At 46.0% G+C, this 57,671-nt stretch carries 54 protein-coding genes (1 of these 54 running past the window's edge); 38 read left to right on the top strand and 16 right to left on the bottom strand.

The window, feature by feature from the left end:
- Positions 1–249, top strand: the 3' portion of a protein-coding gene (gene metF / locus MSG36_RS19075) for a methylenetetrahydrofolate reductase (RefSeq protein ID WP_004729683.1). It extends 651 nt beyond the left edge of the window; only the last 249 of its 900 coding nucleotides appear in the window; its start codon lies beyond the left edge, outside the window; its stop codon occupies positions 247–249.
- Positions 250–401: 152 nt separating this feature from the next.
- Here metF and MSG36_RS19070 read toward each other — a convergent pair whose 3' ends face one another.
- The 3 genes from MSG36_RS19070 to argE all read right to left on the bottom strand — a co-directional run bounded on the left by MSG36_RS19070 (position 402) and on the right by argE (position 5,316).
- Positions 402–941 (bottom strand): PadR family transcriptional regulator, encoded by a 540-nt coding sequence (locus MSG36_RS19070; protein WP_010435321.1) that lies wholly within the window; start codon positions 939–941, stop codon positions 402–404.
- 349 nt (positions 942–1,290) lie between these two features.
- Positions 1,291–3,927, bottom strand: a complete 2,637-nt coding sequence (gene ppc / locus MSG36_RS19065) for a phosphoenolpyruvate carboxylase (RefSeq protein WP_017063683.1) — start codon at positions 3,925–3,927, stop codon at positions 1,291–1,293.
- A 252-nt stretch (positions 3,928–4,179) separates the two neighbouring features.
- A complete protein-coding gene (gene argE, locus MSG36_RS19060; protein ID WP_108152432.1) occupies positions 4,180–5,316 on the bottom strand; it encodes an acetylornithine deacetylase in 1,137 nt (378 codons plus the stop codon).
- Between the two features lie 153 nt (positions 5,317–5,469).
- Between argE and argC the strand changes: the two genes are divergently transcribed.
- The 4 genes from argC to argH all read left to right on the top strand — a co-directional run bounded on the left by argC (position 5,470) and on the right by argH (position 10,822).
- The gene (argC, locus tag MSG36_RS19055; protein ID WP_017063685.1) at positions 5,470–6,474 is read left to right on the top strand and encodes an N-acetyl-gamma-glutamyl-phosphate reductase; all 1,005 of its coding nucleotides are present in this window, start codon (positions 5,470–5,472) and stop codon (positions 6,472–6,474) included.
- A 12-nt stretch (positions 6,475–6,486) separates the two neighbouring features.
- Entirely contained in the window at positions 6,487–7,275 is a 789-nt protein-coding gene (argB, locus tag MSG36_RS19050) for an acetylglutamate kinase (RefSeq protein WP_248369312.1), read from the top strand.
- Between the two features lie 113 nt (positions 7,276–7,388).
- Positions 7,389–8,600 (top strand): argininosuccinate synthase, encoded by a 1,212-nt coding sequence (locus MSG36_RS19045; RefSeq protein ID WP_017061137.1) that lies wholly within the window; start codon positions 7,389–7,391, stop codon positions 8,598–8,600.
- A 347-nt stretch (positions 8,601–8,947) separates the two neighbouring features.
- Positions 8,948–10,822 carry an argininosuccinate lyase gene (gene argH / locus MSG36_RS19040; RefSeq protein ID WP_248369310.1) on the top strand — a complete coding sequence of 625 codons (1,875 nt, stop codon included), beginning with the start codon at positions 8,948–8,950 and terminating at the stop codon, positions 10,820–10,822.
- Positions 10,823–11,077: 255 nt separating this feature from the next.
- Here argH and MSG36_RS19035 read toward each other — a convergent pair whose 3' ends face one another.
- Positions 11,078–11,326 (bottom strand): DUF3624 domain-containing protein, encoded by a 249-nt coding sequence (locus tag MSG36_RS19035; RefSeq protein WP_248369308.1) that lies wholly within the window; start codon positions 11,324–11,326, stop codon positions 11,078–11,080.
- Positions 11,327–11,413: 87 nt separating this feature from the next.
- Here MSG36_RS19035 and MSG36_RS19030 point away from each other — a divergent pair, with 87 nt between their 5' ends.
- Positions 11,414–11,761, top strand: coding sequence for a RidA family protein (locus MSG36_RS19030; RefSeq protein WP_004729674.1), 348 nt, complete (start codon positions 11,414–11,416; stop codon positions 11,759–11,761).
- 274 nt (positions 11,762–12,035) lie between these two features.
- On the opposite strand, the gene MSG36_RS19025 is transcribed toward MSG36_RS19030, so the two are convergent.
- The 3 genes from MSG36_RS19025 to MSG36_RS19015 all read right to left on the bottom strand — a co-directional run bounded on the left by MSG36_RS19025 (position 12,036) and on the right by MSG36_RS19015 (position 14,729).
- Positions 12,036–13,502: a dihydrolipoyl dehydrogenase gene (locus MSG36_RS19025; protein ID WP_048612368.1), complete on the bottom strand. Its 1,467-nt coding sequence runs from the start codon at positions 13,500–13,502 to the stop codon at positions 12,036–12,038.
- Positions 13,503–13,776: 274 nt separating this feature from the next.
- Positions 13,777–14,505: a glutathione peroxidase gene (locus MSG36_RS19020; protein ID WP_017061133.1), complete on the bottom strand. Its 729-nt coding sequence runs from the start codon at positions 14,503–14,505 to the stop codon at positions 13,777–13,779.
- 44 nt (positions 14,506–14,549) lie between these two features.
- On the bottom strand, positions 14,550–14,729 hold the full coding sequence (locus tag MSG36_RS19015) for a hypothetical protein (protein ID WP_050619826.1): 180 nt from the start codon (positions 14,727–14,729) through the stop codon (positions 14,550–14,552).
- Here MSG36_RS19015 and oxyR point away from each other — a divergent pair.
- The gene (gene oxyR / locus MSG36_RS19010; protein WP_017061132.1) at positions 14,728–15,621 is read left to right on the top strand and encodes a DNA-binding transcriptional regulator OxyR; all 894 of its coding nucleotides are present in this window, start codon (positions 14,728–14,730) and stop codon (positions 15,619–15,621) included. The two genes, MSG36_RS19015 and oxyR, sit on opposite strands and share 2 nt — an antisense overlap.
- Positions 15,622–15,739: 118 nt before the next feature.
- On the opposite strand, the gene MSG36_RS19005 is transcribed toward oxyR, so the two are convergent.
- Complete coding sequence (locus MSG36_RS19005; RefSeq protein WP_050619825.1) at positions 15,740–18,301, bottom strand: PBP1A family penicillin-binding protein; 2,562 nt, start codon at positions 18,299–18,301, stop codon at positions 15,740–15,742.
- Positions 18,302–18,452: 151 nt separating this feature from the next.
- On the opposite strand from MSG36_RS19005, the gene pilM reads away from it, so the two are divergent.
- The 18 genes from pilM (at position 18,453) to MSG36_RS18915 (ending at position 39,162) form a co-directional block, all read left to right on the top strand.
- A complete protein-coding gene (gene pilM, locus MSG36_RS19000; protein WP_248369306.1) occupies positions 18,453–19,478 on the top strand; it encodes a type IV pilus assembly protein PilM in 1,026 nt (341 codons plus the stop codon).
- The gene (locus MSG36_RS18995; protein WP_248369304.1) at positions 19,462–20,061 is read left to right on the top strand and encodes a PilN domain-containing protein; all 600 of its coding nucleotides are present in this window, start codon (positions 19,462–19,464) and stop codon (positions 20,059–20,061) included. The genes pilM and MSG36_RS18995 overlap by 17 nt, the downstream gene beginning before the upstream one ends.
- Positions 20,054–20,683, top strand: a complete 630-nt coding sequence (gene pilO / locus MSG36_RS18990; RefSeq protein ID WP_248369302.1) for a type 4a pilus biogenesis protein PilO — start codon at positions 20,054–20,056, stop codon at positions 20,681–20,683. Before MSG36_RS18995 ends, pilO begins: the two co-directional genes overlap by 8 nt.
- Positions 20,670–21,188 (top strand): pilus assembly protein PilP, encoded by a 519-nt coding sequence (locus MSG36_RS18985; protein ID WP_048605381.1) that lies wholly within the window; start codon positions 20,670–20,672, stop codon positions 21,186–21,188. Before pilO ends, MSG36_RS18985 begins: the two co-directional genes overlap by 14 nt.
- Positions 21,189–21,223: 35 nt before the next feature.
- A complete protein-coding gene (locus tag MSG36_RS18980) occupies positions 21,224–22,942 on the top strand; it encodes a type IV pilus secretin PilQ family protein (protein ID WP_086774522.1) in 1,719 nt (572 codons plus the stop codon).
- 176 nt (positions 22,943–23,118) lie between these two features.
- Positions 23,119–23,637, top strand: coding sequence for a shikimate kinase AroK (aroK, locus tag MSG36_RS18975; RefSeq protein ID WP_017061125.1), 519 nt, complete (start codon positions 23,119–23,121; stop codon positions 23,635–23,637).
- 25 nt (positions 23,638–23,662) lie between these two features.
- Positions 23,663–24,751 carry a 3-dehydroquinate synthase gene (aroB, locus tag MSG36_RS18970; protein ID WP_017061124.1) on the top strand — a complete coding sequence of 363 codons (1,089 nt, stop codon included), beginning with the start codon at positions 23,663–23,665 and terminating at the stop codon, positions 24,749–24,751.
- A gap of 79 nt (positions 24,752–24,830) precedes the next feature.
- Positions 24,831–26,348, top strand: a complete 1,518-nt coding sequence (locus tag MSG36_RS18965; protein ID WP_248369300.1) for an AAA family ATPase — start codon at positions 24,831–24,833, stop codon at positions 26,346–26,348.
- Positions 26,349–26,417: 69 nt separating this feature from the next.
- Positions 26,418–27,266 (top strand): Dam family site-specific DNA-(adenine-N6)-methyltransferase, encoded by an 849-nt coding sequence (locus MSG36_RS18960; RefSeq protein WP_048605377.1) that lies wholly within the window; start codon positions 26,418–26,420, stop codon positions 27,264–27,266.
- Between the two features lie 201 nt (positions 27,267–27,467).
- Positions 27,468–28,142 carry a ribulose-phosphate 3-epimerase gene (gene rpe, locus MSG36_RS18955; protein WP_017068835.1) on the top strand — a complete coding sequence of 225 codons (675 nt, stop codon included), beginning with the start codon at positions 27,468–27,470 and terminating at the stop codon, positions 28,140–28,142.
- A 102-nt stretch (positions 28,143–28,244) separates the two neighbouring features.
- Positions 28,245–28,931, top strand: coding sequence for a phosphoglycolate phosphatase (locus tag MSG36_RS18950; protein ID WP_248369298.1), 687 nt, complete (start codon positions 28,245–28,247; stop codon positions 28,929–28,931).
- 150 nt (positions 28,932–29,081) lie between these two features.
- Positions 29,082–30,098, top strand: a complete 1,017-nt coding sequence (trpS, locus tag MSG36_RS18945; RefSeq protein WP_016796005.1) for a tryptophan--tRNA ligase — start codon at positions 29,082–29,084, stop codon at positions 30,096–30,098.
- Positions 30,099–30,483: 385 nt separating this feature from the next.
- Complete coding sequence (locus MSG36_RS18940) at positions 30,484–33,078, top strand: ExeM/NucH family extracellular endonuclease (protein ID WP_248369295.1); 2,595 nt, start codon at positions 30,484–30,486, stop codon at positions 33,076–33,078.
- A 200-nt stretch (positions 33,079–33,278) separates the two neighbouring features.
- A complete protein-coding gene (locus MSG36_RS18935) occupies positions 33,279–33,857 on the top strand; it encodes an aminodeoxychorismate/anthranilate synthase component II (protein ID WP_009848915.1) in 579 nt (192 codons plus the stop codon).
- Positions 33,858–34,321: 464 nt separating this feature from the next.
- The gene (locus tag MSG36_RS18930; RefSeq protein ID WP_048612356.1) at positions 34,322–35,533 is read left to right on the top strand and encodes an aspartate aminotransferase family protein; all 1,212 of its coding nucleotides are present in this window, start codon (positions 34,322–34,324) and stop codon (positions 35,531–35,533) included.
- A gap of 107 nt (positions 35,534–35,640) precedes the next feature.
- Positions 35,641–36,660, top strand: a complete 1,020-nt coding sequence (astA, locus tag MSG36_RS18925) for an arginine N-succinyltransferase (protein ID WP_048612355.1) — start codon at positions 35,641–35,643, stop codon at positions 36,658–36,660.
- 39 nt (positions 36,661–36,699) lie between these two features.
- Positions 36,700–38,157 carry a succinylglutamate-semialdehyde dehydrogenase gene (gene astD, locus MSG36_RS18920; protein WP_248369293.1) on the top strand — a complete coding sequence of 486 codons (1,458 nt, stop codon included), beginning with the start codon at positions 36,700–36,702 and terminating at the stop codon, positions 38,155–38,157.
- A gap of 213 nt (positions 38,158–38,370) precedes the next feature.
- Complete coding sequence (locus MSG36_RS18915) at positions 38,371–39,162, top strand: DUF1338 domain-containing protein (protein WP_050619815.1); 792 nt, start codon at positions 38,371–38,373, stop codon at positions 39,160–39,162.
- A gap of 176 nt (positions 39,163–39,338) precedes the next feature.
- Here MSG36_RS18915 and crp read toward each other — a convergent pair whose 3' ends face one another.
- The 6 genes from crp to MSG36_RS18885 all read right to left on the bottom strand — a co-directional run bounded on the left by crp (position 39,339) and on the right by MSG36_RS18885 (position 45,055).
- Entirely contained in the window at positions 39,339–39,971 is a 633-nt protein-coding gene (gene crp, locus MSG36_RS18910; RefSeq protein WP_004729651.1) for a cAMP-activated global transcriptional regulator CRP, read from the bottom strand.
- A 239-nt stretch (positions 39,972–40,210) separates the two neighbouring features.
- Positions 40,211–41,080 (bottom strand): phosphoribulokinase, encoded by an 870-nt coding sequence (locus MSG36_RS18905; protein ID WP_010435210.1) that lies wholly within the window; start codon positions 41,078–41,080, stop codon positions 40,211–40,213.
- 77 nt (positions 41,081–41,157) lie between these two features.
- The gene (locus MSG36_RS18900) at positions 41,158–41,370 is read right to left on the bottom strand and encodes a YheU family protein (RefSeq protein ID WP_010435208.1); all 213 of its coding nucleotides are present in this window, start codon (positions 41,368–41,370) and stop codon (positions 41,158–41,160) included.
- Between the two features lie 95 nt (positions 41,371–41,465).
- Positions 41,466–42,458, bottom strand: a complete 993-nt coding sequence (locus tag MSG36_RS18895; RefSeq protein WP_248369291.1) for a hydrolase — start codon at positions 42,456–42,458, stop codon at positions 41,466–41,468.
- Between the two features lie 207 nt (positions 42,459–42,665).
- Entirely contained in the window at positions 42,666–43,136 is a 471-nt protein-coding gene (locus tag MSG36_RS18890; RefSeq protein ID WP_048605369.1) for a TIGR02444 family protein, read from the bottom strand.
- Entirely contained in the window at positions 43,133–45,055 is a 1,923-nt protein-coding gene (locus MSG36_RS18885; protein WP_248369289.1) for an ABC transporter ATP-binding protein, read from the bottom strand. Before MSG36_RS18885 ends, MSG36_RS18890 begins: the two co-directional genes overlap by 4 nt.
- Before the next feature lie 174 nt (positions 45,056–45,229).
- On the opposite strand from MSG36_RS18885, the gene kefG reads away from it, so the two are divergent.
- From kefG to MSG36_RS18860, 5 genes are all read left to right on the top strand, one after another.
- Complete coding sequence (kefG, locus tag MSG36_RS18880) at positions 45,230–45,814, top strand: glutathione-regulated potassium-efflux system ancillary protein KefG (protein ID WP_017061111.1); 585 nt, start codon at positions 45,230–45,232, stop codon at positions 45,812–45,814.
- Positions 45,801–47,597, top strand: a complete 1,797-nt coding sequence (gene kefB, locus MSG36_RS18875) for a glutathione-regulated potassium-efflux system protein KefB (RefSeq protein WP_050647111.1) — start codon at positions 45,801–45,803, stop codon at positions 47,595–47,597. Before kefG ends, kefB begins: the two co-directional genes overlap by 14 nt.
- A 156-nt stretch (positions 47,598–47,753) precedes the next feature.
- Positions 47,754–47,954, top strand: coding sequence for a YheV family putative zinc ribbon protein (locus tag MSG36_RS18870; RefSeq protein ID WP_004737184.1), 201 nt, complete (start codon positions 47,754–47,756; stop codon positions 47,952–47,954).
- Positions 47,955–48,048: 94 nt separating this feature from the next.
- On the top strand, positions 48,049–48,639 hold the full coding sequence (slyD, locus tag MSG36_RS18865) for a peptidylprolyl isomerase (RefSeq protein WP_017061108.1): 591 nt from the start codon (positions 48,049–48,051) through the stop codon (positions 48,637–48,639).
- A gap of 190 nt (positions 48,640–48,829) precedes the next feature.
- Positions 48,830–49,795 (top strand): isoaspartyl peptidase/L-asparaginase, encoded by a 966-nt coding sequence (locus tag MSG36_RS18860; RefSeq protein ID WP_048612352.1) that lies wholly within the window; start codon positions 48,830–48,832, stop codon positions 49,793–49,795.
- A gap of 184 nt (positions 49,796–49,979) precedes the next feature.
- Here the strand turns inward: MSG36_RS18860 and MSG36_RS18855 are convergent, their stop codons facing one another.
- Positions 49,980–50,207: a SlyX family protein gene (locus MSG36_RS18855; RefSeq protein ID WP_009848930.1), complete on the bottom strand. Its 228-nt coding sequence runs from the start codon at positions 50,205–50,207 to the stop codon at positions 49,980–49,982.
- A gap of 5 nt (positions 50,208–50,212) precedes the next feature.
- On the bottom strand, positions 50,213–51,190 hold the full coding sequence (locus MSG36_RS18850; protein WP_017063707.1) for a PQQ-binding-like beta-propeller repeat protein: 978 nt from the start codon (positions 51,188–51,190) through the stop codon (positions 50,213–50,215).
- Between the two features lie 131 nt (positions 51,191–51,321).
- On the opposite strand from MSG36_RS18850, the gene fkpA reads away from it, so the two are divergent.
- From fkpA to fusA, 8 genes are all read left to right on the top strand, one after another.
- Positions 51,322–52,098, top strand: coding sequence for an FKBP-type peptidyl-prolyl cis-trans isomerase (gene fkpA / locus MSG36_RS18845; protein WP_017061105.1), 777 nt, complete (start codon positions 51,322–51,324; stop codon positions 52,096–52,098).
- A 205-nt stretch (positions 52,099–52,303) separates the two neighbouring features.
- Positions 52,304–53,029, top strand: a complete 726-nt coding sequence (locus MSG36_RS18840; protein WP_004729851.1) for a transcriptional regulator — start codon at positions 52,304–52,306, stop codon at positions 53,027–53,029.
- Positions 53,023–53,412: a sulfurtransferase complex subunit TusD gene (gene tusD, locus MSG36_RS18835; RefSeq protein WP_248369287.1), complete on the top strand. Its 390-nt coding sequence runs from the start codon at positions 53,023–53,025 to the stop codon at positions 53,410–53,412. The genes MSG36_RS18840 and tusD overlap by 7 nt, the downstream gene beginning before the upstream one ends.
- On the top strand, positions 53,409–53,765 hold the full coding sequence (gene tusC, locus MSG36_RS18830; protein ID WP_146492449.1) for a sulfurtransferase complex subunit TusC: 357 nt from the start codon (positions 53,409–53,411) through the stop codon (positions 53,763–53,765). The genes tusD and tusC overlap by 4 nt, the downstream gene beginning before the upstream one ends.
- An 8-nt stretch (positions 53,766–53,773) precedes the next feature.
- On the top strand, positions 53,774–54,049 hold the full coding sequence (gene tusB, locus MSG36_RS18825) for a sulfurtransferase complex subunit TusB (RefSeq protein ID WP_016790847.1): 276 nt from the start codon (positions 53,774–53,776) through the stop codon (positions 54,047–54,049).
- Positions 54,050–54,231: 182 nt separating this feature from the next.
- On the top strand, positions 54,232–54,606 hold the full coding sequence (gene rpsL / locus MSG36_RS18820; RefSeq protein WP_004737194.1) for a 30S ribosomal protein S12: 375 nt from the start codon (positions 54,232–54,234) through the stop codon (positions 54,604–54,606).
- A gap of 106 nt (positions 54,607–54,712) precedes the next feature.
- Positions 54,713–55,183 (top strand): 30S ribosomal protein S7, encoded by a 471-nt coding sequence (gene rpsG / locus MSG36_RS18815; protein WP_010435163.1) that lies wholly within the window; start codon positions 54,713–54,715, stop codon positions 55,181–55,183.
- A gap of 166 nt (positions 55,184–55,349) precedes the next feature.
- Complete coding sequence (fusA, locus tag MSG36_RS18810; RefSeq protein WP_017061101.1) at positions 55,350–57,446, top strand: elongation factor G; 2,097 nt, start codon at positions 55,350–55,352, stop codon at positions 57,444–57,446.
- Positions 57,447–57,671: the final 225 nt, after the last annotated feature.

The following is a 57,671-nucleotide window of genomic DNA, read 5'->3' as shown; positions in this document are numbered from 1 at the left end:
AAGCAAGCGTCGCGCTTTGCTGCGATGAATAACGTAAAAGTACCAGGCTGGATGGCGAAGCAGTTCGAAGGCTTGGATGATGATCCAACCACTCGTCAGCTAGTAGGTGCTAGCCAAGCGATTGATATGGTTCGTACGCTGAGCCGTGAAGGTGTGAAAGATTTCCACTTCTACACGCTAAACCGTGCAGAAATGACTTACGCACTTTGCCATACGCTAGGTGTTCGTCCACAAGTCGCTGCGCTGTAAGCAAAGTCTAAGAAGTAAAGCCTAAGTGCTTGTAAAAAGCCTCTGGCAGTAACATTTCAAATCCTATAGATACAAAAAAGGCTTGGACTCATAGAGTTCAAGCCTTTTGCTTTTCTAGCTTCTAGCTTCTAGCTTCTAGCTTCTAGCTTAACTTAAGCTAGAGCGCCAAGTTCAAGCAGTACTTCTTCAGCCCATACAATCCATGCTTCACGGATAAGTAGGTTACGACGAAGTGTTAGACGCTCAAGGCGTGCTTGCTTGTCTAGCGTCGATGGCGTTGCGTAGTAAGCTGCTTCGATTTCTTTGTAGTGAGAAACCAGTTTGCGAGACTCTTCTACTAGCTCAGCAAGCTGTACACGGTAAGCGTCAGAAGGTTGTACAGCACAAGCCATTAGCTTAGCTGAGAACTCGTCACGAACGGTTGGGTGTGCAGTTGGTTGTTCAAACCATTCACCTAGCGCGCCACGGCCAGCATCAGTGATAGAGTAAACTTTACGATCAGGTTTGCCTTCTTGAGGCTCAAGCACGCAAGTTACCTGGTCGTTCTGAGCCATTTTATTTAGCTCGCGGTAAACTTGTTGATGGCTAGCTTTCCAGAAGTAACCAATGCTTGCGGAGAATTCTTTTGTGATATCGTAACCAGTAGCATCGCGTGTACTTAAAACGGTTAGAATTACGTGTGGTAATGACATGTCTGAAATCCAAATGGTAAACAGTAAACAAATACTTAAACAACAAGTGTGCTTCTAATGGCACGTTATATTGGTTATGTCTAAGTAGCACCAACTCATCGGTTGGTTATGTCACCTTACAAAGCCGTTTATCACCTAGGTTGACCAGTTTATGGGTCAAATTGCTGCAGATTATTTTTTTGGAGTGTTTCCGCAGCGGAGCAGTAGTATATCTAAATAATAAGCATAAAGTAGAATACATGGACAAAATAACCCAAAAAACTGACAAAATACTCACTAGCGGTTATTTTGCAAAATAAAAAGGTCGCACGCGGCGACCTTTTGTTCTTTTTATAGTAGGAATCACTAATTAACCAGTGTTTCGCATACCTGCTGCAATACCTGCAATCGTCACCATTAGCGCTTCTTCTAGCTCTGCTGGTGGTGTTTCACACTTACGAGTACGGTAAAGCAGTTCTGCTTGAAGCATGTTTAGTGGCTCAACGTAGATGTTACGTAGGCGAATTGACTCAAGTCCCCAAGGGTCGCTCTGCATCAAGTTCTCGTTATTTTCTACATTCAGTACCGCTTTGATGTCTTTTTGTAGCTGTTCACGCAGTAACTCACCCAGAGGTAATAGCTCTTCGTCAACAAGACGTTGATCGTAGTACTTCGCAATTTCCATGTTGCACTTCGAGTACACCATTTCCAACATACCCAGACGAGTTGAGAAGAATGGCCACTCACGACACATCTCTTCAAGTAGCGCTTGATGGCCTTGGTCTACTGAGTATTGAATTGCTTCACCAGCGCCTAACCATGCAGGAAGCACCAAGCGGTTTTGGCTCCAAGAGAAGATCCATGGAATTGCACGTAGGCTTTCTACGCCGCCATTCGGGTTACGTTTCGCAGGGCGAGAACCAAGAGGCAGTTTACCTAGCTCCAGTTCAGGCGTCGCTTGACGGAAGTAAGGTACAAACTTCTCTTCACCACGAACCACGTTACGGTAAGCCTCACAAGAGACCTGAGACAGCACTTCCATTAGGTCGCGCCACTCTTGTTTAGGCTCTGGTGGTGGCAGAAGGTTCGCTTCTAGAATCGCACTTGCGTATAGGTTGAAGCTGTTTACGGCAACATCTGGCAAGCCAAGCTTAAAGCGGATCATTTCGCCTTGCTCAGTTACACGTAAGCCGCCTTTCAAGCTCTTAGGTGGCTGAGAGAGAAGGGCTGCGTGCGCCGGAGCTCCACCACGACCAACCGTACCGCCACGACCGTGGAATAGAGTCAGTTCAATGCCTTCTTCGTCGCAAACCTTAACCAGCTTGTCCATCGCGTCGTATTGAGCCCAACCTGCAGACATTACGCCAGCATCTTTCGCTGAGTCAGAGTATCCAATCATCACCATTTGGTGGTTCTGGATAAAGCCACGGTACAAGTCGATGCTCATTAGCTGTTTCATTACCGCTTCTGAGTTGTTCAAGTCGTCTAGCGTTTCGAACAGTGGACATACGTCCATGCGGTAAGGGCAACCACACTCTTGCAGAAGCAAGTGAACAGCCAGTACATCCGATGCAGTACGAGCCATTGAGATTACGTAAGCACCGAAGGCTTCACGAGGTTGAGCAGCAATGACCTTACAGGTGTCTAAAACCTCTTTAACCTGTTCAGATGGCTCCCAATCACGAGGAAGCAGTGGGCGTTTTGAGCTTAATTCATTGGTTAAGAAAGCAATCTTGTCTTGCTCGCTCCACTGGTCGTAGTCGCCAATGCCTAGGTAGCGAGTCAGTTCAGACAGCACATCTGAGTGACGTGTACTTTCTTGACGAACATCGAGACGCACTAGGTGTACACCGAATGCTTTTAGGCGGCGCAAGGTATCAAGTAGAGAACCGTCTGCGATTACGCCCATGCCACATTCGTGCAGCGATTGGTAACACGCGTACAGCGGTGTCCAAAGTTGGTCGATGTTCTGTAGTGTTTCTTTCTTTGGTACTTCAGCATCATGCAGTTTTGCATCAAGCACTTCTAACGTGTTGTTCAGCAGAGTACGTAGGCTTTTTAGGATTGCACGGTAAGCTTCGTGCTCATCACCCGCTAGTTCACGAACGGCATCATTACACTTAGTCATCGACAGTTCGGTAATCAGCTCGTTTACGTCACCTAGGTAAAGGTCAGCGGCTTTCCAGCGAGATAGGCGCAGCACTTCTTTGGTGATGGTGTGCGTTACGAATGGGTTACCATCGCGGTCGCCGCCCATCCAAGATGAGAAGTGTACCGGGCGCGCATCAATTGGCAGGCCTTCACCAAGGTAGCCTTTTAGTCGGCCGTCCATTTCACGTAGGAAATCTGGTACAGCTTCCCACAGTGAGTTTTCAACAACCGCAAAGCCCCATTTTGCTTCATCAAGTGGCGTAGGGCGTTGCTGACGAATCACATCTGAGTGCCAACCTTGAGCGATAAGTTGCTCTAGGCGACGTTCTGTTTTCACGCGCTCTTTGTGTGATAGGTCGCTTAATTCTAATTTAGACAGACACTCGTTGATCTTAACTAGCTTGTTGATCATGGTGCGACGAGTGATTTCTGTTGGGTGTGCAGTCAGAACGAGTTCAATGTTCAGATCGCGAACGGCTTGAGCCGCATCTAGCTTGCTGATGTCATTCTGGTTTAATTTGGAAAATAGAGATTGCAGCACGTCTGGTTCGCAAACATGCTCCTCACAGTGGCGAGAGATGGTGTGGTATTGCTCTGCCATGTTGGTGAGGTTGAGAAATTGGTTAAATGCACGAGCAACAGGAGTGAGTTGTTCGTTCGGCAGGTTTTTGATTTCTTCAACTAGGCTGTCACGGTCAGCTTTGTTGCCTGCGCGGGCGGATTTGGAAAGTTTACGGATAGTCTCCACTTTCTCTAAGATAACGTCACCATGTGCATCTTGGATTGTGTTACCTAGCAAGCGTCCCAGCATGCTTACGTTACTCTTGAGAGCGGCGTATTTCTCGTTCATTGTCATCCTGCCTCGTAAAAAAATTACATCCATTGTTCCTTGTTAAGTACACAATCTAGCGAAAAGTGCTGTATCTAGTCAAATAAAGCATTCTAAGTTTGCAATTATTAGTTTTCGAAATGCGGGAGAAGTAAATTTTCCAATAGTTCGGAATTAAAGTGAAATTTAATTACAAGATCAGGCTGTGTCAGGGATGGCAGAATAAAAGCCACCTTTTCGGGTGGCTTTTATACGAAAATATTGGAAGAAAATTAATAACTAGAAACAATATTTACGGATCGATTTACTCAGAACATCAATCGTTGGATCGATAAAATCGAAGCTTAGGAACTCATCTGGTTGGTGAGCTTGGTCGATTGAGCCCGGACCCAGAACTAAGGTTGGGCAAAGTTCTTGAAGGAAAGGTGCCTCAGTACAGTAGTTCACGGTTTGTGATTCAATCTCACAAACGGATTCCATGCCACCGATAAATGGATGGTCGTGTTGGCACTCGTAACCAGGGATAGGTTCGTGCAGTGGCGTAATCTCGATTCTGCCCGGCCATTTTGCTTCCACTTCCTTAAGTGCGCTGCGCAGCATGTTATCCAAGCCATCTAGGCTAATACCTGGCAAAGGACGCACATCATAGTGCAGCTCACAGCAACCACAGATACGGTTGGCACTGTCGCCACCGTGAATATGGCCAAGGTTTAGCGTTGGGCTTGGAATTGCGAAACCCGGGTGGTGATACTCTTTGACTAGCTTGTCACGCAGTTGCATTAAAGCGAACAACACTTCATGCATGATCTCGATGGCGTTGACACCTAATGCAGGATCAGAAGAGTGACCTGATTTACCCGTTACTCGCACAGCGTTAGCAACATGGCCTTTATGACCACGAATCGGCACAAGGCTGGTTGGCTCACCAATGATGCAGTAATCCGGTTTAAACGGTGCATTTTCAGTGAAATGACGCGCCCCTAACATGGTGGTCTCTTCGTCACAGGTTGCCAATACGTATAGCGGCTTGGTCTGTTTGCTCCAATCCATCTTCTTTGTCGCTTCATAAACGAAAGCGAAAAAGCCTTTCATATCGGCCGTGCCTAACCCATAGAAGCGATTGTTGTGTTCTGTTAGTGCGTGAGGGTCGAAGTTCCAACGTCCTTCATCGAATGGCACTGTGTCGCTGTGTCCTGCGAGTAGCAAGCCACCTTCGCCCGATCCCATCTTAGCGACCATATTATGCTTGCCGGGCTCGACTTCCACGACTTCAACGCTAAAGCCTACGTCTTTAAACCATTGAGCCATTTTTTCGATCACTTTCTCGTTGCCATGATCCCAGCTTGGATCGGTCGAGCTAATAGAGTCTGTGGAAATTAGGCCTTTGTAGACCTCAAGAAAACTCGGTAATTGCATAATAACTTCACTTCTACTATTGACAGGAAAACCATAAGTCGGTAAAACACATATTAAATCATATTTAATGCATAAGAAATCAAATAAAGCTAAAAATTAAGTATGAATAGTCAAATTTGAAATGTAACTTACCTCAGAAATGGATGTGTTGAGATGTTGAAAACCACGATCATTGGCGCAAGCGGCTACACAGGAGCAGAACTGGCTCTAATGATAAATAGACACCCTGAGCTCACGCTATCAGGTTTATATGTCTCAGCCAATAGTGTAGACGCAGGTAAACCTATTGCAGCACTGCACGGTAAGTTAGCTGGCTTGATTGATATGCCAGTACAACCTTTAACAAATCCGGAAGAAGTAGCTAAACAGTCTGATGTGATTTTTTTAGCAACGGCACACGAGGTTAGTCACGACCTAGCGCCAATTTTTCTAGAGAACGATTGCCAAGTCTTCGACCTATCGGGTGCATTCAGAGTTAAAGGCGAAAACTTCTATCAAGAGTTTTACGGTTTTGAACATCAACACGAACAATGGCTAGACAAAGCGGCTTACGGTTTAGCGGAATGGAACGAACAAGAAATTAAAGAAGCTCAGCTTGTCGCTGTCGCGGGTTGTTACCCAACGGCATCACAACTGGCGATTAAACCTTTGGTTGAAGCCAAGTTACTGGATGAAAACCAATGGCCAGTGATTAACGCGACTAGCGGTGTGACTGGTGCAGGCCGCAAGGCGACGATGGTTAACAGTTTCTGCGAAGTAAGCCTGCAAGCTTATGGCGTATTCAATCACCGTCATCAACCTGAAATGGCTGCACATTTAGGATGTGATGTGATTTTCACTCCGCACCTCGGCAACTTTAAGCGCGGTATTTTAGCGACCATCACCATGAAATTGGCTGAAGGCGTGACAGAACAGCAGATACAAGATGCCTTCGAGCAAGCTTACCAAGGTAAACCTGCAGTGAGACTACTCGAAGAGACATTGCCAAGAATTCAAGATGTAGAACAGACGCCTTTCTGCGATTTAGGTTGGAAGGTTCAAGGTCAGCACATCATCGTTGTTTCAGCGATTGATAACTTATTAAAGGGTGCATCTAGCCAAGCGATGCAGTGTTTGAATTTACGTTATGGTTTTGCGCCATTAACTGCGTTAGTGTAAGGAAATCTAGATATGAGCCTTAATAATCAACCATTAATCATAAAGTTAGGTGGCGCTGCGCTATCTTGTGGTGAAACACTTAGCAAGTTATTTGGTGCTATCTCTGCTTACCAACAACAGGCACAACGACCAATCGTGATTGTTCACGGCGGCGGTTACCTTGTTGATGATTTGATGAATAAGTTGAACCTCGAAACCGTCAAGAAAGAAGGGCTACGTGTTACTCCTTATGATCAGATCCCTGTGATCGCTGGTGCACTAGCGGGCACGGCCAACAAACTACTTCAAGGTCAGGCAATTAAAGACGGAATCAATGCCGTTGGTTTGAGCCTAGCAGACGGTGGTTTGTGCCAAGTGAGTGAACTGAACCCTGAACTGGGCGCGGTAGGAAAAGCGGAGCCGGGCGACTCAACTGTTCTGCAAGCGATTCTTAATGCGGGCGCACTGCCAATCATCAGCTCAATTGGTCTGACTGAGCAAGGCCAACTGATGAACGTCAATGCCGACCAAGCTGCGGTTGCCGTTGCAGGCGCGCTTGATGCTGAACTGGTACTGCTTTCTGATGTAAGTGGTGTGTTGGATGGTAAAGGTCACCTGATTCCAAGCCTTAATCAACAGCAAGCTGATGACCTTATTACAGGCAAAGTTATTACCGACGGCATGATCGTTAAGGTTCAAGCTGCACTAGAAGCCGCTAACGACCTTGGACGACCAATCGAAGTTGCCACTTGGCGATACCCAGAAAAGCTAACACAACTGTTTTCAGGTAAAAGCATAGGAACACAGTTTTTACCTCAGTAGGTCTCACAACGAGTCACTACTTAAAGAATTTAGACAAATTAAATAAACATATAATTATGAAGTCATTTCCAACGCTGACCGCCATGTGCAGTATGGAAACTAGGAGAAAGAAAATGAGCAAAGTTAACGTAAAGAAAGTTGTAGTAGCCTACTCTGGCGGTCTAGACACATCAGTAATCATTCCATGGTTGAAAGAGAACTATGACTGTGAAGTGGTTGCGTTTGTTGCGGATGTTGGTCAAGGCGACGAAGAGTTGATTGGTATCGAAGAGAAAGCAAAAGCTTCTGGTGCATCTGAGTGTTACATCGCAGACCTTAAAGAAGAGATGGTTGCTGACTACATCTACCCAACGCTGAAAACGGGCGCTTACTATGAAGGCAAATATCTACTAGGTACTTCAATGGCGCGTCCAATCATTGCGAAAGCACAGGTTGAAGTCGCACGTAAAGTAGGTGCAGACGCACTGTGTCATGGCTGTACAGGTAAAGGTAACGACCAAGTTCGTTTTGAAGGTGCATTTGCTGCACTAGCACCAGACCTACACGTAATTGCACCATGGCGTGAATGGGATCTAGTGAGTCGTGAAGAGTGCCTAGATTACCTAGCAGAGCGCAACATCCCTTGTACGGCTTCTCTTACTAAGATTTACTCGCGTGATGCAAACGCATGGCACATCTCAACAGAGGGCGGCGTTCTAGAAAACACATGGAATGCACCTAACGAAGATTGCTGGGCTTGGACTGTAGACCCTGAGCAAGCGCCAAACGAATCTGAAACAGTGACACTTAAAGTTGAAAAAGGCGAAGTGGTTGCGGTTGATGGCGAAACAATGACGCCATACAACGCACTGGTTTACCTAAACGAGAAGGGTGCTAAGCACGGTGTTGGTCGTATCGATATCGTAGAAAACCGTCTTGTTGGCATGAAGTCTCGTGGTTGTTACGAAACTCCGGGTGGCACAATCATGATGGAAGCACTGCGTGCAGTAGAGCAACTGGTTCTTGATAAAGCGGCATTCGAATTCCGTGAAGAGCTAGGTGTTAAGGCTTCTCACCTTGTATACGATGGTCGTTGGTTCACTCCATTATGTAAGTCAATCCTTGCCGCGACAGAAGAGCTAGCACAAGACGTGAATGGTGAAGTGGTTATCAAGCTTTACAAAGGCCATGCAACGGTGACTCAGAAGCGTTCTGACAACAGCTTGTACTCAGAAGAGTTTGCAACCTTTGGTGAAGATGAAGTTTACGACCAAAGCCACGCTGAAGGCTTCATCCGTCTTTACTCGCTATCAAGCCGTATCCGTGCTCTGAATAGCCAAAAGTAATCCTAACAATGAGTTAGTGAGCTAGCTTTTAGCGAAAGGTTGAAGGTCAGTAAACAGACATTATTATGCAAAGCCCATTCACTATTGATTAGTGAGTGGGCTTTTTACTTTCTATTTGCCTAATAAATCAGCTTCGGTTTTTCCTCTTGGATGGCATATAATTCGCGCTCCACGCTAAAAATAATCAATGGATTGAACTTCTGGTGAATAAATATGTGAAAATAATGAATTAATACTTTATTTTCATTTTGAATTGCCGTAAGTTTAAACCATCAGAAAAATACTGAATCTTAATCAGAATTATCATTTGCAAAAACAGTGAGCACTGTGCAATTAGGAGATACACAATGGCATTATGGGGCGGTAGATTTACCCAAGCAGCAGACACCCGGTTCAAAGATTTTAACGATTCTCTTCGTTTTGATTACCGATTGGCTGAGCAAGACATTGTGGGCTCAATTGCCTGGTCTAAAGCTCTATTGTCGGTCAACGTATTAACAGAAGAAGAGCAACAGAAGCTTGAGTTAGCGCTGAATGAGCTAAAACTTGAGGTGATGGAAGATCCTGAACAGATTCTACGTTCTGATGCAGAAGATATTCATAGCTGGGTTGAGCAGCAACTTATCGGCAAAGTCGGTGACTTGGGCAAAAAACTTCACACTGGCCGTTCTCGTAACGACCAAGTGGCGACCGACCTGAAACTATGGTGTCGTCAGCAAGGTAACCAACTGCTACTGGCATTGGATCGCCTACAAAGCCAAATGGTGAACGTTGCTTCTCAGCATCAAGAAACCGTGCTGCCTGGCTACACTCACTTACAACGTGCTCAGCCGGTAACTTTTGCTCACTGGTGCTTGGCTTACGTTGAAATGCTTGAGCGTGACTATTCACGTTTGAATGATGCGATTAAGCGTCTAGATACATGTCCGCTGGGTTCTGGTGCCCTTGCAGGAACAGCTTACCCGATGGACCGTGAAGAGTTAGCTCACAACTTAGGTTTCCGTCGTGCAACGCGCAACTCTCTAGATTCAGTTTCTGACCGTGACCATGTGATGGAGCTAATGTCGATTGCTTCTATCTCTATGCTTCACCTTTCGCGTCTTGCAGAAGATATGATTTTCTACAACTCAGGTGAATCAAACTTCATCGAGTTAGCGGATACCGTGACGTCAGGTTCATCTCTGATGCCACAAAAGAAAAACCCAGATGCGCTAGAGCTTATCCGTGGCAAAACTGGCCGTGTATACGGTTCATTAGCTGCAATGATGATGACAGTAAAAGCTCTGCCTTTGGCGTACAACAAAGACATGCAAGAAGATAAAGAAGGTCTATTCGACGCTTTAGACACTTGGAATGATTGTATGGAAATGGCAGCGCTCTGTTTTGACGGCATTAAAGTGAACGGCGAACGTACACTTGAAGCAGCGAAGCAAGGTTATGCAAACTCTACTGAGCTGGCTGATTACCTAGTAGCGAAAGGCATTCCTTTCCGTGAAGCTCACCATATTGTTGGTGTAACAGTTGTTGCGGCGATTGCTAAAGGCTGTGCATTAGAAGAATTAACCATCGCAGAGATGAAAGAGTTCTCTGAGGTGATTGAAGAGGATGTGTATGACATCCTGACCATTGAGTCGTGTCTTGAAAAACGTAGCGCGCTAGGCGGCGTATCTCCACAGCAAGTGGCTTACGCGGTTGACCAAGCTGAGAAGCGTTTATCACAGCGTGACACTTCCATCGTCAAGGTTCGTCCTGCTCGTCTGACCGATATTGAAGCGTTAGAAGGCATGGTCGCTTACTGGGCGAATATGGGTGAAAACCTGCCTCGTTCTCGTAATGAACTGGTGCGTGATATTGGCTCGTTTGCGGTCGCAGAGCATCATGGTGAGGTAACAGGCTGTGCATCACTCTATGTGTATGACTCTGGCTTAGCGGAGATTCGCTCGCTCGGTGTTGAGGCTGGCTGGCAAGGTCAAGGGCAGGGTACCGCAATTGTGCAGCATTTGGTTGAGAAAGCGCGACAAATGGCCATCAAGAAGGTGTTTGTGCTGACTCGTACACCAGAGTTCTTCATGAAACATGATTTCTTACCAACATCGAAATCTCTGCTGCCTGAGAAGGTTCTGAAAGATTGTGACCAGTGTCCTCGTCAACATGCATGTGATGAAGTGGCTTTGGAAGTGAACTTGGTAGAGCAGCTCATTGCTAAGGTTAATGTTGCATAAGGCATTGATTTTATAGCTCCTAAAAAAAAGATCAAAAATATGATCTTTTTTGGGAACAAACTAAGAAAAGCCCGGTCTATTAAAGTACCACTGCTTTTTCTTAGAGTTTTCTAAGAAAGCCCTAGAATCGATTGGTTCTGGGGCTTTTTTCTATCTGCTGTTTGGGAAATGACAATAGCTCGAAAATCATGATGAATTATCGGATTATTTAGCCCTGTCTCTAATCACTACTCTTTATCCAATAAAGGCTTCCAGCTAACGTTTTTTTCCCTTTAACGGTAGCACCACAAACTTCATGACCCAATGCAACGACAGCAAGCCAGTGAACGCGAAAGCGGCCATCATCAAAGCGATGGCATTGATGGTTTTAGGGTCTTCTCTGAAAAATAGCCACCATACTCCCCAACTCAAAATCGACAACACCATCAGCTTATTCATGCAACGCTGGCAGCGACCGAGTTTGTTACGGATTTTTTCACTTTTATTGCAATGAATGCATGTCATCTTGGGTTTGATTCGCGTTATGCTTGTTGCCCTGATAATAACACGTCACAAGATATTGGATCACGGTGACACAGAGAGAGAAAGTCGATGATTGAGCGCCAAGAAACCAAACAACGCATGAGCCGTATTGTGAAACACAACGGCACTATCTACCTATGTGGCCAAGTGTGTGCTGATGCAACCAAAGACATCACTGAGCAAACACAGACGATGCTGGATAAAGTAGAAGCCCTACTTGAGCAAGCTGGCAGCGACAAAGAGCACATGCTGTCAGCAACGATTTACTTGAAAGACATGAAAGACTTCCAAGAAATGAACGCAGTTTGGGATGCATGGGTTCCTGAAGGTCACGCTCCAGCTCGCGCATGTGTGACTGGCGACATGGCTCGTGAAGCGCTACTTGTTGAGATCTCTGTGATTGCTGCTGAGAAGTAATAGCTAAATCTTTAGCTACCGGTAATTGCTTCAAGAGATTCCAGATACCTCGTCCCTCGGTTCTGGAATGACGAGTTAAAGCTTGGATTAGTTTATGCGTTGTTCTTATTGGGCTTCGGATTTGCTCAGTATTCAAAGTAGCGTCATTCCCGAAAGCGACGAAGGAGCGTAATCGGGAATCTATAGTTTGCTCGTTGCCAAAAACAAAAAGGAAAGCCAATGGCTTTCCTTTTTAGTATCTAGCGTTTGTTAACTGACTAACGATAGCCTGAGATTAACAGCCCGGACCACAATCCAGACAGTGTTTCACCATCTCTGGACCTAGGTGCAGTTTCGCATTGAGGTCACGTAGCGCTGTTCGCACACCTTCTTCGATTACTGGGTGGTAGAACGGCATGTCTAGCATTTCAGAAACCGTCATCTTGTTCTGGTGTGCCCATGCTAACAAGTGAGCCAAGTGCTCTGCGTTTGGTCCCATCATTTCAGCACCAAGGAAGCGGCCTGTACCTTGCTCGCCGTAAACGTGCAGAATACCTTTGTTGCGTAGCATCACTCGTGAACGACCTTGGTTTTCGAAAGACACTTCACCCGTTGCGAAACAGCCACATGTGCCTAAGCGTGTGGTGATCTCTTTGTAGGTTTCACCAACCATCGCGATTTGCGGGTCAGAGAATACTGCCGAGATTTTAGAGCGGCGTAGGCCTGCTCGAATCTCTGGGAAGCGACCTGCATTGTCACCCGCAATACGCGCTTGGTCTGCTGCTTCATGCAGTAGAGGCAGTTGGTTACTCGCATCACCAGCGATAAATACTGATGGTAGCGATGTTTGTAGCGTGTAGTGGTCTGCGATTGGCACACCACGTTCATCAAGTTCTAGAGAGGTATTCTCTAAGCCAAGCTTGTCTGTGTTAGGGCGACGGCCTGTTGCTGCCAGTACGTATTCAACGATGTTAGTTTCTAGCTCACCTTGTTTATTGATGAACTGGATTTCGACGCGAGCCTCACCCGATTCAGTGGTAATGCGCTTCATGCTTTCGATTTTCACGTCGGCATCTAGATAGAACTCTTCATTGAAGGCTTTATCTGCGTAAGCCATGATCTCTGGGTCGGTAACTGGGCCCACTTGACCACCTAAACCGAACAGTTTGGTTTTCACACCTAAGCGGTGCAGTGACTGACCAAGCTCAAGACCAATAACACCAGGGCCAAATACGGCAACCGATTCTGGTAAATCATCCCAGCTGAACACGTCGTCGTTAATGATCAGACGATCACCAAGCTCATTCCAAACGGCAGGGTATGCAGGGCGCGAACCGGTCGCGATAACAATACGTTTAGCGGTGACAACCGTGTGGTCATCAATTTGTAGTGTGTTGTCGTCTAAAAATTTTGCGTAGCCAGAGATCTTGTCTTGCTCTGGAATTTCATCAACACCTTCTAAAACAAAACCAACAAAACGGTCACGTTCAAACTTCACTCGGTCCATCACTTCACGGCCGTTAATCACGATATCACCTTGTGGGTGAACGCCAAAAGCCGGAGCTTTCTCGATTTGGTGTACGCTTTCCGCAGCTGCAATAAGCAGTTTAGATGGCATACAACCAACACGAGCACAGGTTGTACCGTAAGGGCCGCCTTCAATCATCACGACACTGTCAGTGTGTGCTTTTGCAGCGCGGTAAGAACCTAAACCTGCCGTACCGCCCCCGATAACTGCTACATCTACATTGACTTGTTTCATAATAATTTTCTCGCAATGGCTAAATTTGGTTTGAACGAACCCCTCCAACTCTGATGATTTTTTGAGAGTCAGGATAGCGGGTCAGTTTTGTGATTCTGTTTTATTAGGTTTAGCTTGTGACTCTGCTTTTATTGCTAACTATAGGTTAGTAAAAGACAGGCGAGTCACCAGCTATATTCTTTTTTCCAAAACTCAGATAAGAGCATTTGGAATAGCTAACCCACAAGAGGGTGGGTTAGCGGATACTTCTGAGCCTATATCGGCGATGAAGCGATTAGCCTAGGAAAGTTTCTAGTTCTTCACTACCACCGATATGTTTGCCACCGATGAATACTTGAGGAACGGTAGTGCGACCAGAGATTGCACGTAGGCTTACTGTTGTTGCATCTTTACCTAGAACCACTTCTTCGTAGTTTAAACCTTTGTCGATTAGGTTCTGTTTCGCTTTCATACAGAAAGGACAGCCTGGCTTAGTGAATACTGTGATTGACTCTTGCTCTTTGTGCTCAGGAGCAAGGTAGTTAAGCATAGTATCAGCATCAGAAACCTTGAACGGGTCGCCTGGTACGTCTTCTTCGATGAACATTTTTTCTACCACGCCGTTTTTAACCAGCATGCTGTAGCGCCATGAACGTTTGCCGAAGCCGATGTCGTTTTTCTCAACTAGCATGCCCATGCCGTCTGTGAAATCACCGTTACCATCTGGGATGAATGTGATGTTTTCCGCTTCTTGGTCTGCTTTCCAAGCGTTCATTACGAATGTGTCGTTTACTGAAACACACAGAATGTCATCAACACCGTTTTCTTTGAATACAGAGTGTAGCTCGTTGTAACGAGGAAGGTGGCTTGAAGAACATGTTGGCGTAAACGCACCTGGTAGGCTGAATACGATAACTGTCTTGTCTTTGAATAGCTCTTCAGTCGTTACGTTAACCCATGCATCACCTTGGCGAGTTGGGAATGTTACTTGAGGGATTGATTGACCTTCTTTAGATGCAAACATATTGATTTCCTTAAATAGTATTTTTAATTTTGTTCTATCAGAGCTTAACGTTTTTCTTTGCTCTGTTTCGTTTCGTTGAGCCCATTATTAGATAAATCCTTTGATAGCTCTAATCGTTTGATGTTATGGTTTTGATAGGTAAATTCTATCAAGAGCATTTTTCTTTTAAATGTTTCTTTTAGAACCCTTGTTCTTATTAAAACCTGAGGTAAGAGACTGATCATGAACATTCGTGACTTTGAATACTTGGTGGCGCTCGCAGAGCATAAACACTTCCGAAAAGCGGCAGAAGCGTGCTTTGTCAGTCAGCCGACACTAAGCGGTCAAATACGCAAACTTGAAGATGAAATTGGACTTCAGTTAACCGAGCGTAGTCCAAGGAAGGTAATATTTACAGAATCAGGGTTACAACTTGTTGAACAAGCCAAGCGTATTCTCAATGAAGTGAAAACTTTTAAAGATATGGCGAGTGGACACGGTGAAGCGATGACGGGGCCAATGCACATTGGTTTTATTCCAACCGTGGGTCCTTACATCTTGCCTAAGATTGTTCCTCATCTTAAAGAGAGCTTCCCCGATCTTGAGCTTTATCTGCATGAAGCTCAGACTCATCAATTAGTGAGCCAACTTGAAGATGGCAAGCTGGATTGCTTGGTACTGGCTGCGGTTGATGAAACGGCGGTGTTTAAAGAGATTGATGTGTATGACGAGCCGTTAAGTGTTGCTGTTCCATGTGACCACGAGTGGGCTCAGCAAGACACTGTCGATATGCTGCAGCTAAATGGACAAACTGTACTGGCGCTAGGTGACGGTCACTGTTTAAGAGACCAAGCCTTGGGTTTCTGTTTTGCTGCGGGTGCGAAAGATGATGAGCGCTTTAAGGCAACAAGCTTAGAAACGCTGCGTAACATGGTCGCGGCAGGGGCGGGTATTACCTTGCTACCTCAGCTATCGGTGCCAAAGGAAAAGCAGAAAGATGGTGTGTGTTACGTGCCAGCGGTGAATCCAACACCTTCACGTAGAATTGTCGTGGCTTACCGTCCGGGCTCTCCATTGAAGGGACGTTTCGAGCAACTGGCTGAGACGATTCGAACTCAACTGGAGAAGACGGCTTAGCGCTTGAGTTTAGAGCCTAGTCTGGTCAGATATAGATATAGATATAAAAAAAAGGGTTGATATGAATGCATATCAACCCTTTTTATTGGTTCATGTAACTAGGTTCTGCAAACCCTAGTTAGAACAGTTCTTCTACTGCTTCACCTGATGAGGTTGAGTAGATATCATCATTGAAACGTTCAGTGATGTACTCGGTTGGCTCTGTGCCTTTCTCGAAGTACTCGAACATTGATGAGCTATCGAACTTGTTGGTCAGTAAGCCAGTTTCACGGTCGATACGAACACGAACGATGTTCTCCGGAATTTCTTTACGCTCAGCAGGAACACCCGCTAACGCCGTACCCATGAAATCAACCCATGCAGGTTCTGCTGTTTTCGCGCCAGCTTCTGCACCAGTAATCTGATTTTTACCAAGGTTTGAGTTCGCTTTAGTTCTGCCTAGGTTGCGGTTGTGGTTATCAAAACCAACCCATACCGTTGCAACCATGCCAGGGCCGTAACCGCTATACCAAGTATCTTTCGAATCGTTGGTGGTACCCGTTTTGCCGCCAATGTCACGACGCTTCAACGGCTGTGCACGCCAACCTGTACCGTTCCAACCAGTACCTGCACTCCAATCACCGCCACCCCAGATGTTGCTGTACATCATTTCACGAACAAGGAATGCGTTCTGTTCAGAGATAACTTGAGGTGCGTATTGTACTTTGGCATCCACATCTTGCTCTGCAAACTCATCAGCCATTGGATCTGAGGTCATTTGCTGTTGGCAATCGTCTTTACAAACCACTTTCGGTGTCGCTTCAAATTCAGTCTCACCAAATGGTGTCTCAATGCGGCTGATGTAGAAAGGTTCAACGTAGTAGCCGCCATTAGCGAACACTGAGTAACCTTGTGCTACTTTCATTGGCGTTAAGCTGCCAGCACCCAGAGCAATGGTTTCAGAGCGCGGAACTTCGTCAATATCAAAGCCAAATCGAGTTAGGTAGTTACGAGTATCATCTAGGCCTACTTCGCGCAGTACACGTACCGCCATTACGTTTTTAGACTGAGCTAAGCCAATACGTAAACGAGTTGGACCCACGTAAGTCGGTGGCGAGTTCTTTGGTCGCCATGCTGTACCTTGGCTCTTATCCCATTGGTTAATTGGTGCATCGTTGATCAGTGAGGCTAGCGTTAAGCCTTTCTCAATCGCTGCTGAGTAGATAAATGGTTTGATACCAGAACCCACCTGACGAATAGATTGCGTTGCACGGTTGAACTTGTTGTGAACAAAGTTAAAGCCACCCACCATCGACAATACCGCGCCGTTGTTTGGGTTCATTGCAACAAATGCTGTGTTCGCATTCGGTACTTGACTTAGTCGCCATACAATCGGTGTTTCTGATTCTGCAGTCGCTGACTCTTCTGTCGGCTCTTCAGAGACTTCATCGCCGGTAACGGCTTCATGGCGAACCCAGATTTGCTCACCAACCGCCAGAATCTCTTTCGCTTGAGAAGGCGCTGGTCCTTGGCGGTTATCTGTTAGGAATTTACGCGCCCAGTTCATGCCTTGCCATTCGATAGTGCCTTCACCTTGGTTCTTAACCCAAATTTGAGCACTTTTCGAATCAACCGCGGTAACAACAGCAGGGACTAAGTCACCGTAGGTTGGTTGAGACTTTAGGTGTTTAACGATTTGTTCTTGATCCCACGCTGATTGCGCAGTCTGCCACAATACTTTTTCAGCACCACGGTAGCCGTGACGCTCATCGTAGCCAAGTAGGTTCTTAATCGCGGCTTGGTTCGCTGCTTTTTGCAGCTTCGAATCCACGGTCGTGTAGACCTTCATGCCTGATGTATAAGCTTCTTCACCGTAGCGTTCCACCATCCAAGCACGTGCAACTTCAGCAACATATGGCGCGCTCAGTTCGATCTCTGCACCGTGGTATTTCGAGATGATTTCTTCGCTACGAGCGTCATCGAACTCTGCCTGAGTGATGTATTTCTCGTCTAACATACGACGCAATACAACGTTACGACGGTTAGTCGCGCGCTCAACAGAGTAAATAGGGTTCATTGTCGAAGGTGCTTTTGGCATACCCGCAAGGGTCGCAATTTCACTCAGCGTGAGATCAGGAAGATCTTTACCGAAGTAAACACGTGCTGCCGCGCCAAAACCATACGAACGGTGACCAAGGAAGATCTTGTTGACGTAAAGCTCCATGATCTCTTCTTTACTAAGAAGCTGCTCAATGTGGATCGCAATGAAGATCTCTTTGATCTTACGCATAATCTTTTTCTCATTAGATAAGAAGAAGTTACGCGCAAGCTGCTGAGTAATGGTACTCGCACCTTGTTTGGCTGAACCCGACATGGCAACCACGAGTGCTGCACGTGTGATACCGATTGGGTCAATACCTGGGTGTTCATAGAAACGGCTATCTTCGGTGGCAATCAGAGCCTCAACTAAGTGGCGAGGAATCTCGTCATAAGTGACTGGATTACGACGCTTTTCACCAAATTGAGAGATCAGCTTACCGTCTTGACTGAAGACTTGCATCGGCGTTTGGAGTTCTACGTCGCGCAAAGTGGCAACATCAGGCAACTCTGGTTTTACGTAATAATAAAACCCGAAAATTGTACTGACTCCAAGAATCATGCAAATCAATGTAAATATGAATAATCGCTTTATGAACTTCACCGGATAATCCCTGATTAGTTAAGGCTGATAAGCAGCAAACCCTTGTACTCTAGGCTAAAAACTTAGCTTTCGTTTATTAACGCTTATTTAACTAATAATCACAACCCCTAGATAATCAACGAAATGCTTGGCACTTCAGGAGCTAGGTCACATGGGTTCATCATTAATTACAGGTATAGATATAAATCATCACAGCATCAAAGCTGTGGTCCTAAAACCCGTGGGGGAGTTGTATGCCCTAGTGGGATACAAAGAGCTGCCGATTTCGGACGACATTTTTACAGCTAACCATACTTTGGAGTATCAGAAAACTGTTAAGAAACTTAAAGAACTTAGGAAAGGACTGCCTTTTGGCTGTCGCAACGTCGCCATTTCGGTACCTGATAACACAGTGATCAGCAAAGTACTGCAAATAGAGAGTGAGTTAGAAGACCGAGAAAAAGAGTTTTCTATCTATCAAACCTTCGCCCATCAATCTCCCTTTCCTATCGAGGAGCTGAGTTTAGATTTTGTAAAGCTGGAAGACAAACGATTTGGTAAAGGTTCGACAAGCAGTTATCAGGTATATGCCACTCGTAAGGAAGTGGTGGATAGCCGAGCGGATGCATTAACTAAGGCTGGCTTTAAACCTGTGGTGGTGGATACGCAGGCGCATGGGCTACTCAATATCTGGCAATTGGCCTCGCGTCTGTATCCCGATAAGAAAAACTGGTTGCTGGTGGATGTTGGAATCGACCAAACCTCGCTAGGGGTTATCCCACAGAATTCGTCGCCTTTCTATAAAGACATCGCCTTTGGCACTCAAGATCTTCGCAGCTCAGATGACCCGAGTGATATCGAGAGCGTGTTCGGTACGATGGAAGAGACTCATCAATTCATTGTTAACCTGATTGAGAAGCTCAAGCGTCAATTGCAGCTCTATTCTTCGGGAAATGCGCAGCAACCTATCTCAGGGATCTGGCTGATGGGCGAGGGCGCCAGCATTCCTATGGTAACCGAAGAGCTAGAACGTCATTTTCAGATGAGCTGCGAGTCATTGAACCCTTTGTCTCTGTTTGAGAATAAGGTCGCCAAGAGACGCCGACTGCCGATGGACTGGCAACACTTTGGTATCGCGGCGGGTATGGCGATGAGTGGACTCAAGTGGCAGGGAGAGAAGCATGTTGCATCAAATTAACCTGCTGCCGTGGCGTGATGAGATTCGTGCTCAGCACAAGAAGCGTTTTATCCATCTGGTCATTCTTGGCGTCATCATTGCGCTTATAGGGCAATGGGCGGTTGGTCACTATTTTCACGACCAACAAGCCAAGCAGCAAGCTCGCCTCAATTACCTCAATCAGTACATTGCTGAGCTCGACCGACAAATTCAGTCGTTAAAAGTCGCAGAGCAAGAACACAAAGCCATTCTGACTCGTCTTGATGTAGTGGAGTCGCTGCAGCTTGGCCGCAATAAGACCACCGACTTTATGAACCTGATGCCGGAGCTGATTCCTGAGGGCGTATATGTCGACAAGATAAAGATGAATGGTCAGGAGATTGAAATGTCGGGCATCAGCGACAGTACTGCTCGTCTCGCCACCATGCTGGATAACCTCGAGCGTTCAGATTCCCTGAAAGGGGTCGAGATGCACTCTATCGTTCATAACCGCAAGCGCTTCAATAAAGAGTTCCAGACCTTCAAGGTCTCTTTTGTGTTTAGCCCTGTGCCTTTAGACAACACAACCGCGAGCATAAAAGAGAAGGGGGCGCATCATGGCTAACCTTCAAAATAGGATTAGTAGGCAAAATAGGATGAGCTTGCAAGATCTCGATGTTGATGAGATCTCTGAATGGCCATTGTTGCCTCAGCTTCTCGTGATTCTGGTGTTGATAGTGTTAATCCAAGGTGTTGGCACTTGGCTGTATGTGCTGCCGCTCGACGAGGAACTGCAACAGATGAAGCAACAGGAGCAGACCTTAAAAACGACATTGAGAATAAAGGCTAATAAGGTTGCAGCCTTGCCTAAGTTGCAGAGCCAGTTGGATGAGTTAACCAGCCGTTACGATTACTTGTTAGAGCAACTGCCCGTTCAAAAGGAGTTGGCGAGCATGTTGGCCTCAGTGAATGAGCTCGGCTTGGATAACTCGCTGACCTTCACGCGAATTGATTGGGGGCAAAAGCAGAACAAGGAGTTCCTCTATCGATTACCTCTCAATATTGAGCTGACAGGTGACTATCATGAGATTGGTGACTTCTCTGCTGCCATCGCCAAGCTGCCGCGCATTATCAGCTTTGATGATGTGAATTGGCAGCGAGTCAGCCAAGAAAGCAGCACGCTGCACTTTAGGGTTCGAGCTTATACCTACCAGTTTAAATCGGAGGTCAATGATGAAACCCAATAGCGCGTTTTACTCAATCGTATTGCTGCTTGCGTTGTCAGGCTGCAAAGCTAATCAAGACTCACTGCAAGACTTTGTCGCGCAGGTTGAAGCCAAGGCAAGAAAAGACGTCGAGCAACTTGTCCCAGCAACGGAATTCACGGCGGCGACTTATCAGCGCCGTGCCTTTCGTCCTCCCTTTGAACTGCCTAAAGAAGCCATTGTGCAAAACCAACCCTTGGTGAAGAAAGACTGTTGGCAACCCAGCGCCCGTTCTCGTAATGGCAAGTTAGAGAAGTACCCGCTGAGTAAGCTTCGTTTAAGAGGCGTGATGGGCAGTGGCTCAAGCGTGTTCGGCTTAGTGCAAACCCCCAAAGGCAACGTGGTAAACGTCAAAAAAGGTCAGTTTATCGGCTTAAACAATGGCCGAGTTACCAAGGTGACCAGCCAGTACGTTCAGATTAATGAAACTCTTCCAGATGGCTTAGGTTGTTGGCATAAGCGCAACGTTAGGCTGGCTCTGAAGTAAACCAATGTCACATGATGTGGATATGAGATGTAAATATGATTAAAGGAATAAGTGGATTAGTGAGCAAGGCTCTACAAGGTTTTGCTGTGTCTGTGATGTTGGTTGTTAGCGTGCTCAGCCATGCCGAGAGCTTACCGAACAAATTAGAGAATATTGATTTTAGGGTGAACAAGGATAAAGACGCCGTCATCATCATTGAGCTGGCGACCAGCACCGCAGTGGTGGACGTTCAACGTGCTCAGGAAGGGTTAAGTATCGAGTTAATCAATACTCAAGTTGATGATGACAAACTCTACCTATTGGATGTGAAAGACTTCGCTACCTTGGTTGAAGGCATTGAAGTCTACAAAGAGACACCAAGCACTCGGCTTCTAGCGACGATTAGCAATGACTATCAGTATGAATACAATCTAAAAGGGCGCTTTATTGAGGTGGTGATCAGCAAGCCGGTTATCGATGAAGCGACTAAAGAAAAAAGCGTTCTAGAGAAAGAGGGCAAGCTGATATCGATTAACTTCCAGGATATCCCAGTACGAAATGTCCTGCAGTTGATTGCCGACTACAACGACTTCAATCTCGTGGTGTCTGACTCGGTAGCCGGAAACCTAACGTTACGCTTAGATGGCGTACCTTGGCAGCAAGTTCTCGACATTATCTTGCAAGTTAAAGGCTTGGATAAGCGTGTTGATGGCAATGTTATCTTGGTCGCGCCGAAAGCGGAGCTCGACCTTCGAGAGCAACAAGCGTTAGAAAAATCTCGCTTAGAAGAGGAGTTAGGGGAGCTTAAATCGGAAATCATCAAGATTAACTTTGCTAAGGCCACCGACATTGCTGACATGATTGGTGGTGAAGGTGCGGTGAGCATGTTGTCCGATCGTGGTTCAATTACCATTGATGAGCGCACCAACTCACTGCTTATTCGTGAATTGGAAGAAAACATTGCCGTGATCAGAGGCATCATTGAATCGCTAGACATTCCCGTGAAGCAAGTACAGATAGAGGCTCGTATTGTCACTGTTACCGAGGGTAACCTGGATGAGCTTGGCGTGCGCTGGGGCGTTTCATCAACCAACGGAAGCTTCACCGTTGGTGGTTCAATCGAAGGCAACCACCCATCAGCTATTACGCCGTATGACGACGATAGCGGCAGCAGCGTGATTGATGACTATCTCAACGTCAATTTAGGGGCAACATCGCCGAACGCCTCGAGTATTGCGTTTCAGGTGGCTAAGCTGGGCTCAGATACCTTACTCGATCTTGAACTGTCAGCACTGCAACAAGAGTCAAAAGCTGAAATCATTTCCAGCCCACGCTTAATCACCACCAATAAAAAGCCGGCTTATATTGAGCAAGGTACTGAAATTCCTTACTTAGAGTCATCTTCAAGTGGCGCTACGTCGGTCGCATTTAAGAAAGCGGTATTGAGTCTTAAGGTGACACCGCAGATCACACCCGACAATCGCTTGGTCTTGGATTTGAGCGTGACTCAAGATAGGCCAGGGCAAGTGGTAAAAACCGGAACCGGTGAAGCTGTCGCCATTGATACGCAAAGAATAGGTACGCAAGTGCTTGTTAATAATGGTGAAACTGTCGTGCTTGGCGGGATATTTCAGCACAGCGTGAGCAGTACGGTGGATAAAGTTCCTCTGTTGGGAGACCTGCCAGTTTTGGGTGCATTGTTCCGTCGCAGCTATGAAAATGTGGGTAAAAGTGAACTACTTATTTTTGTCACACCCAAAGTTGTGATTCAGTAATGAACAATTAGATTAAAAATAAAGTTGCATTAGTGGCACCTAACCTTGATAATTTCGGGTCTTATCACGAATTATCTGTGAGGAATCGGTGCCACGGGCCTTTTAATTTCAGTACTTGTACTGACCTACCTTGTGGCGATGTCATTGAATTAACGTTGTAAATTACTGCTAAAAACATGGCTGAGAAACGCAATATTTTTCTTGTTGGCCCAATGGGCGCCGGCAAAAGTACAATTGGTAGACACCTAGCTTCCCAACTTCATATGGAGTTTCTAGACTCTGACACTGTGATCGAAGAGCGCACTGGCGCAGACATCGCATGGGTTTTTGATGTTGAGGGCGAAGAAGGTTTCCGTAAGCGCGAAGAATCTGTAATCAATGATCTGACAGAAGAACAAGGTATTGTTCTTGCGACAGGTGGTGGTTCAGTGTTGAGCAAAGAAAACCGTAACCGTCTATCTGCACGAGGCATTGTTGTATACCTAGAGACAACAATTGAAAAGCAACTTGCTCGCACTAACCGCGACAAGAAACGCCCTCTACTTCAAACAGACAACCCGCGTGATGTGCTAGAAGATCTAGCTGTATCTCGCAACGCACTATACGAAGAAGTGGCGGACTACACAGTTCGTACTGACGACCAAAGTGCAAAAGTGGTAGCCAACCAGATCGTAAAAATGCTAGAAGAACGTTAAGTTCATTTTTTCGGAGAGCAAACCCATGGAACGGATTACGGTCAATCTAGCTGAGCGTAGCTACCCTATCTCTATTGGCGCCGGGTTATTTGAAGACCCGGCGTACCTTTCTTTTTTATCAGGTAAGCAGAAAGTTGTTGTTATCAGTAATGTGACAGTAGCGCCTCTTTATGCTGATAAAATTTTATCGCTATTGGATCAAGTCGGCTGTCAGACATCTCTTCTCGAGCTGCCAGACGGTGAACAGTACAAAACCCTTGAAACGTTCAATTCAGTGATGAGCTACATGCTTGAAGGAAATTACAGCCGCGATGTGGTGGTAATTGCTTTAGGTGGTGGTGTAATCGGTGACTTGGTCGGTTTTGCTGCCTCTTGTTACCAGCGCGGTATTGATTTCATTCAAATCCCGACGACCCTTCTTTCTCAAGTGGACTCTTCTGTTGGTGGTAAAACCGCAGTAAACCATCCTCTTGGCAAGAATATGATCGGCGCTTTTTACCAACCGAAATCTGTGATCATCGATACCAACTGTTTATCAACGCTTCCAGAGCGTGAGTTTGCAGCGGGCATTGCTGAGGTGATCAAATACGGCATCATTTACGATGAAGCCTTCTTTGATTGGTTGGAGCAAAATCTAGAGAAACTTTATCAACTTGATGAAGAAGCACTGATTACCGCGATTGCTCGTTGTTGTGCAATTAAGGCTGAAGTGGTGGCTCTAGATGAAAAAGAGTCAGGAATCAGAGCGTTATTGAACCTAGGTCATACATTTGGTCATGCGATTGAAGCAGAACTAGGCTATGGTAATTGGCTACATGGTGAAGCTGTGTCGTCAGGCACTGTAATGGCAGCTAAAACAGCTCAATTACAGGGACTGATCTCTCAGCAGCAACTTGAGCGAATTATTTCTATACTCAAGAATGCGAAACTACCAATTCATACGCCAGAAAGCATGTCTTTTGAAGACTTTATGAAGCACATGATGCGCGATAAAAAAGTGCTGTCTGGTCAGTTGCGTTTGGTATTACCAACAAGTATTGGTACTGCTGAAGTGGTTGCTGATGTGCCTCAAGACATCATTAAACAAGCGATCGATTTCTGCCGTACTCTTTAAATTTGGTTGTGAGGTTGCCTAGCTAAACTCTAGGCAACTGAAGCGTTTTACTGATCGATCTTATCAGTAGGGATCCCCAATGAGTTTGGCTCATGAATTAAGAGTATTAGAGTTAGAATCTCAAGTTGAGCTGCTAGAGCGCTTACAGCTTTTGACTAACTTTGGTTCAAACCTTGTGACGGTGGCTGGCAAAGCTGGCTCTGGCCGATCTTGGTTGGCTCAGCGTTATCTTGAAGCATGGTCGACAGAAAAAAATCAGTGTTTACTGCTTTGTCATCCAAGCCAAGACGATCAACAACGCCGCGCGCTTATTCTTAGCCAAATTGTTTCTGATCCCCTGTTTAATCAACATGATTCTTTATCTGATAGCCTGACAAGGTTACTGGATGGAGAGCCGTGTAATGTGGTTATCGTCGTTGATGATGCCCAACGACTTTCTGAGCTATTGGTATCCGAATTATGGATGTTGGTACTAGAAGCTCAATCAAACCCTCAATGGACGATCAATATCGTTCTCTTCTCGGAACCTGGCCACTTAGATACGTTATTAACGCGTTTGAGTTACGGTCAACAACACAAGCCTATCGATCTTGAGATCGATGACCTTTCGCAACCAGAAGCTGAACATTTCTTTGAATCACTGGTGATTCGATATGTTGATGATGAGTCTGAAACTCGCGTGCGACGTGCGTTTAATAAAGCGCAACCTCTGCCCGGTGAGTTAATGGCTTTAGGAGAATTGAAAGTGGAAAAAAGGATTATTATTCGCTCAATTATTGGCTCACCCATCAATATCGCGATTGTGGTGGCCTTGTTGTTGATTTTAATTGGTGGTGGCTATTGGTGGATGTTCAGTCAACCAACCCCTGACGATAAAGCGCAATCTCTTATCGCTCCTATTGAACAGACAGCTATCCCAACTTTTGAAGTGGGAAGTGGTACCGAGCAAGCTGGAATCGACGGAATGGTAGATTCGGAAGCCGAAGCTGACATGAGTTACCAGGGGGCTGATGACGACAGCTCTTCTTTGCCACCGGTTGTGGTTGAAGAGACAGCCAGTGTTGGTGAGGCAACACAAGATCAGCAGCGTGTCGTAATCACCTCTGATGTGGTTGATGCCTTGCTTGATGATAAACCTGAAAGTGCCGATACCAGTGCGATTGATGCTGCTGTTGAAGAAAACACAGGTGCCGCGGTGAGTTCGCAGTCAGATGCAGACAAAGTGGAGTCACAACCTTCAGCCGATGAAGCAGCAGACCTAACCCAGTCCACACCACCGACTAAGAAAATCACCTTCTCATTTTCTCGCGAAGAGTTACAAGCTATCTCGCCGCGAGCTTATACCCTACAGTTGAGTGCGATGACTTCATTGGAAGACGTACAATCTTTCATTGAAGAGTATGACCTTGAGAACAAGGTTCGTATTTACCCAACACTTCGTAACGACACCAAGTGGTTTATTATCACTTATCAAGATTACCCAACGATTCAAGTGGCGAGAGACGCGGTAAGTGCGTTATCAAAACCCCTTCAACAGTTGGAACCTTGGGCAAAATCGATGAATCAAGTACATCGAGAGATAGAACGTGCGAAATAACCCTGAGCTTAGCCTCAAAATATGTTACATTCCGCAGCCTTATTTTTGAGTTGATAGATAGAGCAGTAAATGAAAAAGCAGCGTGCCTTTCTAAAATGGGCTGGTGGTAAATATGGCCTAGTTGAAGACATCCAACGTCACCTGCCACCTGCTCGTAAATTGGTAGAACCGTTTGTCGGTGCCGGCTCAGTATTTCTGAATACTGACTTTGAACAGTACCTGCTTGCAGACATCAATCCCGATCTTATCAACCTGTACAACCTACTTAAAACCGATCCTGAAACTTATATCACGGAAGCGAAGCGCTGGTTCTGTCCTGAGAACAACCGCAAAGAAGCCTTCTTAGATATTCGTGCTGAGTTCAATGGTACAGATAACGTCATGTATCGTTCGTTGGCTTTCTTGTATATGAACCGATTTGGTTTCAATGGCCTGTGTCGTTACAACAAGAAGGGCGGTTTTAACGTTCCATTTGGTTCTTATAAAAAACCTTACTTCCCAGAAGCTGAGCTGGAGTTTTTTGCCGAGAAAGCGAAAAAGGCCACCTTCGTCTGTGAGGGATACCATGAAACCTTTAGCCGCGCGCGTAAAGGTTGTGTGGTTTACTGCGATCCTCCATACGCACCACTGTCGAACACGGCTAACTTTACCTCTTACGCAGGTAATGGCTTTAGCTTAGATGACCAAGCTGCACTGGCGGATGTTGCTGAAAAAGCAGCGATGGAACGCGGTATTCCTGTTTTGATTTCAAACCACGATACGACATTAACTCGTCGCTTATATCATGGTGCGGAGTTGAACGTGGTTAAGGTGAAACGTACCATCAGCCGCAATGGCGCTGGCCGTAATAAAGTTGATGAGCTATTGGCGCTTTTCCATAAAGAGAAAAACCAGCAGCACGCATCAGCGGAACAGTAATGGTCAGAATATCCGCCAAACTCATTAAATTGAGTGACCAACGGATACTTTCTTAAACTAATCTTTCGAACTGCTAGGATCTGCTTAGGTGCTTAGGTAGAATTGCACACCAAATAGTCTTGGGATTGAGTCTTGTATTTGTGTATGAGATGTCACCAAGGCGGTGATATTCGCAATTTACTCACTCTTAAGAGGTTTGGTATGAAAGATTTTCTAATCGCTCCATCGATTTTGTCTGCAGATTTTGCTCGTCTTGGTGAAGACGTAGAAAAAGTACTCGCAGCTGGTGCCGACGTTGTGCACTTTGATGTGATGGATAACCACTACGTACCTAACCTGACTTTTGGCGCGCCTATTTGTAAAGCGCTGCGCGACTACGGTATTACGGCTCCTATCGATGTTCACCTTATGGTTAAGCCAGTAGACAGCATCGTGCCTGAGTTTGCTAAAGCCGGTGCTTCAATGATTACCTTCCACGTTGAAGCATCAGAGCACATCGATCGCACTCTACAGCTAATCAAAGAGCACGGCTGTAAAGCGGGTGTGGTTCTTAACCCTGCAACGCCGCTTTCTTGCTTAGATTACATCATGGACAAAGTAGACATGATTCTACTGATGTCTGTGAACCCAGGCTTCGGTGGTCAATCTTTCATTCCTCACACGCTAGATAAACTGCGTGCTGTTCGTAAGCTGATTGATGAGTCAGGCCGTGACATTCGCCTTGAGATTGATGGCGGCGTGAAGGTGGATAACATCCGTGAAATCGCAGAAGCGGGCGCAGATATGTTCGTTGCGGGTTCAGCTATCTTCAATCAACCAGATTACAAAGAAGTGATTGATGAGATGCGTGCAGAGCTTGCAAAAGTAAACGCATAATCGTAAAACTACAGATAGATTGAATATTAAGGGGCTAATTTGCCCCTTTTTTACGTCTTATAGCTCAACTCATAAGACGAACATAATAAATAGGAAAGTAAGATGTCATTAAGCTCAATAAAACTGATCGCCTTTGATTTGGATGGAACCTTGTTAGATAGCGTGCCTGATTTGGCCGTTGCTGCTGACCAAGCTTGTCAGGAGTTGGGCTTCCCTTCAGTGAGCGAAGAACAAGTTCGCGACTACGTAGGTAATGGTGCTGATGTTCTTATCGGACGCTCACTCAGCCGTAACCTGACGGTTGACCCAAGCCTAGAGCCAGAGCTACTGAAAAAAGCACGCATCCTGTTTGACGATTTCTACGAACAGGGCGGCCACAAGTTGAGTCACCTTTACCCATCGGTTAAAGAGACACTGGCTGAGCTGGATAAAGCTGGCTTCACTATGGCGCTGGTCACCAACAAGCCATCAAAGTTTGTACCAGACGTTCTGGCGCAACACGGTATCGATAAGTACTTCGTTGATGTGTTGGGCGGCGACTCTTTCCCAGAGAAAAAACCGAACCCAATCGCGCTGAACTGGTTGCTAGAAAAGTACAATGTTAAAGCGGAAGAGATGCTGATGGTTGGCGATTCAAGCAACGACATTAAAGCGGCTAAGAATGCAGGCTGTCACTCGTTTGGTCTGACTTACGGTTATAACCACGGCGAGCCGATTTCAGCATCAAACCCTGACTATGTCGCGGATAACGTCGCGCAATTACTAGATGTCGTTCTAGTTTCAGCATAAAGCGGACAAAAGTTAGCTAACCTACTAGCAAAATACTTATCAATGAGTACACTGGATGAGCCGTACAGAAGAGCTGTGCGGCTTTTCTATATTTAAGTTAAGAAGCTAAGCGTTCAATAAACTTAGCGAATAAGCAAAGGAATTAAAACCATGAGCAAGCCCATCGTATTGAGTGGTGTTCAACCATCTGGTGAACTAAGTATCGGTAACTACTTGGGTGCTCTACGTCAATGGCAACAGATGCAAGATGATTACGATTGCCAATACTGTGTTGTAGACCTTCACGCAATTACGGTTCGCCAAGATCCGAAAGCACTGCATGAAGCGACTCTAGACGCACTAGCAATCTGTCTTGCTGTCGGTGTTGATCCAAAGAAGAGCACGCTATTTGTTCAGTCACACGTACCAGAGCATGCTCAACTTGGTTGGCTTCTTAACTGTTACACACAAATGGGTGAGCTGAGCCGTATGACTCAGTTTAAAGATAAGTCTGCACGTCACTCAAACGACGTAAACGTAGGCCTGTACGACTACCCAGTGTTGATGGCTGCAGACATCCTGCTTTACGGTGCTCACCAAGTGCCTGTAGGTAGCGACCAGAAACAACACTTAGAGCTAGCGCGTGATATCGCAACTCGCTTTAACAACATCTACGGTCCTGAAACGCCAATCTTCCAAGTACCAGAACCTTACATTCCAACAGTGAATGCACGTGTAATGAGCCTGCAAGATGCGACGAAGAAGATGTCTAAGTCGGACGACAACCGTAAGAACGTGATTACTCTGCTAGAAGAGCCTAAGTCGATCATCAAGAAGATCAACAAAGCGCAAACCGATGCAGAAACACCACCACGCATTGCTCACGATTGGGAAAACAAAGCGGGTATCTCTAACCTGATGGGTCTGTACTCTGCAGCGACAGGTAAAACGTTCGAAGAGATCGAAGCGCAGTACCAAGGCGTTGAAATGTACGGCCCGTTCAAGAAAGACGTAGGCGCAGCATTGGTTGAGATGCTTGAGCCGATTCAAGCTGAATATCACCGTATCCGTGCTGACCGTGCTTACATGGACGCAGTAATGAAAGCCGGTGCTGAAAAAGCCTCTGAGCGTGCTGCAGTGACACTGAAAAAAGCATACGAAGCCGTAGGTTTTGTTACTCGCCCATAGGGTGAACTAACACAACTCGCTTGAGAATTTGAGCCCAAAGTAGCTTTTGTTTACTTTGGGCTTTTTCATGCCCATTCCATTTGCCTTCCTCGAAAACCCCTTGTTTGAATTGATAATTTACGCAGTATTTAGCTAGCATATCCATCGTTGTAATGCTGTGCAGATGATCTTAATTGGCACCCTCAAGCTTTATAAAATCACACTCGTTTCTATATATGTTGGAAATATATAACGTGCCAAATAATTGATGATTCCAAAGTGATAAGTTCCTCATTTTCTTGCCAACTGACTTATTCCTTTCATAAATAAACCTGATAGTTACCACAAAATACATGACCGCCCATAGATGGCAGTGACTATAACTCGATGAACTCAGGTGAAACGGATGGCTCTTTTACACAAACCTTCATTGCTAGCAGTGGCAATTGGTAGCTTGTTAACTACAAGCGCACACGCTGATTTGTTTATTTCACAATATGTGGAAGGCGGCAGCTATAACAAAGCGGTTGAGATTGCCAATAGTGGCGATAGCAGCATTAGTTTAGATGGTTACTCATTGGCGAAATCTGCCAATGGCAACGGATCATGGGGTGCCACTTTACCTTTAGATGGCCACGTTTTAGCACCCGGTGAAGTACTCGTGGTCGCACATTCTAGTGCGAGTGATGAGATTAAAGCTCAAGCTGACATCATTAATGCCTCTATCGCCAATCATAACGGTGACGACCCGCTGGCTATCTTGAATTCAGACGGCTCGGTACATGATGTTGTTGGTTTGATGGGCGATGTGGACTGGGGCAAAGATGTTACTTTGGTTCGTGCGACACAAACACCTTCTGCGACGTTTGATGCTTCACAATGGGTATCGCTACCCAAAGACAGCATTGAAGGCCTAGGTTCACTAGACAGTGTTGAACTGCCAGAAGCGTTCACTTGTACACAAGATGGCTCTGACCCAGTATTCACCACCATTCAAGAAATCCAAGGTGAAGGCGCAACATCGCCATTCATCGATGGCTACCCGTACATCACCGACGATGAGTACTTCGTCAAAGGTGTGGTAAGTGCGGTAACAACAGGCCTAACCAAAGGCTTCTACTTGCAAGCACTTGAGGATGATTTCAACTCAAGCACTTCTGAAGGCCTATTTATTCATACCAACCAGTCGAGCTCAGAGCTAGTAGCCGGTGATGTAGTGTGTGTGAAAGGCAAGGTTCAAGAATACTACAGCCACACTCAGCTGAAAGTAGAAAATAACCAATGGCTAAAACAGGGCGAGCAGCAGGCACCTGAAGCGACGGCGATTGAAGTGCTAGACAGTGACGAGAACTTCGCTGCAACGCTTGAACGCTACGAAGGCATGTTGGTGAAAACAACCGAAGCGCTTGATATGCGTGTGACGCGTACCTTTGGTTATGACTACGCAGGTCGTCGCAACAACATGGTATTGGCGCATGAGCGTATTAACATGCAGCCGAACCAGCTTTTCGCCGCGGGATCTGATGAAGCGAAGCAGCAAACTGAAGACAACGCTGATCGTCGTCTTTTCGTTGAAACCGATCAAAAAGCGGCTGATGGACAAGTCCCTTTTTATCCAGATTTTGGCCGCACTGATATCGACCAAGACGGTTCAACAGAAGATTACATCCGCATTGATGACACCATTGTTGGCCTAGAAGGCGTGCTGACCTACAGCTACGGTGAGTATCGTTTAATTACGACCAACCAGATCTCGGCTGAAAACTTCGTTCGTAACGATCCGCGTACCGACAAACCAGACATGGATGAAGGCGATCTACGTATCGCGACCTTCAACGTATTGAACTACTTTAATTCCCCATTTGGTGGCGACGCGAATCAGCACGGTAACAACCGTGGCGCGAACACCATCACTGAGTTTGAGATGCAGCAAGAGAAGATTGTGAACGCGATTCTTCGCTTAGATGCAGACATCATTGGTTTGATGGAAATTGAGAACAACGGCTTTGGTGAAGGTTCAGCGATTCAACAGCTTGTTAACCAACTGAATGATCGTATTGAGCGTAAGAAAGACCGTTATACCTTTGTGGCTGTTGATTCTAATGAAGATGGCGTAACCGACGAGATGGACTCGATTGGTACCGATGTAATCACAACCGGTGTTATTTACCGTAAGAAGGTAGTGAAGCTTAAAGACAGCCGTGTTATCGCGATGCCAAGCCAACAAGCACCAGAGGTGTTAGATGATTCAGGTAAGGTGATTGAAGATGGTAAGAACTACCAACGTGACTCATTGGCGCCAACCTTTAAAGTTAAAGGCACCAAAGAGAAACTCACCGTAGCGATTAACCACTTTAAATCGAAAGGTTCTAAGTGTTGGGAAGATGCAGCACCGGTTGAGCAGGGCGGCCAAGGTGGCGTTGATGCCGATAAGCAAGGTTCATGTGAGAACTTCCGTGTTGCTGCGGCAGTTGCATTAGGTGAAGCGCTAGACGGCATCAAAGGCCATAAAGTGATTCTGGGTGACATGAACTCGTACGGCATGGAAGATCCAATGCTGGTGCTAACCGATTACTCGGAAGAGAAATACGGTAAGCAAATCAAAGCAGCTCGTAATACCTACATTGATGGTGTTGAGCAGTTTGGTGATAGCGGTGCGGTGATTACGAAGAACTACGGCTACATCAATGCTGTGGCTCAAAAGCACCCAGACAGCTGGAGCTACTCATACAATGATGAAGTAGGCGCTTTGGACCACCTGCTGATCAGCGACAGCCTGAAAGATAGGGTTGTCGATGCTACCGATTGGCACATTAACGGTGGTGAGTCGACGTTGTTTGACTACAACGAAGAATACAAAGGCGGCCTACCTAAGTACCAAGATCACTTCCGTTCATCGGATCATGACCCTGCGGTTCTTGAGCTGCGAGTCGGTGGTTCATTTGGCTTCGGTGCTCTGATGTCACTGTTTGGCTTAGCAATGTGGCGTCGTCGCAACTAGCTCAATCACAAATAGATTGGCTTGCCACACAAGCAAGCCAATTCAGATAACTTAACGCTATCTGTAAACAATTAAGGTCAACTTAGGTTGGCCTTAATTATTGGCTAAATGCAGTTTCCACTTGCCTTTCGCTATGGGTATTGCACAATACCGCCCCTATATCTCCCAATCCTTTAGTATTTAGCAAACGATTTCGACCCATGTTACTTATCATTGATAACTACGACTCTTTTACCTATAACTTGTATCAGTATTTCTGTGAGTTAGGGGTAACTGTAAAAGTTGTTCGCAACGATGAGATTGATATTGCGGGCATCGAAGCGCTAAATCCTAGCCATCTTGTTATCTCGCCGGGCCCATGTACGCCCGATGATGCGGGAATTTCGCTACAGGTGATTGAACACTTCGTTGGTAAGCTGCCGATCTTAGGTGTGTGTCTTGGTCATCAAGCCATTGCTCAAGTCTTTGGTGGTGAAGTGGTGAGAGCCAGACAAGTGATGCACGGTAAAACCTCTCCGATACGCCACAATGGCAAGAGCGTTTTTCAAGGTCTCAATAACCCTCTGACTGTGACTCGTTACCACTCTTTAGTGGTGAAAAACGGCACGCTACCAGACTGCTTTGAGCTGACGTCTTGGACAGAATTTGAAGATGGCAGCATGGATGAGATCATGGGTTATCAACATAAAACCTTGCCGATTGATGCCGTCCAATTTCACCCTGAATCGATTAAAACAGAGCAAGGACACCAGCTTCTCGCTAACTTCCTAGCACGCTGAGTGTTTAAATTTGACCCTTTCTCCATCTAAATAAGCCAGTTAAACGTATTCCATTACCCGTTAAGCGTTTAAATTCGGGCGCTACGCGCCTTCATCCCTCTGACGCCGATCACTTTTTATAACATTTCTCCCTCGTCCGGCTAAGTTTTTAGCCTATGCAAAATTATTCGCGTTATTTCGTCTCGAACCCAATATACCGCAATGCCAGTAAGGCTTTGCTGTTACTGGTTATACGTTTAGGTAAAAAAAGCTTCATAAAACAGATTAATTGATGCATAAATAGTCATAGGTAGTGACGTTTAGCTGGTTGTAAGGGATGGCTAAAGAATAATCTACTATTGAAAAGGTTAATTAAATGTAAATATAATGCTGCAGCGGGATTATGGCGAGACAAAATATCTTTGTCTCACTTATGAACCATTACGCTTATTTGCGAAGCTTGCGGTATCGAGAAGGAATGTACGATGACAGTGGAAAATAAAGTAGAACGTAGTCTGTTTAATGAGGTGATGGTGCCTTGTTATAACCCAATGGAAATGATCCCAGTAAAAGGGGAAGGCGCACGCGTTTGGGACCAACAAGGCCGAGAGTATATCGACTTTGCTGGTGGTATCGCTGTGAGCTGTTTGGGTCACTGTCACCCAGCAATGGTTAATGCTGTTACCGAGCAAGCAAACAAGATTTGGCATCTAAGTAACGTGATGACCAACGAACCTGCACTGCGTCTAGCGAAGAAGCTAACCGACGTATGTTTTGCAGAAAAAGTATTCTTTGCCAACTCTGGCGCAGAAGCGAATGAAGCAGCATTGAAGCTCGCTCGTCGTTGGGCGGCGGATGTTCACGGTCCTGAGAAATCTGAAATCATTGCATTCAAACAAGGTTTCCACGGTCGTACTTTCTTTACCGTAACTGTAGGTGGTCAAGAAGCTTACTCTGATGGTTTCGGTCCTAAACCGGGCGATGTTACTCACCTGCCTTACAACGATATTGCAGCACTAGAAGCGCACATCTCTGATCGCACTTGTGCAATCATGATGGAACCTCTGCAAGGCGAGGGCGGTATCATCTCGCCAACCTCTGAATTTGTGAACACAGTTCGTGAGCTGTGTGATAAGCACAATGCACTGCTTATCTTTGATGAAGTGCAAACAGGTAACGGCCGTACTGGTAACTTTTACGCTTACCAAGGTCTAGGTGTAACACCAGACATCTTGAGCACAGCAAAATCTCTAGGTGGTGGTTTCCCTATCGGCGCAATGCTGACGACTTCTGAACTGGCGACACACCTAAAAGTCGGTACGCACGGTTCTACATACGGTGGTAATCCACTGGCGTGTGCTGTTGCAGAAGCGGTTGTTGATGTGGTTAGCCAACCTGAAACATTAGCTGGCGTGAAAGAGCGTGAAGCATTGTTCCGTGATGGTCTTACTAAGATTAACGATAAGTACCAAATCTTCAGTGAAGTTCGTGGTAAAGGCCTACTACTAGGTGCTGCGCTTAACGAAGAGTGGCAAGGCCGTGCACGTGACGTATTAGTAGCAGCAGGCGAACAAGGCTTGATGGTACTGGTTGCGGGTGCAAACGTGGTTCGTTTCACGCCATCACTGGTTATTACTACACAAGAAATTGAAGAAGGCTTATCAAAACTAGACAAAGCAATCGCTACGCTAGTTTAGCCTGAGCGGCGTCATAGGAATGATCGCCAATAGAGCGATCCCATGACGTTCTGCTAAAGGCCCAAGCTTCTGGTTTTGGGCCTATTTTGCATCTGGAGGGAATATTGATGCTAGTTGTTCGCCCAATAAAATTATCTGATTACGATGCGCTGCATACCTGCGCGGTTGAATCTGGTCACGGATTCACATCTCTTCCGGTTAACGAAGAACTGTTAACTAACCGTATTACTCACTCTGAATACAGCTTTGCCAAACAAGACGTGACTGAACCTGGTGATGAAGGCTACCTAATGGTTGGCTTTGATACCGAAACTGGTGAGGTTGCAGGTACGACAGGTATCGAAGCTTCAATCGGCTGGGATGTCCCGTTCTACTCTTACCACATCAGCAAGGTGGTTCACTCATCGCAGAAGCTTGGCGTAAATAACGTCGTTAAGCTGCTGACTTTCGGTAATAACTACACCGGATGCAGTGAGATCTGCACACTATTCTTGCGCCCAGCTTTCCGTGGTGGATTGAATGGTCGTTTGATGTCTAAGTGTCGCTTCTTGATCATGTCTGAGCACCCAGAGCGTTTCTCGAAAACGATTTTTGCTGAGATGCGTGGTGTATCAGATGCAGAAGGTAACTCTCCTTTCTGGCAATGGCTGCAAGAGCACTTCTTCTCGATTGATTTTACGCTTGCCGATTACCTAACCGGTATTGGTAAGAAAGGCTTCATTGCAGACCTAATGCCTAAGCTACCTATCTACGTGAACCTGCTGAGCAAAGAAGCTCAGGCGGTGATCGGAGAGGTACATGACAATACGCGTCCTGCACTTAAGTTGTTGGAACGCGAAGGTTTCACCAACCGTGGTTATGTCGACATCTTTGATGCAGGCCCAACGGTTGAGTGTGACCTAAGAAACATCGAATCTGTGCGTTACTCAATTCGAGCACAGGTTCAAATTGCAGAGCACTCTAGCTCTAAAGACTTCCTAATTGGTAATACCTCGTTTGAGAACTTCCGCGCAGTAGCCGCGAAAGGTGCGTATGACCAAGCAAGCGACACAGTGATTTTATCATCTGAAGTAGCAAGCGCTCTTGAAGTAAAAGAAGGCGAATTCGTTCGCATGTTGGCTCAGTAAGAGCGGCGATTATCTGTCGAAGATTTTAAGGATAGAAGTATGACTCAGTGGATAGCAGGACAGTGGGTGGCAGGTCAAGGTGACGCCATGACATCAGTAAGCCCATACAACAATGAAGTAGTGTGGCAGGGTGATAGCGCAACACCAGCGCAGGTTGAATCTGCAGTAGCAGCAGCTCGTGAAGCCTTCTTGGTTTGGAAAAAACTGAGCTTTGCAGAGCGTGAAGCGATCGTGTTGAACTTTGCTGAGAAAGTTAAAGAGAACAGCGAAGAAATCGCGCAAATCATCGCGAAAGAGACGGGCAAACCGATTTGGGAAACTCGCACTGAAGCGGGCGCAATGGCGGGCAAGATTGCTATTTCCATTCGAGCTTATCATGAGCGTACCGGTGAAGCTTCTCGTGAAGCGGCGGGCAACCAGATTGTACTTCGTCACCGTCCATTAGGCGTGATGGCGGTATTTGGTCCTTATAACTTCCCAGGTCACCTACCTAACGGTCATATTGTTCCTGCACTGCTATCGGGTAATACCGTGGTATTTAAGCCTTCAGAGCAGACACCTTGGACGGGTGAGTTTGCGATGAAATTATGGCAAGAAGCGGGTCTTCCTGCTGGCGTAATCAACCTAGTACAAGGCGCTAAAGAGACAGGTATCGCACTGGCCGATGCTAAAGGTCTTGATGGCGTGCTGTTCACAGGTAGCGCGAATACTGGGCATATCCTTCACCGTCAATTCGCGGGCCAACCGGGCAAGATGCTGGCACTAGAGATGGGTGGCAATAACCCTATGGTGATCAGTGACCAATATGGTGACGCAGACGCAACGGTATACACCATTATCCAATCGGCGTTCATCAGTGCGGGTCAACGTTGTACATGTGCTCGTCGCCTGTATGTGCCTGTTGGCGAGAAGGGTGATCTGCTACTCGATAAGCTGGTCGCAGCGACGCAAAAGATTCGTGTTGATCAGCCATTCGCTGAACCAGCACCCTTCATGGGTCCTCAGATCTCTGAAGCTGCGGCTAAGTTCATTCTGGACGCGCAAGCGAATCTGCAGTCGTTAGGCGGTGTCAGCCTAGTAGAAGCAAAAGCGGGTCAAGCGGCGTTTGTTACTCCGGGTATTATCGATGCAACCAACATTGCTGAACTGCCGGATGAAGAGTACTTCGGTCCATTGCTACAAGTTGTTCGTTACCAGTCACTAGAGCAAGCGGTTGAGCTAGCTAATGACACACGCTTTGGTTTGTCTGCAGGTCTCGTCTCAACAGATGATTCTGAGTGGGAATACTTTGTTGACCATATCCGTGCGGGTATTGTTAACCGTAACCGTCAGCTAACAGGCGCAAGTGGTGATGCACCATTTGGTGGCCCAGGTGCTTCGGGCAACCTACGCCCAAGTGCTTACTATGCAGCGGACTACTGTGCTTACCCTATGGCTTCAATGGAAGGTGGCGAAACTCAACTTCCAGCAACGTTTAGCCCGGGTATTGAGCTTTAATTTAGGCTAATGAGTCTTAGGCTCATGGGTTAAGCTTGAAAGAGGGAGGTGGTGTTATCACTTCCCTTTTCCATCACGTCCGACACCTAGATTGGGCGGTAGATAATAATAGAAAAAGTATGTCACAGGCTGATGGCTGCTGACTCTGTGTCTCAGCCTCTCCCTTTCTAATCCAAATTACTAGCTTGCTAGAACCTCTGACAAGGAGTCACCATGACGCCCGATCTACTCTTTAAATCACTTTGGGACGATTACATTCACAGGCTTTGTCCATCGGCTGAGAAAGTGCATCACTTGCTGAAAGAAGACGAAGCGCTGATTAATGATCACATTGCACTGCGAACTTTCAATGTTGCTCCTTTGGGTATTGAAACATTAGCGAAGCCTTTCCTAGAGTTAGGCTATAAAGCGTGTGGCGACTACTTGTTTGAGAGCAAGAAGTTGGTGGCTAAGCATTACGAGCACCCAGATCCAAAACAACCAAAAGTGTTCATTAGTGAATTGAAGGTAGAAGAGTGTTCAAGTGACCTACAACAGATCGTTGCTAAGTTGGTTGAGCAAGTGGATGCAAGCAAGCTTCAAGGTCATGAGTTCTTGTTTGGCGGTCGTCTTTGGGATTTGAGCTTCGCTGATTTTCAAGTACTAGCGAAAGAGAGCGAATACGCGTCTTGGCTAGCGGCTCATGGATATGGTGCAAACCACTTTACGGTGAGTGTAAACCAGCTGAATAACTTCGATGAAGTGCAGGCGGTGAATGACTACTTGAGCGAGTCGGGCTTCACGATCAATGCATCTGGTGGTCAGGTTAAAGGCTCTCCAGAGGTCTTATTAGAGCAATCATCAACAATGGCAGACAAAGTCCCAGTTTCATTTGTTGAAGGCAATGAGATGATTCCTGGCGGCTTCTATGAGTTCGCTAAGCGTTATGCGATGGCCAACGGTGAGCTTTACACTGGTTTTGTTGCAGCATCGGCTGACAAAATCTTTGAGAGCACCAACGGTTAACAAAAGGTGCGAGCACGGACTTTGTCCTAGAGATTCGAGTACGCTTCGCTTCGAAGAAGTTTACAAATAGGATTTTGTGAGTTCTTCTCGTATCTGCTCTCTAGACCTTCAGAAAACAAAAAAGCCACCAAATTCGCATTTGGTGGCTTTTAAATTTTTGGGTCAGTTAACCGAGATTAACGAGTGCCGTATACTACGATAGTTTTACCGTGTGCAGAAATTAGGTTCTGCTCTTCTAGCATCTTCAAGATACGACCAACTGTCTCACGAGAACAACCAACGATCTGGCCAATCTCTTGACGAGTGATCTTGATTTGCATGCCGTCAGGGTGAGTCATTGCATCTGGCTGTTTCGCTAGGTTTAGTAGCGTTTGAGCGATACGACCTGTTACGTCAAGGAACGCTAAGTCACCAACCTTTTGGCTAGTTACTTGTAGACGGTTTGCCATTTGCGCTGAAAGGCGCATTAGGATATCTGGGTTCACTTGGATAAGTTGACGGAATTTCTTGAAAGAAATTTCAGCTACTTCACAAGGAGATTTAGCACGAACCCAAGCAGTACGCTCTTGGTCTTCTTCGAACAAGCCAAGCTCACCGATGAAGTCGCCTTGGTTTAGGTAAGAAAGAATCATTTCCTTACCTTCTTCGTCTTTGATAAGAACTGCCACAGAACCTTTAACGATGTAGTACAAGGTTTCTGCCTTTTCACCAGCATGAATCAAAGTACTTTTTGAAGGGTACTTATGAATATGACAGTGTGAAAGGAACCACTCTAATGTTGGATCGGTTTGAGGTTTACCTAGAACCATAATATCTCACTTCCTCTGCAGGGTATGCTTGCCGCTTTCCGTATTTTAGCTAAGCCTGGATTGACTTGTAGGATAAGAGCACTCGTTGAGTGCTGCAAGCTATCTTGTGTTTCGTTTAAGAATAGTATCCTTTTTCAGGTACTATTTCTTGATTTTAATCGTGACCAAGCTACGATTTTTTACGCAAAATTGTGCACATGATCACGGTATGAAAAGTAATCAACCAGAATGTCGTTTTGTTAACCTATTTTTCCGGTTTCGATGAGTTGTTGCAGGATTGGCCTCACAATGAGCTCCATAGCAAAACTCATCTTGCCGCCTGGCACCACTAGCGTGTTATGACGAGACATAAACGAGCCATCAATCATAGCCAGAAGGTAGGGGAAATCGACGTTTTTGATGCCACGCAAACGTATAACTACGAAGCTTTCGTCTAAACTTGGAATCCCTTTGGCGTTGAGTGGGTTCGATGTATCTACGGTTGGAACACGCTGAAAGTTGATATGAGTACGCGAAAATTGCGGGGTAATGTAGTTAAGATAATCATCCATTGAACGAACAATGGAGTCCATTACTGCTTCGCGTGAGTGGCCACGATCGCGGGTGTCACGAACGAATTTTTGAATCCACTCTAGGTTTACGATAGGTACCATGCCGATCAGCAAGTCGACGTGTTGAGAAACGTTAATGTCGCCATCAACCACACCGCCGTGCAGGCCTTCGTAAAACATCACATCGGAGTTTTCAGGGATCTCTTGCCATGGCGTGAAGGTGCCCGGCATTTGATTGTAAGGTACGGCTTCATCGAAGGTGTGTAGGTAGCTACGTACTTTACCTGTACCTTCGTTACCGTATTTACGGAAGAACTCTTCTAGCGCACCAAAGTCGTTGGCTTGTGGACCAAAGTAGCTGATGTGCTTACCTTGCTCGCGCGCTTTACGGATCTCGACATCCATCTCTGGGCGAGTGAAGCGATGGAAACTATCCCCTTCAACCCAAGCTGCCTTCACGTCCATCATATTGAACATTTTACGGAAGGCTTCTGAGGTGGTGGTGGTGCCGGCTCCAGATGAACCCGTCACCGCAATAATTGGATGTTTAGCGGACATGACAACCCTTGTCTTTTGAGTAACTTACTTGTTAGCAATCGTTTACCACTATAACACGGCTCCTTTAGGAGCGCAGCTTAGAAGCGTTTTGTGACCTGAATATCAACGGTTTCATGGAGCTCAGAAAACACGATGCTGACTTCTCCTGAAGCTAATTGATGTTTCACTTGGTCAATCTTGTTTTGCAGTGAAACCTCTACGTCGCCGTAGTCTGTGCCTTCACGCAGCACGAACTCTTTGATGAGGTTTTCCAGTGTCTCTGGCGCAATGTCTTGCCATGGGATGATCATAAATACTTCTCTCTTTTATGTTCATAAATAGGTTTATTGATGTAGAAATGCGTGTGCTTAGTAATGTTTTGCTTCTATTTACTAAGGCTCGGTCATTATGCCGAATCTTGGATACTTTCATAGTAGGCAGGCAAGGCTTCTTCTAGCCAAAACCTTGGCTTGAGTGTGCTGCCAGTAATAAACCCAACATGGCCGCCTTTTTGGAACAGTCGATAATCGATGTTATCGGGCAGAACGAACTTTGGGATCACATCATCGGTCATGAAAGGGTCGTCTTTGGCATGAATGATCTGAGTCGGCAGTTTAATCTTATTGAGCTTAGGCAGAGCAGAACATTGCGCATAATAATCTTGGGCATTTTTGAAGCCGTGCAGAGGTGCAGTGATTCGTTCATCAAACTCATACAGTTTGGTGATGTTCTTGATGGCTTCAGCGGTGATGCCAAGTTTTTCCTGTAGCAGGTTAACCTTTTTTAGCGCATTCGATTTTAGAGAGTTGAGCAGGTACTTCTTATAGAGTTTGGAGAAACCACGCTCAATGCGACTAGAGCAACACGCTAAGTCAAAAGGAGCAGATACGATGGTCGCCGCCGACAGCAATGGGTCGTCTGCGTACTCAGCCAAATAGTTCGCCAGCATGTTTCCACCTAAAGATATGCCAACCGCAACCTTAGGGTTATTCGGAAACTGGGCGTGCAGGTGTCTTAGGAAAAAACGCGCATCTTCGACTTCACCTGAATGGTAAGCGCGAGCCAGGCGATTGGGTTTTCCGCTGCAGCCTCTGAAGTGCATCATCACGGACAACCAACCATCTTTAGCAAACGCATTCATTAGTCCGTTGGCGTAAGGGCTCTCAAAGCTACCTTCTAAACCGTGGAATAGAACGAATATCGGCTTGCTACTGCGATCATCATTATTTGAGGTGCCACCGTCTGGTGATTCGCTCCAAGCAAGGTCAACAAAGTCACCATCGGGTGTTTCTAAGGTTTGCCAGTGAGGATGAAACAGCGCCTGCTTTCTAATAAACCGTGGCACTAAGGTTTGTAAGTGCGGATTAGAGAGACCAGCAGCTGCGGTAAATATTGTCATAAAAACGATCCATGCTTCTTTTACGGGTTTTGATAACGTGTTGAGCTTGTAACGAAACGCCCACGTTTTTATTTGAGCTTGGTTGATTCTTGGCATAAGCGCAAGGCTTTCACTTATACGAGATTCAAAAACAGGCTGTAGGTAACCGGTTGAATAATATCAAGGTTAAGCTTGGATCTTGATTGAATAAAAAGGAAAGAGAACGAGCTAGGGCTGTGGTGCTGGTTCAGAAAAAGCGTCGTAGAGGTTTTCTGCCCCTAATAAACGACAGTACTGAAAAGCGAGCGGTGATTGCTGATTAGCGTACAGTTGTAGGGAGTTAATACAGTCGACAAGATCGGATTGTTGTTGCTTCTCAAGCTGTAACTCAAACTGCAAGGCTTCACGGTATAGTGAGTCGACAACGTGCGCTTTGAGATGTTTACGCAGCTCTCTATAACTATGAAGCAGGGTTTCAGAGCGGCTCAAGCACTGTTGAACCTTGTGCCACTCTTCTTCAGCAAAAGACAATTGCTGCTCATCAAGCCATTTGAGAAGCAGCAGTAGATTGACGTTGCCGTGAAACTGGTTTTGCAAAGCTAGGCACGCATCCTTTACACCGCGCACACTGTAATACTGAAGGCTAAATTGCCATAGTCGTTCCAGTGTTAGTGATATTGGGGCGTGCTCTGGGCTCATAAGCTATCCATATCCTGTTCCATCTGCTCAAGCTCTTCTTGAGTGGACATCCAATCCATTTCAACTTCTTCTAGCTGTGACTTACTGCTCGCTTGGAGAGCGAGTACTTTATTCAGTTTAGCCTTATTTTCAGCTTCATACAGTGAAGTGTCGGATAATTCTTGCTCAGCTTCTTCAAGAGCCTGCGTTAATTTATCCATCTGCTTTTCATATTGAGTGAGCTTTTTACGAAGTGGTGCCGTCAGTTTACGGAACTCGGCTTCTTTTCGTTTCTGCTCTTTTTTCGCTGCTGCACTGTTGGCGCCGTCTTTGGCTGGTGCCAATGCTTGTGCTTCTTTGCGCTCAACTTTCTGCTGTTCGGTTAGCCACTTGTAGTAATCGCTTAAGTCACCATCAAACGGTGCTACTTGGCGGTCGTGTACAAGGTATAAATCATCGGTAGTCGCACGTAGTAGGTAACGGTCGTGCGATACGATAACCATTGCGCCTTCAAACGTCTGCAGGGCAAAAGTCAGAGCCTGACGCATATCGAGATCCAAGTGGTTGGTTGGTTCATCGAGTAGCAACAGGTTTGGCTTTTGCCATACCAGTAGCGCTAATACTAAACGCGCTTTTTCACCACCTGAGAAGGGGGCCACTTTATCGAGTGCTTTTTCGCCTTGGAAACCGAAGCTACCTAGGTAATCACGCAGTTGTTGCTCGGTGTGTTTCGGGGCGATCTGCATCATGTGTTGCAGCGGTGTTTCTTCTGGGTGCAGAGTTTCTAACTGGTGCTGTGCAAAGTAACCAATCTTAACGCCTTGCGAATAACTCAGTTCACCGCCTTGCTGTTTCAGTTCTCCAGAAAGCAGTTTAATCAGTGTTGATTTACCAGCACCATTTCGACCAAGTAGACCAATACGGCTACCCGGTACTAGATTCAAGCGAATCTTCTCTAGAATCAGGTTGTCATCGTAACCTGCAGAGACCTCGTCCATCATCATGATTGGGTTTGGTAGTGCGTCTGGTTCTCTAAACTCAAAGCTGAATGGGTTATCAAACTGAGCAGGTAGCACTTGTTCCATTTTCTCCAACGCTTTAATACGGCTTTGCGCTTGGCGAGCCTTTGACGCTTTGTAACGGAAACGGTCAATGTAGCTTTGCATGTGAGACATCTGTTTCTGCTGCTTTTGGTACATCGCTTGTTGCAGAATCAGTTTTTGCGCTCGTTGTGTTTCGAACGATGAGTAGTTACCCGTGTATTCATTGAGCTGCTGATTTTCAACGTGCACGATGCGGTTGACGATAGGGTCTAAGAAGTCTCTATCGTGCGAGATAAGTACTAGTGTGCCCGGGTAGCTTTGTAACCAACGTTCTAGCCACATTACTGCGTCTAAATCCAAGTGGTTGGTCGGTTCATCGAGTAGCAGTAGGTCACTGCGACACAGTAGGGCTTGCGCTAGGTTCAAACGCATACGCCAACCACCTGAGAACTGAGTCAGGTTCCATGTCATTTGTTCTTGGCTAAAGCCTAGGCCATCCAGTAACTCGGCAGCACGTGCCTTGATACTGTAACCACCAATGGTTTCAATCTTGCCGTGGATCTCTGCTACCAATGTGCCGTTGTCGGCTTGTTCAGCTTTCTCTAGTTGATCTTCAAGGCCGCGGTATTCACGGTCGCCATCAATCACGTATTCAATTGCTGTTCTTTCTAATGCAGGTGTTTCTTGAGCAACCCAAGCCATTTCCCAATGGGCTGGTTTACTGAATGAACCTGCATCAATAGACAGTTCGTCCTTAATTAAGGCGAATAGCGTAGATTTACCACAGCCGTTTTTACCAACCAAACCGATCTTGTCGCCAGGGTGAAAAGTCGCAGATGCTTGGTCGAGGAGTGGCTTACCGCCGCGTAGCAATTGAATATCAGAGAAAGTAATCATAATTGAAATAGCATAGAAATTAGAGGTGAACAGACGCCTGCATAGTAGGCTGAAACCAGATAAAAGTCGATCACAATGCAATTTGCGTTATGATGCCAATAACATATTAATAACTTTTGCTTAAATTCTTGTGGCCTTGCCACCGTTTAGCCCTCAAAGGAATGTTTCAAAGGAATGAGTAATACTCCCTCGACAGACAAAGTCGTGCCAAAGGTGTTGATCATCTACGCACACCCAGAGCCGCAAACCTCTATTGCTAACCAGATGATGGTTAAGAAGGTAGAGTCGCTCGGTCATGTCAAAGTTCATGATCTCTACGCCATCTACCCAGACTTCTTTATCGATGTGCCTTATGAGCATGAATTGCTCCTTCAATACGATGTGATCGTGTTTCAGCATCCTCTGTTCATGTATTCCTGCCCTTCATTATTAAAAGAGTGGTTTGATCGCGTGTTAGGCAAGGGTTTTGCGTTTGGTGAGCAAAGCGCGCTTAAAGGCAAACACTGGCGCAGTGTGATTACTACCGGCGGTAAAGAAGAGGCGTTTGGTGCCGCAGGCTATAATAAATATCCATTACAAGAGATCTTGCAACCATTCGAGCTTACCGCTGCTTTGTGTCAGATGAATTGGATATCCCCTTTGGTTTTACACTGGGCACGAAATGTTACCGATATGACGCGTTACCAACACGCCGAAGCGTATCGAAACTGGTTGCGAGACCCGCTACAAGATATAGGAGCAGATGATGGCTCTGACTAATGATTTTCTACAAAGTAGCGTTATATTTTTAGCGGCTGCTGTGGTTGCGGTTCCTATCGCACAGCGCGCCGGTTTGGGTTCAGTACTCGGTTACTTATTAGCGGGTGTGGCAATTGGCCCATGGGGGCTGGGCTTAATCAGTGATGTAGAGGCGATTCTACACTTCTCCGAATTCGGGGTGGTACTACTGCTCTTCCTGATTGGTCTCGAACTTAACCCGAAAAAATTGTGGCAGATGCGAGCCCCCATTCTCGGATTGGGCGGCGCGCAAGTGCTGATCACCACTCTAATTATTACCGCCATCGCCTGTCTATTTGGATTAACCTGGCAAACCAGTCTCGTGATAGGTATGGGTTTGGCGCTGTCTTCGACTGCGATTGCCTTGCGTGTTATTGAAGAGCGAGAGCTCGGCGGCAAAGAAGCAGGGCAGTCGGGCTTTGCAGTACTGCTTTTCCAAGATATCGCTGTTATTCCAATGCTAGCAATGTTGCCTCTACTTGCGGGTAATACTGGCGGTAGCTGGGCTGACATGCTGTGGATGCTGGGTGGCGTGATTGGCCTGCTGGTCGGTGGTCACTTCTTGTTGAGACCACTGTTCCGATACGTAGTGATGAGTGGTGTGCGTGAGTTATTCACCGTCGCGGCGCTGTTACTTGTGATTGGTATTGCTGTGATCATGCAACAGATTGGCTTATCGATGGCATTAGGTACCTTCCTTGCGGGCGTACTTCTTGCTGAAAGTGAATATCGACACGAGCTTGAGATCGCGATTGACCCATTCAAAGGGTTATTGCTTGGTCTGTTCTTTATCTCGGTTGGTATGGCGGTAAACCTAGGTTTATTGGCAGAAAGCCCATTCGCGATACTGATTGCTGTATTGGCCCTAGTGGTGTTGAAAGGCCTAGTGCTGTACGCGTTGGCTCGTATCTTTGGTACTCAGGCTAAAGCGCGTAGTCGTATGGCGATGATTCTCAGTCAAGGTGGTGAGTTCGCTTTCGTTATTTTTACTGCGGCGAGTGCTCAAGGCATCTTAAGTGGCGAACAAGTGTCGTTCTTACTGGTAGTGGTGAGTCTATCTATGGTGACTACGCCATTGATGCTTAAGCTGCAAGATAAGTTCTTTGCTCGTCAACTGAACCAAATCAGCGAAAGTGCGATGTCTTCGGATGTGGTCGATCGCAGCCCTCGAGTGATCATTGCTGGCTTTGGTCGTTTCGGTCAGATCATTGGTCGCTTGATGTACGCCAATAAGATTCGTATTACCGTTCTTGAGAGTGATGCCAGCCAAATCCATATCCTGAGAAAGTTTGGCTACAAAGTATTTTACGGAGACTCGACTCACCTAGAGCTATTACGCGCAGCCGGTGCTGATAAAGCAGAAGCGATTGTGCTGTGTACGGACTCCCCTGATGAAATCATGAAAACCGTCGATTTATGTAAGCAGCACTTCCCACGCTTAAAGATCTTGGCGCGTGCACGAAGCCGTGTTGAAGCGTATCAATTACTTAACCACGGTGTGAGTAACTACTCTCGTGAAACCTTCCTTGGAGCATTGGATTTAGGTCGTCAAACATTGACTGAACTTGGCATGCATCCATATAAAGCGAAGCGAGCAGAAGCACACTTTAGAAAGTTGGATAATGGTATGCTGAAAGAGCTGTTGCCTCAGCATAACGAAGATGCCGAGTTAGCCCAAAGAGCGAAAGAGGCTCGTAAAGAGCTTGAAGAGATCTTTGGACACGAGATGGAAAACGATCACCAATCTCGAAACTATTGGCAGTAGCTTGAAGTGATAACTCATGCTTGAGCTTAGAAATGAAGCTTGGGCATAGAAATCACAGACTAAAGAACCAATCTAATAATAAACGCGGTCTCTGCTTAACTTCTCAATAAAGTGGGTGGGAAGAACTGCGAATCCAGAGTAGTAAAGGATATGAACGTGAAACAGAAAAAACGCTTTATCGCAGGGGCAAGCTGCCCAAGTTGCAACACTCAAGACACACTCCGTTGGTGGATTGAAAACAATATCGAGCTGGTGGAATGTGTCGATTGTGACTTCTCAGAACAGCGTAAACCGAAAACTGTAGAGAAATCTGAACACGCGAATCAAGAAATGATCGGTATTTTTAAGCCAGAATGATTGAGTTTCGTTAATTGATCCCCATAATATCCCGGTACAGAATTTTTCCTAAGCTCAACTGTTCGAGCTTAGTCCAAACCTCCTTGGAGCTCTCATGAAAATTGAAAAGAACGTAGTAGTTAGTGTTGCATATCAAGTGAAACTTGAAGATGGCGTAGTAGTTGACCAATCAACTGCAGAAGCTCCACTAGATTACCTTCACGGTCACAACAACCTAATTACAGGTCTTGAAAAAGAGCTTGAAGGCAAAGTAGCTGGCGACAAGTTCTCTGCAACTGTTACTCCAGAAGACGCATACGGCGAGCACAATGACGCACTAGTTCAACGTGTTCCTGCTGACGTATTCCAAGGTGTTGAGCAAATCGAAGTTGGCATGCGTTTCCTAGCGGATACTGACCAAGGTCCAATCCCAGTTGAAGTTACTGAAGTAGATGGCGACGAAGTTGTTGTTGATGGTAACCACATGCTAGCTGGCCAAACTCTAACGTTTGACGTTGAAGTTGTAGCGGTTCGTGAAGCGACTGAAGAAGAAGTTCAACACGGTCACGTACACCAAGAAGGCGGCTGTGGCGGTCACGACCACGATCATGACCACGAAGGCGGTTGTTGTGGTGGCGAAGGCCATGACCACGGTGAAGAGAAAAAAGACGGCTGCTGCGGCGGCGGTAGCTGTGGTTCTCACTAATACCGAATTAACGGTGTAGTTTAAGAATCTTGAAAGCCTCCCTTGTGGAGGCTTTTTGCGTTTAGGAGTCTCGCATTTATCTACTGAGCCAAGCATTCGGAAAAAAGTTTGGTTTTCGCTATCAGACATAGAACGATGGATGTGATATTGATAGCACAACATTATAAGACGACGTCAGTGGGGAGTTTGTATGTCACAGCCTTTTTCAATTGCCATTCATGGTGGTGCAGGCACCATCTTGCGCGAGCAAATGAGCGATGAATTAAAAGCGGGTATTACCGAGGCTTTGGAAAAATCGGTTTTGGCTGGTTATCAAATATTGCAATCGGGTGGTGATGCTCTGGACGCGGTAGTGGCATCGGTTAAGGTGATGGAAGACAGCCCGCACTTTAATGCAGGTAAGGGCTCTGTTTTAACGCATGATGAATTTGTTGAGATGGATGCTTCTGTGATGCACGGCCGCGAAATGGATGCGGGTGCTATTGCAGGGGTTCGCCATATCAAAAACCCAATTGAGCTTGCGCGTGATGTGATGCTGAAAAGCGACCATGTGTTGCTGATTGGTGAAGGTGCCGAGAAGTTTGCGTTTGAGCATGATTACACCTTTACCGAGCAAGACTACTTCTTTACTGAGCGCCGCTATGACCAACTTCAGTCGATGAAAGAGAAAGGCATCTTTGCTCTGTCTGAAGCGAAATATGATGAACAGCAAGCTGAGAAATACCCTGACGATAAAAAGTACGGCACGGTTGGTGCGGTCGCATTAGACCAAGCGGGTAACTTAGCGGCAGCAACCAGTACCGGTGGCGTGACCAATAAGAAATACGGTCGTGTGGGTGACTCTCCGATCATTGGTGCAGGAACCATCGCTGAAAATGGCAACGTTGCCGTCTCAACAACCGGGATGGGTGAGTTCTTCCTACGTAAAATGGTCGCCAGTGATGTCGCAGCACGAATGCGTTATCTGAAAGAAGATGTGCACACCGCTTGTGAAACGATCATTCAAGGTGAATTGAAAACCATGGGTGGAGAAGGCGGCTTGATCGCTATCGATGGCCAAGGCGATATTCATTTTGGTATGAACAGCTCAGGAATGTATCGTGCAAGTGTTGATACTCAAGGTCGTGTTGAAGTGAAGATTTATGCCGATGATTAAATTGGTATCGGCTTAATTGGCTTTATTTAGCTTATTTGGTCAGATGAAATAAACAAAAGGGCGACAGATAAGTATCTGTCGCCCTTTTAGTTTTCTATGTCTCGTTCTGAAATGTGTTTACACATTGAGGACGAGAAACTAACGATATGCGTCGCTAGAAACAATTCGTAATTTTGACCCGCACCTAATAGTGTGGAGGTGGCGTCTCTTCTGATGCGTCAGCTAGATTAGAGCCATCCATATTTTTCACTTTGCCAACCACGAACTTCATCTGGTCTTGCATTCTCGTGATCAACATTTGTTGTTGGCTAAGCGCTTCATTGAGTTCTTCAATGGTCTGTTCTTGGAAAGCTAGCTGACACTCTAGGTCATTTACGCGGCTTTCTAGTTGTTCAACTCGCTTTTCTGTCATCGTTCTTAATCCACATTCCAAGCTTGGGCAATGCCCGCAGAGGTGCCCGATATCACACGGTTCTTATCATCAAAGGCTGCATCATACACTACCGCACGAGGAGGGCGAGCATCTTTTAATGGCTCAGCATCGTGGCGAGAAATTCGCTTGCCATCCTGAGTATTCCACACACTCACTTGGCTGGATGGTGTGCCCGTCACCAACATACTGCCGTCATCAGAAAAGCGAGCACTCGAGAAAATCAACTGTCGAGACCAGCTTTGCAATTGCGCTTGAGGTTCGCCCGTTTCAAGATCCCAAATCATCGCTTGATTGCCGCCATCAGAGGTAAAAGCCAGTTCACCATCGCGTTGTAGCGCGACTCGTACTACTCTTTGTTCATGCTCAAAGGTGCGCAATACCAAGCCCGACTCGGTATCCCAAAGGTAGGCTTTGTAGTCGTTACCACCGGATAAGGCGTAGCGGCCATTGGATGAAAGGGACACAGAATTCACTTTTTCTCGGTGAGCGAGGAACTCAAGACGGCGTCCGGTGACTAAGTCCACATAGATGGCTTTGCCATTAGACAGGCCAAGTAAGACTTTTTCACCATTGCTGGATATGTCGACATCGCGAATCAAGCCGTCGGAGATAGACCATAGCCCTTGTGCTTGAGTCCAAGATAAGTCCCAAACGGCGAAGTTCATCTGGCTCGCGGTAATGGCAAAACGGCCATTGTCCGAGATACGGATACGCGATACTTGGTTTTCTAACTGGTCTTGTGGGCCAAGCTGAGCCAACTCTTGGTCTTCGGCGAGGTCCCAAAGGAGCAGTTGCTTTTGCTGAGAGTAGAGCAGGGCGAAGCGTCCATCTCTGCTGAGTGCAAAGCTGGTGGCACCATTGGGCTCAATTTCCCAACGCTGCTCATCATCTTGGAAGAAAAAGCAACCATTTAACAAGGTGATGACAATTGTACATAGCAATGAGTGGAAAAATATTCGCATCACATCTAATAATCCGGTTTGTGTCGAAAGACATATGACTAGTATATTGTTATAACTAACGTATTCACACCAATCTAATCATTAGATTTGTGCACAATAACCAATGGCTTGGCCATTAATTGGAGAATTCAATGAAATCAGTTTTAAAAGTATCACTGCTTGCCGCAACGGTTATGCTAGCAGTTGGTTGTCAGAAAGAAGAACCAAAGGCAGAAGCTCCACAGGTAGAAGAAGTTAAAGTTGAAGCAGTAAACTTTAAAACAGAAGATGACAAAGCGGCTTACGCAATCGGTGTATCTTTCGCTAACTACCTAAGCACAAGCATTGATAAGCCAAGCGAGCTAGGTATCAACCTAGACAAAGATATGGTTCTTCAAGGTATCGAAGACGTATTCGCAGAGAAAACAGCACTTAACGAAGAAGAAACTCGCGCAGCTCTTGAAGCTCTAGACAAGCGTGTTGCTGAAACGATGCAAGCACAAGCGGCAGAAAAATCTGCAGAAGTGAAGAAAGCCGGTGATGATTTCCGCGCTGAGTTCGCTAAAACTGAAGGCGTTAAGCAAACTGAATCTGGTCTACTTTACCAAGTAATGACTGCTGGTGAAGGTGCTTCTCCAAAAGACACTGATACGGTTCAAGTACACTACAAAGGTACGCTAACAGACGGTACTCAGTTCGATAGCTCTTACGATCGTGGCGAACCAGCAACATTCCCGCTAAACCGCGTAATCCCAGGTTGGACTGAAGGCGTACAACTGATGCAAGTTGGTTCTAAGTACAAGTTCGTTATCCCGCCAGAGCTAGCATACGGTGAGCAAGACACACCGACTATCCCTGCTAACTCAACGCTAGTATTCGAAGTTGAACTACTAAACATCGATAACGCTGAAGCAGCTCCTGCACAGTAATATTGGTTAAAAGCCTCGTACTAAAATACGTTGATTGAATAAAAAGCCTAACTTTGAGTTAGGCTTTTTTTATGATTTGAAGATGAGTATTTGATTTTTAAACTTGTTCTAAATCACTAGTTGCAATGTTAGCTAGGTGTGCAATTAAAATTTTCTGATAAACTTACATAAATTTGTTGATTTTTCACACGAAGGTAAGGAATAAGTGACTACTACAGAAACAGTCAATGCAGATGTGTTACTTGAAATGGAATCAGTCCACGTTATGCCATTCAGTGAACACGATAAAATCATTCTAAGATCTTATGAGGCCGTTGTTGACGGTATTGCGAGCCTTATTGGTCCGTTTTGTGAAATCGTTTTGCACTCTTTAGAAGACCTCAATACTTCTGCGATTAAAATTGCCAATGGCGAAAATACAGGTCGTCAGGTTGGCTCGCCGATCACCGATCTTGCATTGAAAATGCTAAAAGATATTGAAGGTTCTAAGCGTAACTTCTCACGTTCATACTTCACTCGCGCTAAAGGCGGAGTGTTGATGAAGTCGATCACGGTTGCTATCCGCAACGGTGAAGACCGAGTGATTGGCCTGCTGTGTATTAACGTGAACCTAGACGCGCCATTCTCACAAGTACTGCAATCGTTCATGCCTACGCAAGACGCAGACGAAGCCGCATCATCGGTTAACTTCGCTAGTGACGTTGAAGAACTTGTCGACCAAACGGTTGAACGCACCATTGAAGAAATTAACGCTGACAAATCGGTATCGAACAATACGAAGAACCGTCAGATCGTGATGGAGCTGTACGACAAAGGTATTTTCGATATCAAAGACGCGATTAACCGCGTTGCTGAGCGACTGAACATCTCTAAGCACACCGTGTACCTATACATCCGTCAACGTAAAACAGAGGATGAAGAGGGTTGCTAAGCTATACACTCCTAGTGAATGGGCCTGTCTACGGCTCACAGTCAGCAAGAAGTGCCTACCAGTTTGCCGTGGCTCTGATTAAACAGGGCCACAAACTTCACAGTGTGTTCTTCTATCAAGATGGCGTCAGTAACGGCTCAGACCTTACCGTACCGGCTAACGATGAATTTGATTTAGCTTCTGCTTGGCAAAAGCTGGCTGATGAACTCGATGTTAGCCTTGAAACCTGTGTGGCAGCTGCGCTAAGACGCGGAGTGATTAGCTCTGAAGAAGCAGAGCAACATCAATTAAGTGCCTCTAACCTAGCCACGGGGTTTACTCAGGCCGGATTAGGGAGCTTATCGGAAGCGCTACTAACGCAAGATAGGGTTGTGCAGTTTTGAGAAAGTTAGCCTTTATATTTAACAGTTTCCCTCATACAACTGCTGCGGGTAGAGAGGGGTTAGACGCATTACTTGCTGCGTCCGCCTACAGTGACGATATCGCCGTGTTCTTTGTTGGCGATGGCGTGACACAGCTTCTCAAAGCGCAGCAGCCCGACGAAACACTATCGCGTGACTACATCTCCGCATTCAAACTTATGGACCTGTACGACATCGAACAGGTGTATGTGTGTCAGCGTAGTCTGAGTCAGTTTGGTCTTTCAGCAGACAACCTACTGATCGATGTGACCACCGTTGAAGCCGACGAGTTAACGCAGAAGTTAGCTCAGTGCCAACAGATACTGACTTTCTAGGGGACGCTATGCTTCATATCGTAAAATCAGTCGACAAACTGAAACTCGCATTGACCTATTCTCAGCCACAGGATCAGTTCCTTTTGGTGGAAGATGCGGTGTATGTTTGCCTTCCAAATCATGAGTTATTCACTCAAATCTGCGCAGTAGAGCAGGTGTCGGTGTTAAAACCAGATCTCGATAGCCGAGGTTTACAACTACTTGTCTCAAGTACCATTGATCAAGTTGACTTCGATGGCTTCGTTAAACTGACGGTTTTGAACGACAAATCAGTGACTTGGTAAGCGTGTTCTATCAGTTTGGTTAAAATTAGACCATCCTGAGCTCTAGACGGCTAAAAAAGATCTGTATATTTCTTGACACACCTCCCACTGCTGAATAGAATTTTGCGTCCCTAATTACGACTTGTGATTAGGGATAGATTTTTCACAAAGCTTACTTTCAAGTAAATTTCAGGAGCTAGTTAATGGCAACTATTAACCAGTTGGTTCGCAAGCCTCGTGTAAAGCAAGTTGTTAAAAGCAACGTGCCTGCACTAGAAGCGTGCCCACAAAAACGTGGTGTATGTACTCGTGTTTACACTACTACACCTAAAAAACCTAACTCGGCACTACGTAAAGTATGTCGTGTACGTCTAACCAACGGTTTCGAAGTAACTTCGTACATCGGTGGTGAAGGTCACAACCTTCAAGAGCACAGTGTTGTACTAATCCGTGGCGGTCGTGTAAAAGACCTTCCGGGTGTTCGTTACCACACTGTTCGCGGCGCGCTAGACTGTGCTGGCGTTAACGACCGTAAACAAGGTCGTTCTAAGTACGGTGTGAAACGTCCTAAGTCTTAATGCATTTTCTTTTTTAAAAGAAAGCGTTAAGTAAGGCCAAACACTATTTTATTTATTATTCTGAAAAGTTTTGGAAAAAACCTGAAGAAGACAACGGAGAATATCCATGCCACGTCGTCGCGTAATAGGTCAGCGTAAGATCCTTCCAGATCCTAAGTTCAAATCTGAATTGCTGGCAAAATTCGTTAACATCCTTATGGTTGACGGAAAGAAATCTACTGCAGAAAAAATCGTTTACACTGCACTAGATTCAATGGCTGAGAAGTCTGGTAAAGACCACTTAGCTGTATTTGAAGAAGCTCTTGAAAATGTTCGCCCAGCGGTAGAAGTTAAATCTCGCCGTGTAGGTGGTTCAACTTACCAAGTACCTGTAGAAGTTCGTCCGGTTCGCCGTAACGCTCTTGCTATGCGTTGGGTAGTTGAAGCTGCGCGTAAGCGTGGTGAAAAATCTATGGCTCAACGCCTAGCTGCTGAAATGCTAGACGCGTCTGAGAACAAAGGTACTGCGGTTAAGAAACGTGAAGACGTTCACCGCATGGCTGACGCAAACAAAGCGTTCGCACATTACCGTTGGTAATACCTTTTTAGTGCTGCAAGGTTCCTTGCAGCACTTCTTTAGTTCCTATGCTTATGCTAGGAACTATTGCTATTTCTAGGGCAAGCAATTTTTAGCGAAGCATCGCTTTTAACGCATAACCTAGACATAGCAATAGTCCCTAAGTCTCTAATAAGAGGATTCAACCGTGGCTCGTAAAACTCCTATAGAGCAATACCGTAATATCGGTATCGTTGCTCACGTAGATGCAGGTAAAACAACCACAAGTGAACGTATTCTGTTCTATACCGGTCTTTCTCACAAAATCGGCGAAGTTCACGATGGTGCAGCAACCATGGACTGGATGGAGCAAGAGCAAGAGCGCGGTATTACGATCACTTCAGCAGCAACCACTACGTTTTGGCGTGGTATGGAAGCTCAGTTCTCGGACCACCGTATCAACATTATCGACACTCCTGGGCACGTTGACTTCACAATTGAAGTAGAACGTTCTCTACGTGTACTTGATGGTGCAGTTGTTGTGTTCTGTGGCTCATCTGGTGTTGAACCTCAGTCAGAGACAGTATGGCGTCAAGCTGATAAGTACCAAGTTCCACGTATGGTTTTCGTTAATAAAATGGACCGTACCGGCGCAGACTTCTTGCGCGTAGTTGAACAAATCAAGGACCGCCTAGGCGCAACTCCTGTTCCAATTCAACTGAACATTGGTGCTGAAGAAAACTTCCAAGGCGTTGTCGATCTTATCAAGATGAAGGCAATTAACTGGAACGAAGCTGACCAAGGCATGACTTTCACATACGAAGATATTCCTGCAGACATGCAAGAAATGGCTGAAGAATATCGTACAGAACTTGTTGAAGCTGCTGCAGAAGCAAATGAAGAGCTGATGGATAAGTACCTTGAAGAAGGTGAACTAACAGAAGCTGAAATCAAACAAGGTCTTCGTACTCGTACCCTTAATAATGAAATCGTACTTGCTACTTGTGGTAGTGCATTCAAAAACAAAGGTGTACAAGCTGTTCTAGATGCAGTTGTTGATTTCCTTCCTTCTCCAGTCGATGTACCTGCAATTAAAGGTATCGATGAAGATGAGAACGAAGCAGAGCGTCACGCAGACGACAAAGAACCGTTCTCAGCGCTAGCATTCAAGATCGCAACAGACCCATTCGTTGGTACTTTAACTTTCATCCGTGTTTACTCTGGTGTTGTTGAAAGCGGTAAAACAGCTTACAACTCTGTGAAGAAACAACGTGAACGCTTAGGTCGCATTGTTCAAATGCACTCAAACAAGCGTGAAGAAGTAAAAGAAGTACGAGCAGGTGACATCGCAGCCATCATTGGCCTGAAAGATGTGACTACTGGTGAAACCCTTTGTGACCAGAATCATAAGATTGTTCTTGAGCGCATGGAGTTCCCAGATCCAGTTATTCAGATCGTTGTAGAGCCAAGCTCTCAAGCTGATCAAGATAAAATGACTATCGCTCTAGGTAAACTAGCAGCGGAAGACCCATCGTTCCGCGTTGATATGGATGCGGAAACTGGCCAGACTCTGATTTCTGGTATGGGTGAACTACACTTAGATATCATCGTTGACCGTATGAAGCGCGAATTTAGCGTGAACTGCAACGTTGGTAACCCGCAAGTGGCTTACCGTGAGACTATTCGTGGTACTGCGAAAGCGGAAGGTAAATTTATCCGTGAACATGGTGGTAAAGGTCAGTACGGTCACGTATGGCTGAAACTGGAACCATCAGAAGCTGGCGAAGGCTTTGTCTTTGTGGATGAAATTGCCAATGGTATCGTACCTAAAGAGTTTATCGCTTCAGTGGCTAAAGGCGTTGAAGAGCAGATGAACAATGGTGTGCTTGCTGGCTATCCAGTTTTGGATATCAAAGCTACACTATATGATGGTTCTTACCATGAAACAGATTCAAGTGAGATGGCGTTTACAATCGCTGCCTCTATGGCTTTCAGAACGGGTGCACTTGAAGCGCAACCGGTTCTGCTTGAGCCTATGATGAAAGTTGAAGTAACTACTCCAGAAGACTGGATGGGTGACGTTGTTGGCGATATTAACCGTCGTCGCGGCATCATCGAAGGTATGGACGAGGGGACAGCTGGCCTGAAGATAATTCGTGCACAAGTTCCGTTGTCTGTCATGTTCGGTTACGCAACTGATTTACGTTCTGCGACACAAGGTCGTGCTTCTTACTCTATGGAGTTTAGTGAGTACGCCGAAGTGCCTAACAATGTTGCAAAAGCAATCATTGCAGAGCGTGGTTAAACAAAAGGAAGGCATTTTTTTTCATTTTTTGAAAGAACAATGCGTCCAAATATTGCGCTAACGAGAGTTGGCGCATAAAATAGCAATTTCTGGCGCGTCTCGCTCAATAATGAACGTGGCGAATCATAACTAGGAAGGAACACGATTGTGTCTAAAGAAAAATTTGAACGTACGAAACCGCACGTAAACGTTGGTACTATCGGCCACGTTGACCACGGTAAAACA

It is taken from the genome of Vibrio sp. 1CM8B, from assembly GCF_023161685.1.
GTDB classification, from domain to species: Bacteria; Pseudomonadota; Gammaproteobacteria; order Enterobacterales; family Vibrionaceae; genus Vibrio; species Vibrio coralliirubri.
This window is presented reverse-complemented; position numbering and strand designations above follow the sequence as displayed.

What these genes read in the sequence shown, in the direction of transcription:
- rpsG (WP_010435163.1), top strand. Translation starts at nt 54,713, where the DNA reads ATGCCACGTCGTCGCGTAATAGGTCAGCGTAAGATCCTTCCAGATCCT.
- tusB (WP_016790847.1), top strand. Translation starts at nt 53,774, where the DNA reads ATGCTTCATATCGTAAAATCAGTCGACAAACTGAAACTCGCATTGACC.
- trpS (WP_016796005.1), top strand. Translation starts at nt 29,082, where the DNA reads ATGAGCAAGCCCATCGTATTGAGTGGTGTTCAACCATCTGGTGAACTA.
- aroK (WP_017061125.1), top strand. Translation starts at nt 23,119, where the DNA reads ATGGCTGAGAAACGCAATATTTTTCTTGTTGGCCCAATGGGCGCCGGC.
- MSG36_RS18850 (WP_017063707.1), bottom strand. Translation starts at nt 51,190, where the DNA reads ATGCGAATATTTTTCCACTCATTGCTATGTACAATTGTCATCACCTTG.
- MSG36_RS18995 (WP_248369304.1), top strand. Translation starts at nt 19,462, where the DNA reads ATGTTGCATCAAATTAACCTGCTGCCGTGGCGTGATGAGATTCGTGCT.
- pilM (WP_248369306.1), top strand. Translation starts at nt 18,453, where the DNA reads ATGGGTTCATCATTAATTACAGGTATAGATATAAATCATCACAGCATC.
- MSG36_RS18890 (WP_048605369.1), bottom strand. Translation starts at nt 43,136, where the DNA reads ATGAGCCCAGAGCACGCCCCAATATCACTAACACTGGAACGACTATGG.
- MSG36_RS19070 (WP_010435321.1), bottom strand. Translation starts at nt 941, where the DNA reads ATGTCATTACCACACGTAATTCTAACCGTTTTAAGTACACGCGATGCT.
- MSG36_RS18940 (WP_248369295.1), top strand. Translation starts at nt 30,484, where the DNA reads ATGGCTCTTTTACACAAACCTTCATTGCTAGCAGTGGCAATTGGTAGC.
- ppc (WP_017063683.1), bottom strand. Translation starts at nt 3,927, where the DNA reads ATGACAATGAACGAGAAATACGCCGCTCTCAAGAGTAACGTAAGCATG.
- MSG36_RS18930 (WP_048612356.1), top strand. Translation starts at nt 34,322, where the DNA reads ATGACAGTGGAAAATAAAGTAGAACGTAGTCTGTTTAATGAGGTGATG.
- oxyR (WP_017061132.1), top strand. Translation starts at nt 14,728, where the DNA reads ATGAACATTCGTGACTTTGAATACTTGGTGGCGCTCGCAGAGCATAAA.
- MSG36_RS18855 (WP_009848930.1), bottom strand. Translation starts at nt 50,207, where the DNA reads ATGACAGAAAAGCGAGTTGAACAACTAGAAAGCCGCGTAAATGACCTA.
- MSG36_RS19020 (WP_017061133.1), bottom strand. Translation starts at nt 14,505, where the DNA reads ATGTTTGCATCTAAAGAAGGTCAATCAATCCCTCAAGTAACATTCCCA.
- kefB (WP_050647111.1), top strand. Translation starts at nt 45,801, where the DNA reads ATGGCTCTGACTAATGATTTTCTACAAAGTAGCGTTATATTTTTAGCG.
- crp (WP_004729651.1), bottom strand. Translation starts at nt 39,971, where the DNA reads ATGGTTCTAGGTAAACCTCAAACCGATCCAACATTAGAGTGGTTCCTT.
- slyD (WP_017061108.1), top strand. Translation starts at nt 48,049, where the DNA reads ATGAAAATTGAAAAGAACGTAGTAGTTAGTGTTGCATATCAAGTGAAA.
- MSG36_RS18960 (WP_048605377.1), top strand. Translation starts at nt 26,418, where the DNA reads ATGAAAAAGCAGCGTGCCTTTCTAAAATGGGCTGGTGGTAAATATGGC.
- astD (WP_248369293.1), top strand. Translation starts at nt 36,700, where the DNA reads ATGACTCAGTGGATAGCAGGACAGTGGGTGGCAGGTCAAGGTGACGCC.
- astA (WP_048612355.1), top strand. Translation starts at nt 35,641, where the DNA reads ATGCTAGTTGTTCGCCCAATAAAATTATCTGATTACGATGCGCTGCAT.
- rpsL (WP_004737194.1), top strand. Translation starts at nt 54,232, where the DNA reads ATGGCAACTATTAACCAGTTGGTTCGCAAGCCTCGTGTAAAGCAAGTT.
- argB (WP_248369312.1), top strand. Translation starts at nt 6,487, where the DNA reads ATGAGCCTTAATAATCAACCATTAATCATAAAGTTAGGTGGCGCTGCG.
- aroB (WP_017061124.1), top strand. Translation starts at nt 23,663, where the DNA reads ATGGAACGGATTACGGTCAATCTAGCTGAGCGTAGCTACCCTATCTCT.
- MSG36_RS19035 (WP_248369308.1), bottom strand. Translation starts at nt 11,326, where the DNA reads ATGACATGCATTCATTGCAATAAAAGTGAAAAAATCCGTAACAAACTC.
- kefG (WP_017061111.1), top strand. Translation starts at nt 45,230, where the DNA reads ATGAGTAATACTCCCTCGACAGACAAAGTCGTGCCAAAGGTGTTGATC.
- fkpA (WP_017061105.1), top strand. Translation starts at nt 51,322, where the DNA reads ATGAAATCAGTTTTAAAAGTATCACTGCTTGCCGCAACGGTTATGCTA.
- MSG36_RS18885 (WP_248369289.1), bottom strand. Translation starts at nt 45,055, where the DNA reads ATGATTACTTTCTCTGATATTCAATTGCTACGCGGCGGTAAGCCACTC.
- MSG36_RS19025 (WP_048612368.1), bottom strand. Translation starts at nt 13,502, where the DNA reads ATGAAACAAGTCAATGTAGATGTAGCAGTTATCGGGGGCGGTACGGCA.
- MSG36_RS18915 (WP_050619815.1), top strand. Translation starts at nt 38,371, where the DNA reads ATGACGCCCGATCTACTCTTTAAATCACTTTGGGACGATTACATTCAC.
- MSG36_RS18905 (WP_010435210.1), bottom strand. Translation starts at nt 41,080, where the DNA reads ATGTCCGCTAAACATCCAATTATTGCGGTGACGGGTTCATCTGGAGCC.
- MSG36_RS19045 (WP_017061137.1), top strand. Translation starts at nt 7,389, where the DNA reads ATGAGCAAAGTTAACGTAAAGAAAGTTGTAGTAGCCTACTCTGGCGGT.
- argH (WP_248369310.1), top strand. Translation starts at nt 8,948, where the DNA reads ATGGCATTATGGGGCGGTAGATTTACCCAAGCAGCAGACACCCGGTTC.
- MSG36_RS18935 (WP_009848915.1), top strand. Translation starts at nt 33,279, where the DNA reads ATGTTACTTATCATTGATAACTACGACTCTTTTACCTATAACTTGTAT.
- MSG36_RS19015 (WP_050619826.1), bottom strand. Translation starts at nt 14,729, where the DNA reads ATGATCAGTCTCTTACCTCAGGTTTTAATAAGAACAAGGGTTCTAAAA.
- argE (WP_108152432.1), bottom strand. Translation starts at nt 5,316, where the DNA reads ATGCAATTACCGAGTTTTCTTGAGGTCTACAAAGGCCTAATTTCCACA.
- MSG36_RS18860 (WP_048612352.1), top strand. Translation starts at nt 48,830, where the DNA reads ATGTCACAGCCTTTTTCAATTGCCATTCATGGTGGTGCAGGCACCATC.
- MSG36_RS18985 (WP_048605381.1), top strand. Translation starts at nt 20,670, where the DNA reads ATGAAACCCAATAGCGCGTTTTACTCAATCGTATTGCTGCTTGCGTTG.
- MSG36_RS18900 (WP_010435208.1), bottom strand. Translation starts at nt 41,370, where the DNA reads ATGATCATCCCATGGCAAGACATTGCGCCAGAGACACTGGAAAACCTC.
- rpe (WP_017068835.1), top strand. Translation starts at nt 27,468, where the DNA reads ATGAAAGATTTTCTAATCGCTCCATCGATTTTGTCTGCAGATTTTGCT.
- pilO (WP_248369302.1), top strand. Translation starts at nt 20,054, where the DNA reads ATGGCTAACCTTCAAAATAGGATTAGTAGGCAAAATAGGATGAGCTTG.
- MSG36_RS18895 (WP_248369291.1), bottom strand. Translation starts at nt 42,458, where the DNA reads ATGACAATATTTACCGCAGCTGCTGGTCTCTCTAATCCGCACTTACAA.
- MSG36_RS19030 (WP_004729674.1), top strand. Translation starts at nt 11,414, where the DNA reads ATGATTGAGCGCCAAGAAACCAAACAACGCATGAGCCGTATTGTGAAA.
- argC (WP_017063685.1), top strand. Translation starts at nt 5,470, where the DNA reads ATGTTGAAAACCACGATCATTGGCGCAAGCGGCTACACAGGAGCAGAA.
- MSG36_RS18950 (WP_248369298.1), top strand. Translation starts at nt 28,245, where the DNA reads ATGTCATTAAGCTCAATAAAACTGATCGCCTTTGATTTGGATGGAACC.
- MSG36_RS18980 (WP_086774522.1), top strand. Translation starts at nt 21,224, where the DNA reads ATGATTAAAGGAATAAGTGGATTAGTGAGCAAGGCTCTACAAGGTTTT.
- MSG36_RS18965 (WP_248369300.1), top strand. Translation starts at nt 24,831, where the DNA reads ATGAGTTTGGCTCATGAATTAAGAGTATTAGAGTTAGAATCTCAAGTT.